The sequence below is a fragment of the Pseudomonas sp. NDM genome, from assembly GCF_003105095.1.
In the GTDB taxonomy this organism is placed as follows: Bacteria; Pseudomonadota; Gammaproteobacteria; order Pseudomonadales; family Pseudomonadaceae; genus Aquipseudomonas; species Aquipseudomonas moraviensis_A.
Genome location: NZ_QETJ01000029.1, coordinates 1 through 45,421 on the forward strand (window position 1 = coordinate 1; position 45,421 = coordinate 45,421).

The 45,421-nt window shown below is 60.3% G+C and carries 31 protein-coding genes and 1 pseudogene; 17 read left to right on the forward strand and 15 right to left on the reverse strand.

All coding sequences use genetic code 11. The annotated features are described in order from the left end of the window. Positions 1-124 precede the first annotated feature (124 nt). From glgX to DCO47_RS09395, 8 genes are all read left to right on the forward strand, one after another. On the forward strand, positions 125-2,284 hold the full coding sequence (gene glgX, locus DCO47_RS09360) for a glycogen debranching protein GlgX (protein ID WP_042609869.1): 2,160 nt from the start codon (positions 125-127) through the stop codon (positions 2,282-2,284). Between the two features lies 1 nt (position 2,285). Further along, positions 2,286-3,284, forward strand: a complete 999-nt coding sequence (locus DCO47_RS09365) for an acyl-CoA dehydrogenase family protein (protein WP_042609868.1) — start codon at positions 2,286-2,288, stop codon at positions 3,282-3,284. Next, positions 3,281-4,039 carry a PIG-L deacetylase family protein gene (locus DCO47_RS09370; protein WP_116657971.1) on the forward strand — a complete coding sequence of 253 codons (759 nt, stop codon included), beginning with the start codon at positions 3,281-3,283 and terminating at the stop codon, positions 4,037-4,039. The genes DCO47_RS09365 and DCO47_RS09370 overlap by 4 nt, the downstream gene beginning before the upstream one ends. Beyond that, positions 4,036-4,635, forward strand: a complete 600-nt coding sequence (locus DCO47_RS09375; RefSeq protein ID WP_116657972.1) for an SAM-dependent methyltransferase — start codon at positions 4,036-4,038, stop codon at positions 4,633-4,635. The genes DCO47_RS09370 and DCO47_RS09375 overlap by 4 nt, the downstream gene beginning before the upstream one ends. Continuing rightward, the gene (locus DCO47_RS09380; RefSeq protein ID WP_042609865.1) at positions 4,632-5,291 is read left to right on the forward strand and encodes a glycosyltransferase family 2 protein; all 660 of its coding nucleotides are present in this window, start codon (positions 4,632-4,634) and stop codon (positions 5,289-5,291) included. Before DCO47_RS09375 ends, DCO47_RS09380 begins: the two co-directional genes overlap by 4 nt. Before the next feature lie 178 nt (positions 5,292-5,469). Continuing rightward, the gene (locus DCO47_RS09385; protein WP_116657973.1) at positions 5,470-6,228 is read left to right on the forward strand and encodes a PIG-L deacetylase family protein; all 759 of its coding nucleotides are present in this window, start codon (positions 5,470-5,472) and stop codon (positions 6,226-6,228) included. Between the two features lie 189 nt (positions 6,229-6,417). Next, a complete protein-coding gene (locus DCO47_RS09390; protein WP_016774637.1) occupies positions 6,418-7,200 on the forward strand; it encodes an endonuclease/exonuclease/phosphatase family protein in 783 nt (260 codons plus the stop codon). A gap of 379 nt (positions 7,201-7,579) precedes the next feature. After that, positions 7,580-8,632, forward strand: a complete 1,053-nt coding sequence (locus DCO47_RS09395) for an autotransporter outer membrane beta-barrel domain-containing protein (RefSeq protein WP_116657974.1) — start codon at positions 7,580-7,582, stop codon at positions 8,630-8,632. Between the two features lie 116 nt (positions 8,633-8,748). Here the strand turns inward: DCO47_RS09395 and glgB are convergent, their stop codons facing one another. The 3 genes from glgB to DCO47_RS09410 all read right to left on the reverse strand — a co-directional run bounded on the left by glgB (position 8,749) and on the right by DCO47_RS09410 (position 16,500). Then, positions 8,749-10,980, reverse strand: a complete 2,232-nt coding sequence (gene glgB / locus DCO47_RS09400) for a 1,4-alpha-glucan branching protein GlgB (protein ID WP_116657975.1) — start codon at positions 10,978-10,980, stop codon at positions 8,749-8,751. A 2-nt stretch (positions 10,981-10,982) separates the two neighbouring features. Continuing rightward, positions 10,983-14,324: a maltose alpha-D-glucosyltransferase gene (gene treS / locus DCO47_RS09405; protein WP_064362182.1), complete on the reverse strand. Its 3,342-nt coding sequence runs from the start codon at positions 14,322-14,324 to the stop codon at positions 10,983-10,985. Between the two features lie 178 nt (positions 14,325-14,502). Beyond that, a complete protein-coding gene (locus DCO47_RS09410; RefSeq protein WP_064362180.1) occupies positions 14,503-16,500 on the reverse strand; it encodes an alpha-1,4-glucan--maltose-1-phosphate maltosyltransferase in 1,998 nt (665 codons plus the stop codon). A 217-nt stretch (positions 16,501-16,717) separates the two neighbouring features. Here DCO47_RS09410 and DCO47_RS27015 point away from each other — a divergent pair, with 217 nt between their 5' ends. After that, positions 16,718-16,876: a hypothetical protein gene (locus tag DCO47_RS27015; RefSeq protein ID WP_165839195.1), complete on the forward strand. Its 159-nt coding sequence runs from the start codon at positions 16,718-16,720 to the stop codon at positions 16,874-16,876. 120 nt (positions 16,877-16,996) lie between these two features. On the opposite strand, the gene DCO47_RS09415 is transcribed toward DCO47_RS27015, so the two are convergent. Continuing rightward, positions 16,997-17,509, reverse strand: a complete 513-nt coding sequence (locus DCO47_RS09415) for an MgtC/SapB family protein (RefSeq protein WP_042609858.1) — start codon at positions 17,507-17,509, stop codon at positions 16,997-16,999. Positions 17,510-17,633: 124 nt separating this feature from the next. On the opposite strand from DCO47_RS09415, the gene DCO47_RS09420 reads away from it, so the two are divergent. The 3 genes from DCO47_RS09420 to mapR all read left to right on the forward strand — a co-directional run bounded on the left by DCO47_RS09420 (position 17,634) and on the right by mapR (position 21,156). After that, positions 17,634-17,882 carry a DUF3203 family protein gene (locus DCO47_RS09420; protein ID WP_116657976.1) on the forward strand — a complete coding sequence of 83 codons (249 nt, stop codon included), beginning with the start codon at positions 17,634-17,636 and terminating at the stop codon, positions 17,880-17,882. Positions 17,883-18,077: 195 nt separating this feature from the next. Next, a complete protein-coding gene (gene ccoG, locus DCO47_RS09425) occupies positions 18,078-19,508 on the forward strand; it encodes a cytochrome c oxidase accessory protein CcoG (RefSeq protein ID WP_116657977.1) in 1,431 nt (476 codons plus the stop codon). Positions 19,509-19,746: 238 nt separating this feature from the next. Continuing rightward, positions 19,747-21,156: a GntR family transcriptional regulator MpaR gene (gene mapR, locus DCO47_RS09430; RefSeq protein WP_065617277.1), complete on the forward strand. Its 1,410-nt coding sequence runs from the start codon at positions 19,747-19,749 to the stop codon at positions 21,154-21,156. Positions 21,157-21,281: 125 nt separating this feature from the next. Here the strand turns inward: mapR and DCO47_RS09435 are convergent, their stop codons facing one another. From DCO47_RS09435 to tpx, 7 genes are all read right to left on the reverse strand, one after another. Then, the gene (locus DCO47_RS09435; protein ID WP_116657978.1) at positions 21,282-22,028 is read right to left on the reverse strand and encodes an SDR family oxidoreductase; all 747 of its coding nucleotides are present in this window, start codon (positions 22,026-22,028) and stop codon (positions 21,282-21,284) included. A 243-nt stretch (positions 22,029-22,271) separates the two neighbouring features. Then, positions 22,272-24,353 carry a bifunctional diguanylate cyclase/phosphodiesterase gene (locus tag DCO47_RS09440; protein WP_116657979.1) on the reverse strand — a complete coding sequence of 694 codons (2,082 nt, stop codon included), beginning with the start codon at positions 24,351-24,353 and terminating at the stop codon, positions 22,272-22,274. Positions 24,354-24,622: 269 nt separating this feature from the next. After that, on the reverse strand, positions 24,623-26,092 hold the full coding sequence (locus DCO47_RS09445; RefSeq protein WP_116657980.1) for an efflux transporter outer membrane subunit: 1,470 nt from the start codon (positions 26,090-26,092) through the stop codon (positions 24,623-24,625). After that, positions 26,089-29,196 carry an efflux RND transporter permease subunit gene (locus DCO47_RS09450; RefSeq protein ID WP_116657981.1) on the reverse strand — a complete coding sequence of 1,036 codons (3,108 nt, stop codon included), beginning with the start codon at positions 29,194-29,196 and terminating at the stop codon, positions 26,089-26,091. Before DCO47_RS09450 ends, DCO47_RS09445 begins: the two co-directional genes overlap by 4 nt. A 142-nt stretch (positions 29,197-29,338) precedes the next feature. Then, a complete protein-coding gene (locus DCO47_RS09455) occupies positions 29,339-32,440 on the reverse strand; it encodes an MdtB/MuxB family multidrug efflux RND transporter permease subunit (protein WP_042609850.1) in 3,102 nt (1,033 codons plus the stop codon). Continuing rightward, complete coding sequence (locus tag DCO47_RS09460; protein WP_065617274.1) at positions 32,437-33,741, reverse strand: MdtA/MuxA family multidrug efflux RND transporter periplasmic adaptor subunit; 1,305 nt, start codon at positions 33,739-33,741, stop codon at positions 32,437-32,439. Before DCO47_RS09460 ends, DCO47_RS09455 begins: the two co-directional genes overlap by 4 nt. 174 nt (positions 33,742-33,915) lie before the next feature. After that, positions 33,916-34,416, reverse strand: coding sequence for a thiol peroxidase (tpx, locus tag DCO47_RS09465; protein ID WP_039760445.1), 501 nt, complete (start codon positions 34,414-34,416; stop codon positions 33,916-33,918). A gap of 243 nt (positions 34,417-34,659) precedes the next feature. On the opposite strand from tpx, the pseudogene DCO47_RS27270 reads away from it, so the two are divergent. Beyond that, positions 34,660-34,746, forward strand: a pseudogene (locus DCO47_RS27270) (YciI family protein); the annotation flags it as partial. A gap of 138 nt (positions 34,747-34,884) precedes the next feature. Here the strand turns inward: DCO47_RS27270 and DCO47_RS09480 are convergent. The 3 genes from DCO47_RS09480 to DCO47_RS09490 form a co-directional block, all read right to left on the reverse strand. Next, positions 34,885-35,562, reverse strand: coding sequence for a DUF3313 domain-containing protein (locus tag DCO47_RS09480; protein ID WP_042609848.1), 678 nt, complete (start codon positions 35,560-35,562; stop codon positions 34,885-34,887). 129 nt (positions 35,563-35,691) lie between these two features. Beyond that, positions 35,692-36,666 carry a hypothetical protein gene (locus tag DCO47_RS09485; RefSeq protein ID WP_065617272.1) on the reverse strand — a complete coding sequence of 325 codons (975 nt, stop codon included), beginning with the start codon at positions 36,664-36,666 and terminating at the stop codon, positions 35,692-35,694. Positions 36,667-37,074: 408 nt separating this feature from the next. Further along, complete coding sequence (locus DCO47_RS09490; RefSeq protein ID WP_042609846.1) at positions 37,075-37,566, reverse strand: hypothetical protein; 492 nt, start codon at positions 37,564-37,566, stop codon at positions 37,075-37,077. 136 nt (positions 37,567-37,702) lie between these two features. Between DCO47_RS09490 and DCO47_RS09495 the strand changes: the two genes are divergently transcribed. Next, complete coding sequence (locus tag DCO47_RS09495) at positions 37,703-38,395, forward strand: aspartate/glutamate racemase family protein (RefSeq protein ID WP_065617271.1); 693 nt, start codon at positions 37,703-37,705, stop codon at positions 38,393-38,395. Between the two features lies 1 nt (position 38,396). On the opposite strand, the gene DCO47_RS09500 is transcribed toward DCO47_RS09495, so the two are convergent. After that, positions 38,397-38,915 (reverse strand): GNAT family N-acetyltransferase, encoded by a 519-nt coding sequence (locus tag DCO47_RS09500; protein WP_116657982.1) that lies wholly within the window; start codon positions 38,913-38,915, stop codon positions 38,397-38,399. Positions 38,916-39,309: 394 nt separating this feature from the next. Between DCO47_RS09500 and DCO47_RS09505 the strand changes: the two genes are divergently transcribed. The 3 genes from DCO47_RS09505 to DCO47_RS09515 all read left to right on the forward strand — a co-directional run bounded on the left by DCO47_RS09505 (position 39,310) and on the right by DCO47_RS09515 (position 44,431). After that, positions 39,310-42,387, forward strand: coding sequence for a hypothetical protein (locus tag DCO47_RS09505; RefSeq protein WP_116657983.1), 3,078 nt, complete (start codon positions 39,310-39,312; stop codon positions 42,385-42,387). A gap of 444 nt (positions 42,388-42,831) precedes the next feature. Continuing rightward, the gene (locus tag DCO47_RS09510; protein ID WP_116657984.1) at positions 42,832-43,971 is read left to right on the forward strand and encodes a hypothetical protein; all 1,140 of its coding nucleotides are present in this window, start codon (positions 42,832-42,834) and stop codon (positions 43,969-43,971) included. Between the two features lie 79 nt (positions 43,972-44,050). Continuing rightward, positions 44,051-44,431 (forward strand): hypothetical protein, encoded by a 381-nt coding sequence (locus tag DCO47_RS09515; RefSeq protein WP_116657985.1) that lies wholly within the window; start codon positions 44,051-44,053, stop codon positions 44,429-44,431. Positions 44,432-45,421 lie beyond the last annotated feature (990 nt).

Sequence of the window (45,421 nt, forward strand, 5' to 3'; positions counted from 1 at the left end):
CCTGCTCGCGATTGCGGTATGTCTGTCGACATCCATGTTGAATCCGAAATAGCAATCGCGAGCAGGCTCACTCCTACAGGGGAACGTAGCCCACCAGAATTCCCGTTTTTTTGCAGGAGCAATCATGACCCGTCCAAAGAAAGCCGAACCCGTTGCGCACGCCGAGCCGTCGAGAATCCGTGAAGGCCTGCCCTTCCCGCTCGGTGCGACCTGGGATGGTCTGGGGGTGAACTTTGCTCTGTTTTCCGCCAACGCCACCAAGGTCGAGCTGTGCATTTTCGACGACGCCGGCGAAGTCGAACTCGAGCGCATCGAGCTGCCGGAATACACCGATGAGATCTACCACGGCTACCTGCCGGACGCGCATCCGGGGCTGATCTATGGCTACCGCGTCTACGGGCCGTATGACCCGGCCAACGGCCATCGCTTCAACCACAACAAGCTGCTGATCGACCCGTATGCCAAGCAGTTGGTGGGTGAGCTGAAATGGTCCGAAGCGCTGTTCGGCTACACCATCGGCCACCCCGACGCCGACCTTAGTTTCGACGAACGCGACAGCGCGCCATTCGTGCCCAAGTGCAAGGTCATCGACCCGGCGCACACCTGGGGCAACGACCACCGGGTCAGCGTGCCGTGGGACAAGACCATCATTTATGAAACCCACGTGCGCGGCATCAGCATGCGTCACCCGTCGGTACCGGAAAACCTGCGCGGCACTTTCGGCGGCCTGATGGTCGACGACGTGCTTGAGCACATCCGCAAACTTGGCGTGTCCTCCGTCGAGCTGCTGCCGATCCATGCCTTCGTCAACGATCAGCACCTGCTGCAAAAAGGCATGACGAACTATTGGGGCTACAACAGCATCGCGTTCTTCGCTCCGGACCCACGCTATCTGGCCAGTGGCAAGATCGCCGAATTCAAGGAGATGGTCGCGCATCTGCACGATGCCAACCTCGAGGTCATTCTCGACGTGGTGTACAACCACACGGCCGAAGGCAACGAGCAAGGCCCGACCCTGTCGATGCGCGGTATCGACAACGCCTCGTACTACCGCTTGATGCCGGATGACAAGCGCTACTACATCAACGACTCCGGCACCGGTAACACCCTGGACTTGAGTCACCCGTGCGTACTGCAAATGGTCACCGACTCCCTGCGCTATTGGGCCAGTGAGATGCACGTCGACGGTTTCCGCTTCGACCTGGCGACCATTCTTGGCCGTTACCACGATGGCTTCGACGAACGCCACAGCTTCCTAGTTGCCTGCCGTCAGGACCCGGTGTTGCGTCAGGTGAAGATGATCGCCGAGCCGTGGGACTGCGGCCCCGGCGGCTATCAGGTGGGTAACTTCCCGCCGGGCTGGGTCGAGTGGAACGACAAGTTCCGTGACACCGTGCGCGCCTTCTGGAAAGGTGATGACGCCCAGCTCGCCGACTTTGCCAGCCGCATGACCGCTTCCGGCGAGATGTTCAACCAGCGCGGGCGCCGGCCGTATTCGTCGGTGAACTTCATCACTGCCCACGACGGTTTCACCCTCAACGATCTGGTCTCGTACAACGACAAGCACAACGAAGCCAACGACGAGAACAATCAGGACGGCAGCAACAACAACCTGTCGTGGAACCACGGCGTCGAAGGCCCGACCGACGACCCGGAAATCAATGCGCTGCGCCACCGGCAGATGCGCAACTTCTTCGCCACCCTGCTGCTCGCTCAGGGCACGCCGATGATCGTTGCCGGTGACGAGTTCGCGCGTACCCAGGACGGCAACAACAACGCCTATTGCCAGGACAGCGAGATCGGCTGGGTCAACTGGGATCTGAGCGAGGACGGCAAGGCCCTGCTCAAGTTCGTCAAGCGCCTGATCAAGCTGCGCCTGACTTATCCGATCCTGCGTCGCGGCCGCTTCCTGGTCGGCGAATACAACGAAGACATCGGCGTCAAGGACGTCACCTGGCTGGCACCGGACGCCACCGAGATGACCACCGAGCACTGGCACGACGCGCACAATCGCTGCCTCGGCATGCTCCTCGATGGCCGCGCGCAGGAAACCGGGATTCGTCGCAAGGGCGCTGATGCGACCCTGTTGCTGGTGGTCAACGCGCATCACGACATCGTCAACTTCACACTGCCGGAAGTGCCGGACGGCGGCTTCTGGACCTGCATGATCGACACCAATCAACCGTCGATTCGCGGCCAGGAACGCTTCGACTTCGGCCATGAATATTCGGTGACCGGGCGTTCGTTGCTGTTGTTCGAACTGCAACGTGACGAAGAAGATTGATATGGACTTTCAACATTATCTGGCCCGCCGTCCGCCAGATTACGCCGACACCAACGCCCTCGGCCGTTGCCTGAGGGCAATGGTCGAGGCCGGCCTCGACCGCTTGCCGTTACCCGGCAGCGGTCACACGCTGGAGCGTTTTCAGCGTCTGTCGGAAGTGGGCGGACACGATCTGGGGCTGTGCAAACTTTACGAGGGTCACACCGACGCGCTGGCGATCATCGAGCAATTGGGCGGTACGCCAACGCCGGGCAGCACGTGGGGAATGTGGGCTGCCGAACCGCCGCAAGCGCGGGTGAGAGTCACGCCGGCCGGGCATATGGTCACGCTGAACGGGCGCAAGGCCTGGTGTTCTGGTGCGGCGGTGCTTAGTCACGCCTTGCTCACTGCGTGGGACGCTGATGATCAACAGCAACTGGTTGCAGTCGCGCTCGATCAACCGGGCGTGACTATCACCGATCAAGGCTGGCAAGCCGTGGGCATGGCAGCCACCGGCAGCGTCGAAGTGCTGTTCGACAACGCCGAAGCGCAGGCCATCGGCAATCCCGGTGATTACCTGCAACGGCCGGGTTTCTGGCAAGGCGGCATCGGCATCGCCGCGTGCTGGTATGGCGCATCGCGACGGATTGCCGAAGCGCTGCGTCAGCATTGCGCCCAACGCGACGAACCCCATGCCCTCGCCCACCTCGGCGCCACTGACACAGCACTGCAAGCGGCTGCCGATGTGTTGCGCTTCAGCGCGCTGCAAATCGATGCGCAACCCGAGGCCGACGCTGAATTGCTTGCTCGTCGCGCCCGCGCGGTGGTCGAACAGTCTGCCGAACAGGTCATGCGCGAAGTCGGTCGGGCGCTGGGTGCCGGGCCGTTTTGTCAGGATCGGCATTTTGCGCGATTGAGTGCGGACTTGCCGGTGTTCCTGCGCCAGAGTCACGCCGAACGCGACCTTGCTGCGCTGGGCCAGCAGATTGCCGGTCAATCCCGCGAGGTCTGGGCGTTATGAAGGACAACCCGATCGTCGGCCAGGGCACTTCGCTGCAGCAATGGCAGGGTTCGCGGCGCCTGGCCGAGTTGCCCGCCATCGACATCCTTGACCTCGTACCGCTGGGATCGCGGGCGGTGATCGTCGCACCGCATCCGGATGACGAAGTGCTCGGTTGCGGCGGCATCATGCAGTTGCTGGCGGCAGCCGGACGTCCGTTGCAGTTGATCTCGGTCACCGATGGCAGCGCCAGTCACCCCGGCTCGCAACGCTGGCCGGTCGAGCGTTTGAGCGTGGTGCGTCCGCAGGAATCGGCCGAAGCCCTGCGTCGCCTCGGTTTGCCGATGCACAGTCTGAAATGGCTGCGCGGCGGTTTTACCGACACCCAAGTGGCGGCTCAGGAAACCGGGTTGAGCGACTTCATCGCCAGTTATCTGCATGCCAGTGACGTGGTCTTCACCACCTGGCGCGAGGATGGCCATAGCGATCACGAGGCCGTCGGTCGCGCCAGTGTCGAAGCGGCGCGCCGCGTCGGGGCTGCCTGTCATGAACTGCCGGTCTGGACGTGGCACTGGGCGACCCCGGAGGACGCCTCGGTGCCTTGGGATCGGGCGTGCAAGATTCTGCTGTCACCGACGCACATCGCCCGTAAACGCCACGCAGCGCATGCATTCGCCAGCCAGTTGGAAGGTGATCGCGACGTCGGGCTAGGGCCAGTGCTCGCGCCTTATGTGCTCGATCGTTTGTTGCAACCTTTTGAAGTGGTGTTCCTGTGAGCGTCGATGACCGCTATTTCGATGGACTGTTCGCCGGCAATGACGACCCTTGGGCATTCCGCCAGCGCTGGTACGAGCAGCGCAAACGCGCGATCACCCTCGCCGCCCTGCCCCGTCCGCGCTACCGGGCGGTGTTCGAACCCGGTTGCGCCAATGGCGAACTGAGTGCGGAACTGGCACCACGTTGCGACCGCCTGCTGTGCTGCGACACTGCAAGCGCGGCAGTGAAGCTCGCGCGTACTCGCTTGAGTGTCTTCGAGCATGCCGAAGTCCGCCCGGGCCGTCTTCCGGGTGACTGGCCGGAGGAAAAATTCGACCTGATTGTATTTAGCGAAATCGGGTACTACCTCGATGAGAACGATCTGACAGAAGTGATCCGCCGCATCAGTGAATCGCTGACGGCCGACGGCCAATTGCTGGCCTGCCACTGGCGCCCGCCGATTGATGGCTGCCCGCTGAATGCGCGTCAGGTACACGATCAGATCCACGATCAATTGGCATTGCCGCGTCTGGTACTGCATCAGGAAGCGGATTTCATTCTCGAACTGTGGAGCCGCGAGCCACGCTCGGTGGCGGCCCTGGAGGGCTTGCGTTGATCGGTATTGTGATTCCCGCGCACAACGAAGAGGCGCTGCTCGATGAATGTCTGCGCGCCGCCCTGCGGGCTGGCGAACATGCGCAACTGGCCGGCGAGCCGGTGGAAATCCTCGTGGTGCTCGACAGTTGCAGCGATGGTTCGGCGCAGATCGTCAGTGCTTATCCGGTGCTGAGTCTGCAGATCGAAGCACGCAACGTTGGCGAAGCCCGCGCCGCCGGTGCGCGCCTGCTGCTTGAACGCGGTGCACGCTGGATCGCCTGCACCGACGCCGACAGCCGCGTCGCCGATGACTGGCTGGCGGCACAACTGGGCCTGGAGGCTGACGCGGTGTGCGGCACGGTCACGGTCGAGCATTGGCATGAGTCGTTCGATGAAGCGGCGCAGATTCGCTACCACCGCCACTATCAGGCTCGCGATGGCCATCGACATATTCATGGGGCCAACCTCGGCGTCAGTGCCGAGGCCTATCGTCTGGTGGGTGGCTTCAAACCGCTGACCTGTGACGAGGACGTGCAACTGGTGCGCGCGCTGGAGCGCAGCGGTGCCAACATCGCCTGGAGTCACCGCCCACAGGTGCACACCAGCGCCCGTCTCGACAGTCGGGCCAAGGGCGGATTCGGTGACTTTCTGCGCAATCTGGCACAGCTGGAATAAAAAAATACGGTTCAGATTGATCTGTGACGCGACGAATCTGCTGTCTTGAGCAATACTCTGCCTCGCAGTAATCCAAGGGTTGGAGCACTGCACCGTTGCTATTCTTTTGCCTTCACGGGCCGCGACCAGCATTGGCTGCTCACGACTGAGGGCGAGACACTACAAGGACGTCGCACTCATGAAACCGTCATTGCTCAACGAACACGGGCTGCCAGCACAGATCTGGAACAGCGCCCCGCAACTCGACAATATTCCCGTCATCAACACCCACAGTCTGGTACACGCCGGTGCCCGCGCCGTGGTCATCGCCCCGCATCCGGGTGATGAAGTCGTCACCTGCGGCGGTTTGCTGCAGTTACTCTCCAGTCTTGGCCACCCGCTGCAATTGCTCTCCATCACCGACGGCAGCGCCAGCCATCCCGGCTCGCGGCAATGGTCGGAACAACGCCTGAGCGTCTTCCGCCCGCAGGAAAGCGTCGAAGCCCTGCGCCGCCTCGGTTTGCCGATGCACAGCCTGAAGTGGGTGCGCGGCGGATTTACCGACAACGCGCTGAGTGATCAGCAAAGCCAGCTGACTGAATTCATCGGCCGTTACCTGCGGCCGGGCGACGTGGTGTTCAGCACCTGGCGCGAGGATGGTCCGGCGGATCATGAGGTGGTTGGCCGAGCCAGTTTCGACGCGGCACTCAAAGCCGGGGCGACCTATCACGACGTGCCGGTGTGGGCCTGGCACTGGCCGGAGCGCGAGCAACGCATGATCCCGTGGGAGCGTGCGCGCAAGCTGCGCCTCGACACCTGGACCGTGGCGCGCAAGAGCCACGCCACCCACGCCTATGCCAGCCAGCTCAAGGGCGAACCGGCCATCGGCATTGCGCCGCTGCTGCCGCCGGTGCTGCTGGAGCGGATGCGCTTGCCGTATGAAATCGTCTTTGTCTAGACACCACATCCCCCCTGTAGGAGTGAGCCTGCTCGCGATAGCAATCTGTCAGTTGAAGCAGGGTTGACTGACACTGCGCCATCGCGAGCAGGCTCACTCCTACATTGCCTGGCGTCGCTCAGAAAACGGAACTGCCACCCCCTCCAACCAGTCGCATGAACAGGCATGGCCCAATTCAGAGGAGTGAACGTGTCCAGCGATCCCAAGCGTCAAGCGGTCGACGCGCCAGTCATTCATCGCCTGCGGGTACTCACGGTCAACACCCACAAAGGCTTCACCGCATTGAATAGGCGGTTCGTCCTCCCGGAGCTGCGCGAAGCGATGCGCAGCACCTCGGCGGACCTGGTGTTTCTGCAGGAAGTGGTGGGTGAACACGAACGTCATTCGAGTCGCTACAACGACTGGCCGCAGACCTCGCAATACGAATTCCTCGCCGACAGCATGTGGAGCGATTTTGCCTACGGGCGCAACGCCGTTTATCCCGATGGTCATCACGGCAATGCACTGCTGTCGAAATACCCGATCCGCGAATACCGCAATCTCGATGTCTCGATCACCGGCCCGGAACGTCGCGGGTTGTTGCACTGCATCCTCGATGTGCCCGGGCATGCCGAGGTGCATGCGATCTGTGTGCATTTGAGCTTGCTGGAAAGCCATCGGCAGTTGCAGTTGCAGCTGCTTTGCCAGTTGCTCGAATCACTGCCGGACGACGCGCCGGTGATCATTGCCGGCGATTTCAATGACTGGCAGTTGCAGGGCAACGCTGCCCTCGCCCGTCGCGACTATTTGCACGAAGCCTTCGAGCGTCATCATGGGCGTCCGGCGAAAACCTATCCCGCACGTTTTCCACTACTGCGCCTGGACCGGATTTATCTGCGCAATGCCAGCAGCCATGATCCAAGGATTCTCGGCAACAAACCATGGACGCATCTCTCGGATCACCTTCCTCTGGCGGTTGAAGTGCATCTTTAGGTGCGTTTTTGACAGCAGGAAACTGACAGTTCCTTCCGGCTATCCCCGGTCGGGATGACCTTTCGTCGGCGGCAGAAAACCGTCAGCCGACCACTTCGCAAGCGTTTTTCCATGCAAACAATCACTTAGTTATGTGCAGAAAAACAAACGCTTGCGAAGGCTGATTTATGCACGCCATTCATCGTGCATTTTCTTGACGCGCAGGCGTCACTCTTCTTATCTCTACCTTACTACCCCCGGAATCACTACTGGGGCTGACCTTCCGGCACTCGCGAAATCGAGCAGCCGCGGTTCGCCCCGCTCTATTCGGTCGCCCCTCGTTCGGGGTAGGAGAGACGCCAGACTCGAGATGACGCATGCGCTTGCAAGGTAGACCCCCATGAAAACTTCACTGACCCCACACGAATTGAAAATCACCTTTTGCACAGTGTCAGGTTCGCTGTTGCTGTGCTCATCCATGGAGGCGCATGCGGGATCTGCGGCGGATGAAACCACGTGGTATCGCGCCGATATGCCTGTTATGACGTTGCCGGTAACCGTAATAACGCCCGGACCACTGCCGTTGCGTCAGCAAAGTTCACGTCTGATCACCGAAGATCTGGCGCCCTCCGCGTGGGATGAGCTGTACGGCAGAAGCGCTCGACGCGCGCAGACCGATGCGCTGGCCTCTGGCTACGCGATCCCCGGCGGCGAGTTCAAAGGCCCGGCGGTGGTCACCTTGAAAAGCGCCAATGGCGCGACCCAGACCTTGGGCCTGATCGGTGGCGACAATCAGATTGAACTGAGTGCCGGTGGTGCATTGAACCGCCGCGCCCTCGCGGACCGCAGCACTGACAACCTGAACCTGCAAGGTCAGAGCCTGGGTGCTTATTACAGTCTTGTGGGCGCGCAGGGTTGGCACGTCGACCTGTCGGCCAGCGGCGGTCGGGTCAGCGGTTTCAGTCGTACCGCGCAAGGAAATCGCCAGGCCGCCGAAGGCAGTGCGATGACGTTTTCGGTCGAGGGTGGCTATCCGATTGGTTTGAGTGAGAACTGGGTGGTAGAACCGCAGGCGCAATTGATCAACCAACGCATCAGCCTCGATGCTCCGTATGCAGGCGCGGGCAATGCCTCTTCGACCGACCTGACCGCGTGGAGTGGCCGCGTCGGTGCGCGATTGAAAGGCAGTTATGACTTGAATGGCTTACCGGTGGAGCCGTATGTGCGCACCAACCTTTGGCACACTGTGTACACCGGTAGCACGGTGACGCTGGACCAGGTCGACAAGATCAGCAGCAGCCGCAAGTCTTCAACAGTGGAATTGGGCTTGGGACTGGTGGCGCGGGTCACACCGGCAGTAAGCCTGTACATGAGCGCCGATTACAGCAGCGATGTGGATGACAATGACCTGAACGGCATCATCGGCAGCCTTGGGGTGCGGATGCGCTGGTGATCTGCTGAACGCTGAAAAACCTTGTGGGAGCGAGCCTGCTCGCGAAAGCGGTGCCACCTTCAACATCATCGTTGACTGACATGGCGCCTTCGCGAGCAGGCTCGCTCCCACAGTTGCTAACCCTGCGGCTTGAGGATCAACACTGCCAACGGTGGCAGATTCAGTTCCAGCGACAGCGACTGACCATGGCTAGGCACTTCTTCGGTCAACGCTCCGCCGCCATTGCCATAGTTGGAACCGGCATAAATATCGGCGTCACTGTTGAACAACTCGGTCCAGCGCCCGGCAAACGGTACCCCGACCCGATACGACTGGCGCGGTACCGGTGTGAAGTTGGCAACCACCAGAACTGGCGAACCGTCCTTGCTCCAGCGCAGCCAGGCGTAGACGCTGTTGATCGCATCATCACCAATCAACCACTGGAAGCCCTGCGGCGCGTCGTCCTGATCGTGCAACGCCGGCTCTTCGCGATACAGCCGATTGAGATCGCCGACCAGTTTCTGCACACCTTTGTGCTCGGAGTACTGCAGCAGGTACCAGTCCAGCTGCTGATCGTGGTTCCACTCGCGCCATTGGCCAAACTCACAGCCCATGAACAACAACTTCTTGCCCGGATGAGTCCACATGAAGCTCAGATAGGCGCGCAGGTTGGCAAATTTCTGCCAGCGATCACCGGGCATCTTGTCGATCAGCGAGTGCTTGCCGTGCACCACTTCGTCGTGGGAGATCGGCAGGATGAAGCGTTCGGACCAGGCGTAGACCAGACCAAAGCTCAACTCGTTGTGGTGATGGGCGCGATACACCGGATCCTGCTGGATGTAGTGCAGCGAATCGTGCATCCAGCCCATGTTCCATTTGTAGGAGAAGCCCAATCCGCCCTGCTGGGTGCTCTGGCTGACGCCCGGCCATGCAGTGGATTCTTCGGCAATCACCAGCGCACCCGGCGCTTCCAGTTCCACTACGTCGTTCAAATGGCGCAGGAAGTCGATCGCCTCCAGGTTCTCCCGACCGCCGTGGCGATTCGGCACCCATTCGCCAGCCTTGCGCGAATAGTCGCGATACAGCATCGACGCCACCGCATCGACACGCAGGCCATCGATATGGAAGTGCTTCAGCCAGTGCAGCGCCGAGGCGAGCATGTAGCCGTGCACTTCAGTGCGACCGAGGTTGTAGATCAGCGTGTCCCAATCCTGGTGGAAGCCTTCCAGCGGGTTGCCGTATTCGTACAGCGCGGTGCCGTCGAACTGTGCCAGACCGTGGGTATCAGTCGGGAAATGCGCCGGCACCCAGTCGAGAATCACACCGATGTCGGCCTGGTGACAGGCATTGACGAAAGCGGCGAACTGATCCGGCGTGCCGTAGCGCGCGCTCGGGGCAAATTGCGAGAGCAACTGATAACCCCAGGAACCGCCGAACGGGTGCTCCATGATCGGCATCAATTCGATGTGAGTGAAGCCCAGCTCTTTGACGTAAGGAATCAGCCGCTCAGCCAGCTCCGGCCAAGTGTACTGACGCGCCACTTCACCCAGATCATCCAGTTCGCACTGCCAAGAACCGGCGTGCAACTCGTAGATCGACAGAGGCCTGGAGCGCTGCTGGCGATCCTGGCGGGCATTCATCCAGTCGTGATCCTGCCAGTCGATCTGCAGCGGCGCGGCGACTTTTGACGCGGTGTCCGGCGGCAGGCTGGTGGCCAGGGCCATCGGGTCGGCCTTGAGCGGCAGAATGCCGTGGGCACCGAGTATTTCGTACTTGTACAACTCCCCCGCTTGGAGGCGCGGGAGGAACAACTCCCAGACGCCGGAAGGATGGCGCAAGCGCATCGGGTGACGGCGCCCGTCCCAGACGTTGAAATCACCGACCACCGACACCCGGCGGGCATTCGGCGCCCACACGGCAAAACGCACACCGTCAACACCATCAATGGTTTTCAGTTGCGCACCGAGGCAGGCGCTGAGGTCGCGGTGATTGCCTTCGGCGAACAGATACAAATCCATCTCGCCGAGCAACTGGCCAAAGCTGTACGGATCTTCGGCAACCTGCTCGCCACCGGCCCAGCGCGTGCGCAACAGGTACCGGCGCGCCTTATCGAAATGGCCGACAAACAGCCCCGGCGTTTCGGTCATCTGCAGCGGACCGATTTCCTCCCCGCTGTCCTTGTCCAGCACCGCGACACTCAGCGCGCCCGGCAGATAAGCCCGGATGAACTGCCCGCCGGCGCCATCGCCATGCGGGCCGAGGATCGAAAACGGGTCCTGATGTTCAGCGCGTACCAAGGCATCGATGTCGCGTGCCGAGGGCAACAATGCTTCCTTTACCACACCCTGTTCCTTGTTCGAGAAACTCATGACTACTCTCCACCAAGATCGGAAAAGGGTTTAAGCCCAGTCAATAATCCATACAAGCCGTGCAACGGCACGGGCAGCCACGTTGGGCGGTTTTCCGCTTCGTAGGCCACTTCATAAGCGGCTTTTTCCAGGCCGAACAACGCCAGCGCGGCGTCGGCGCCTTGAGGATCCTGCCAGGCATGCTCAAGACTAGCTGCCGCCTCGCGATATGCCTGCACAAATGCCTCGCGTGCCTCGCGCAGATAACGCTCAGCGACGCGTTTGCGCGCTGTTTCAGCTTCAGTGCTGTTATCAACGTTGTGCACGTTGATGGTCATCGCCGCTGCGTAATCGAACGAACGCAAAACACCGCTGACGTCTTTGTACGGGCTGTGCTTGCCGCGACGCTCGCTCAACGGCCGCGCCGGTTCGCCCTCGAAGTCGATCAGGTAGGCATCGCCCTTGATCACCAGTACCTGACCCAAATGCAAGTCGCCGTGCACCCGGATGCGCAAACCACCGGTGGCTTTCTTCGCCAGGTCCTGCACATGGGCAAGAATGGTTTTCTTCTCATCGAGCAGACGCTTGACCAGTTTCTGATCCGCGGCGTTCAACTCGCCTTGATGCTGCTTGAGCAATTTCAAGGCATGTTCAACCTGCGCGGTGACGTCCTTGCTTGTCGCGGCCATGTCCTTGCTCGACGACACCTGCGGAGCAAAGTCGGCGTTGTCGGTTGGTGCAGCAAGCACCTGATGCATCTCGCCCAGACGCTGGCCGAGCATGCCGGCGAAGTCCTTGAGCTCGCCCAGGGCGTTGTAATGCTGCTCCTGCTCGGACATGGCGTCGGCCAGTTCGTCGCGCAGCGCCCGCTCGAGGTTGTTTTGCGTCCATTCCCACGCGTCGCCCTGATTGCTCAGATAGCCCTGGGCGATCATCAGCAGGTTATCTTCGCCCTGTGCGTCACGGCGAATCACCGAACCGAGCAGTGGAGAGATATTGGCAAACCCGGCCTCGGTCAGGTAAGCGCTCATCTCCAGTTCCGGGTGTACGCCAGAAGCGACTTTGCGTATCAGCTTAAGCACCAGACTGTTGCCGATCACCACCGAACTGTTCGATTGCTCGGCGGACAGGTAGCGCACATCCGACTCAGCGCCAAGGCCAAGTTTTTCCAGATGCGGGGTCTGTTCAAAGCGGATTTCGCCTTCGATCGACTCCAATACCGTGTTGTTCTGCATGCCTTGCAGCACCGCGCGGACAAAGGTTTCCAGACTGAATGCATCAGTGATCAAGCCAACCTGACGCACACGGCGTACACGCGACAGCGCCAATTGCTGCGGCAACGGCGGGCCGACGTGGTCTTCGGCAATGAAGCCGAACGGCAGTTGATAACGATTGGTCTGGCCGCCACTGGTGACCTCGATTTCGCTGAGCAGCACCGGATGCTGGGCGTCGCCGAAGCGCACACCGTAAGCCAGATTGACCTTTTCGATGGCCGCGTCCTTGCCGGCGAACCAGCGACGGTTCTGCAGCCAGCTCGGCAGGATGCTTTGCTCCAGCGTCGTACGCGACGGCGCTTCGAGCAGTTCTTCCATGCGTTTTTTCAGCACCAGCGTAGTGAAGTCCGGCAGGCTCTGCGCCGGCTCGACGTGCCAGCTCGGCATCTGGTTTTCCGCTGCCAGGGCGAACCAATAGAAGCCGTACGGCGCCAGGGTCAGGAGGAAATTCAACTGGCCGATCGGCGGGAACGCGTTACCGCCAAGCATTTCCACCGGCACCATGCCGACGTAAGCCGACAGATCCAGTTCGACCGCTTGCGCACTGCGCGAGACGTTGGCCACGCACAGAATGATCTCGTGCTTGCCGTCGGCGTCGGTGTATTCGCGGGTATAAGCCAGCACGCGACGGTTGCTCGGCGAGAGCATTTTCAACGTGCCACGGCCGAACGCCTTCGACTGCTTGCGCACCGCCAGCAGGCGCCGCGTCCAGTTCAACAGCGAGTGAGGATCGCCGGACTGGGTTTCGACGTTGACCGACTGATAGCCATACTGCGGATCCATGATCGGCGGCAGCACCAGACTCGCCGGATCAGCGCGGGAGAAACCGCCGTTGCGGTCGATCGACCATTGCATCGGCGTCCGCACACCGTCGCGGTCGCCGAGGTAGATGTTGTCGCCCATCCCGATTTCGTCGCCGTAATACAGGGTCGGCGTGCCGGGCATCGACAGCAGCAGGCTGTTGAGCAGCTCAATACGGCGGCGGTCGCGCTCCATCAACGGCGCGAGACGACGGCGAATGCCGAGGTTGATCCGCGCGCGACGGTCAGCCGCGTAGTAATTCCACAGATAATCGCGCTCGCGATCGGTGACCATTTCCAGGGTCAGCTCATCGTGGTTGCGCAGGAAAATCGCCCATTGGCAGTTCGCTGGGATTTCCGGGGTCTGGCGGAGGATGTCGGTGATCGGGAAACGGTCTTCCTGGGCCAGTGCCATGTACATGCGCGGCATCAGCGGGAAGTGGAACGCCATGTGGCATTCGTCGCCATTCAACCCAGCAGCATCGGTGTCACCGAAATACAGCTGAGTGTCTTCCGGCCATTGGTTGGCCTCGGCCAGCAGCATGCGATCGGGATAGTTGGCGTCGATCTCGGCACGGATCTGCTTGAGGACGTCGTGGGTCTCGGGCAGGTTTTCGTTGTTGGTGCCGTCGCGCTCGATCAGGTACGGAATCGCGTCGAGGCGCAGACCGTCGATGCCCATGTCCAGCCAGTAACGCATCACCGACAGCACGGCTTTCATTACTTGCGGGTTGTCGAAGTTCAGATCCGGCTGGTGGGAATAGAAACGGTGCCAAAAATATTGGCCGGCTACCGGATCCCAAGTCCAGTTGGACTTCTCAGTGTCGAGGAAAATGATCCGCGTGCCGTCGTATTTCTGGTCGTCATCGGACCAGACATAGAAGTCCCGTGCCGCTGAACCGGGCTTGGCTTTGCGTGCACGCTGGAACCACGGGTGCTGGTCGGAAGTGTGGTTGATGACCAGCTCGGTGATCACTCGCAGCCCGCGCTTGTGCGCTTCGGCGATGAAGCGCTTGGCGTCGGCCATCGTCCCGTAGTCGCTGTGCACCCCACGGTATTCGGCGATGTCATAACCGTCGTCGCGGCGTGGCGATGGATAGAACGGCAGCAACCAGATGGTGTTGACGCCGAGGTCGGCAATGTAATCGAGTTTGGCGATAAGCCCGGGAAAGTCGCCGATCCCGTCATTGTTGGAGTCGAAAAACGATTTGACGTGAACCTGATAGATCACCGCGTCCTTGTACCAGAGCGGGTCTTTGATGAAGGCGGCTGCCTTGGGTTTCTTCGCCATGTGGAACTCCTGTTGAATTCTGAAAGCCACAGCAGAAACCCTGTGGCGAGGGAGCTTGCTCCCGCTGGGTTGCGTAGCAACCCCCAATGCATTGATACGAACTTACGGCGCCTGCAGGCTTTGCGACTGCTGTGCAGTCGAGCGGGAGCGAGCTCCCTCGCCACAGGTGCGCCATTTACTACGTAGCGCTGATCCGCCAAATCCCGAACGGCTGATACGCCGGGTCGATGCGCATGAACTGGTACTTGCCGTGCCAGTCCCAGCGATGGCCGTTCATCAGGTCCTCGCCGTGGGTGGTGGCGTCGTCCGGCAGGCCCATTTCCCACAACGGCAGTTCGAAATTCGCTTCCTGCACGTTATGCGGGTCGAGGCTCACTGCGACCAGAATGAAGTTGCTGCCATCAGCGCTGCGCTTGCCGAAGTACAGAATGTTGTCGTTCCAGGCGTTATAGATTTTCAGGCCCAGATGCGTATGCAGCGCCGGGTTCTGCCGACGAATACGGTTGAGCTGGGCGATCTCGGCAATGATGTTGCCCGGGGCGGTGAAATCGCGGACGCGGATTTCATACTTCTCCGAATCCAGATATTCCTCTTTGCCCGGCACCGGCGCCGATTCGCACAGCTCAAAACCCGAATACATACCCCACAGCCCCGAGCCCATCGTTGCCAAGGCCGCACGGATGAGGAAACCGGGACGGCCTGACTCGTGCAGGAACGCCGGGTTGATGTCCGGGGTGTTGACGAAGAAATTCGGCCGGTAGCATTCGCGCCACGGCGACTGATTCAGCTCGGTGAAATACTCCGCCAGTTCGGCCTTAGTATTGCGCCAGGTGAAATAGGTGTAGCTCTGCGAGTAACCGACCTTGCCCAGACGCGCCATCATCGCCGGCGTGGTGAAGGCCTCGGCGAGGAAGATCACTTCCGGATACAGCGTGCGCACATCGGCAATCAGCCATTGCCAGAACGGCAGTGGTTTGGTGTGCGGGTTGTCGACGCGGAAGATTTTTACGCCCTCCTTGACCCAGCCGACGACAATGTCGCGCAACTCGACCCACAGGCTCGGAATCGCATCCGGCGCGTAGAAGTCGACGTTGACGATGTCCTGGTATTTCTTCGGCGGGTTTTCGGCGTATTTGATCGTGCCGTCCGGGCGCCAGTTGAACCACCCCGGATGTTCCTTGAGCCACGGGTGATCCTGGGAACACTGGATGGCGAAGTCGAGAGCGATTTCCAGCCCATGATCGGCAGCAGCAGCCACCAACCGGCGGAAATCTTCACGGGTGCCGAGCTGCGAGTGAATCGCCTCGTGACCGCCCTCCTCGCTGCCGATCGCGTACGGGCTGCCTGGATCGTCCGGCCCGGCGGTGAGGGAGTTGTTGCGGCCCTTGCGGTGGGCGCGGCCGATGGGGTGGATAGGCGTGAAATAAAGCACGTCGAAGCCCATGTCCTGAATCATCGGCAGGCGCGAGTGGACGTCGTTGAACGTGCCGTGTCGCTTGGGATCGTCGGTAATCGAGCGCGGAAACAGCTCGTACCAACTAGCGAACTCGGCGAGTTCGCGCTCGACGTCCATGGGAAACTCTGCGCTGATGCTCAGATAGGCGCGGTGGTCGGCCTGAGCCATCAAATCCGCACTGCGCGAGTGCAGAAACAGCGCGACCTGCTCGGTTTCGAGCAGACCGGACAATTCATGGTGCAGCGCCGCCAGCTGCTCGCTGAGCTGACCTTCGCTGCGCTCGGCGGCCTGTTGCACCATGGTCCGGCCTTCCTGCAGCTCCAGAGACACCGGCACCGCAGCGTTGTGCTTCTTCTCCAGTTCGTACTGGAAGCTGGCGAAATGGTCGATCCACGCTTCGATGCAATATAGATAGCGGCCCTGCTCCTCGGGACGGAACTGGCCTTGCCAGGTGTTGTTGCCCTGATCGGACATGACCTCGGTCTGCCAGGTTTCCTGGCCTTCCTCGCGCCAGCGGATGCGTACGGCGAGCTTGTCATGGCCGTCGGCAAACACCTTGCTGGTCACCACCACTTCGCGCCCGGCAATCGACTTGACGGCAAACTGGCCGCCGTCGAGGGTCGGCATGGTGTTTTCGATGACGATACGTGGGAGCAGTAATGCCTGCGACAGCGGCATGTGCGGGTTGTAACTCAGCTCTGAAGGTCTTTCAGCAGTCATTGAGCATCTCTCCTTAACGCCCCAAGGACGCTCTTGTGCCGGAACAGTATTCGCGACAAAGCGCCGGCCCTGTCATGAACTCACTTAGGTTCCGAGCAACCGGCGCGGGGAAAAGTTCAGATGAAATTAACAAGACAAAGCCGCGGATCGAATTTGCCGTGGCCGGGTCAACTCACTTAAGCACGTCCCACGCCATGTGCCATAAGGAGGTCACCAGATGAGCATCCCGATCCCGGCCCACACGCCCGATCCGAACATCGACAAACCCACCCTGCCCGAGACCGAGCCGCCACCGGTGCCCGAGCAAGAACCGCCCGGCACCACGCCACCGCCAAAGGAAGAACCGCCGAGCACCATGCCACCGGTGATCCTCTGACCCCTGCACGTCTCTCTGCCATCCCTGTAGGAGCTGCCGAAGGCTGCGATCTATTTTTGCCGCGCTGCAAATCAAAAGATCGCCGCCTTCGGCAGCTCCTACACGGGACCGAGCGATTGGCTAGAGGTGGTCGTTCTTGTCGACATCCTTTTCGAACACTCTCACTACGTGCGGCATCACATTGAAGATCGCCAGCGCCAGGATGGTGCTGAGCAATGCCGTCGCTTCCTTGCCCAGCCCCGCCGCCACGCCGATCGCCGCAGTCATCCATAAACCGGCAGCTGTGGTCAGGCCTTTGACATGAGCTTCATCGCCCTGCTGATTTTTCAGAATCGTGCCGGCGCCGAGGAAGCCGATCCCGGCAATCACACCCTGCAACACGCGACTCATCGCATCGGATTCCGCGCCCGAGGTCTGCGGCACCAGAACAAACAGCGCTGCCCCCAAGGCCACCAGCATGTGCGTGCGCACCCCGGCGGCCTTGCCTTTATGTTCACGCTCGAAACCGAGAATCCCACCGAGTAGAGCCGCCATCACCAGACGTACGGTGATCCGCGTCAATTGCGAGGCATCACCGATGTCGGCAAATTCGGCTTGCATCGTTGCCCACACTTCATCCCACCAGTCTTCCATCGTGCTTCCCTTGTTATTGGTTCGATAATCGATGGACAACAGCGACCATTAATCGGTTGCGCAGAACGATTGGCACGCTGCGCGTCCTAATGTGCAGACCTCCCTGCAAAAAAGGACTGCCGACATGCCCGTGCGAATCGATGAATCCAACCCCGAGCAGAAAGTGTGTTTTTTCACCGTCGAACACGGCGAGGAAATCCGCATCTGCGACACCCTCGAAGTCATGACCGATAGCGAAAAAGCCATGTCGTACGTGGACATCGAAGGTAAACGCACCTACATCACTGAAGCCGAGGCTGATGCCTTGACCGTCGCCGGGGCCAGGGACGGGCGCAAACACCTGAAGGCCGATGACTCTGATTCGGTGGTTTGACTGATCTCGCTCAATACTCTGCGCAAACGCCTGCCCCAGGCGTTTGCGCCGCGCCCGGCCTGATGCTTCAAGTTGTCGCAGGCCTTGTACCAAAACTCATCTGATCCGCTTTTTATTGCCAGACCTGAATCTGTTCTGCTAACAGATCGGCGCTCATAGTGCATCAGCCTGATGGAGGCTGATGAGCGAACGACCATGAGCGAGCAAATCCCCGTCCGAACCGTAGAAGCATCGCCGACGATAAAAAACGTCCCCGCGCGCCCGCTGAGGGCAATTGCCCAATCCAGCGACAAGCAGATCCACACCCGCAGTTTCACCGGTCTGTTCCGCAACTTGCGCATCAGCGGCGCCGGTTTTTTGTTTGTGTTGTTCTTCGGCACTGTCTGGCTCAACTGGGGCGGCCGCCAGGCGGTGCTGTGGGATTTGTCGGAAAGCAAATTCCACATTTTCGGCGCGACATTCTGGCCGCAGGATTTCATTCTGCTTTCGGCGCTGCTGATCATCGCCGCGTTCGGTCTGTTCGCGATTACCGTGTTCGCCGGGCGGGTATGGTGCGGTTACACCTGCCCGCAGAGTTCGTGGACCTGGATCTTCATGTGGTGCGAGAAGATCACCGAAGGCGAGCGCAACCAGCGGATCAAACTGCAAGCCGCGCCGTGGGGTCTCAACAAACTGGCGCGCCGCGCGGCCAAGCACACGCTGTGGCTGGCAATTAGCGTGATGACCGGCCTGACCTTCGTGGGTTACTTCACTCCTATCCGGCCATTGGCCGACGAACTGCTGACCCTGCAAATCGGTGGCGTCAGCCTGTTCTGGGTGCTGTTCTTCGCTGCCGCCACCTACATCAACGCCGGTTGGCTGCGCGAAGCGGTGTGCATGCACATGTGTCCGTATGCGCGATTCCAGAGTGTGATGTTCGACAAGGACACGCTGACCATTGCCTACGACGCCGCCCGTGGCGAAAACCGTGGCCCGCGCAAGCGTGACGTGCGCCCGGTCGAAGCAGGCCTGGGCGACTGCATCGACTGCCAGTTGTGCGTGCAGGTCTGCCCGACCGGCATCGACATCCGCGACGGTTTGCAAATGGAATGCATCGGCTGCGCGGCGTGCATCGATGCCTGCGACTCGATCATGGACAAAATGCATTACCCGCGCGGCTTGATCCGCTACAGTTCCGAGCGCGAACTGCAGGGCGGCAAGACCCATCTGCTGCGTCCGCGTCTGATTGGCTACACGGCGGTGCTGGTGGTGATGATTGGAGCGTTGGTGCTGGCCTTGATCGAGCGTCCGATGGTGTCACTGGACGTGACCAAGGATCGCGGGTTGTTTCGTGAGAATGCTCAGGGGCAGATCGAGAATATCTACTCGCTCAAGGTGATCAACAAGACTCAGCAGCGCCAGGAGTACCGGTTGAGTCTGGTGGATGGCGATGGGTTTGAATTGCAGGGCAAAACGCAACTGAGCCTGGCGCCGGGAGAGATTGTCGATGTGCCGGTGTCGGTGGCGATGACTTCAGAGCGCCCGTCCAGTAGTTCGCAGACGTTGAGTTTCAGGATTGAAGACAGTGACCAGCCGCAGGTTTACAGCGTGGCGAAGAGCCGGTTTGTGGCGCCGATGAATCGTTGAGGAGCCGGCATTGCTGCCCTCACCCCAGCCCTCTCCCGGAGGGAGAGGGAGCCGACCTAAGTGTCTGTCGCTATGCATCGACCTGAAAGACCGAGTCGATTATGGATTCGGCAAAGCACTGTCAGGTCGGCGTATTTCATCAGCATCCCCCAATCAGTCCCCTCTCCCTCTGGGAGAGGGCTAGGGTGAGGGCTCCTTCCTTGACACCCCACAAAATCAAGTCCACCAAGGCCCACCGATGAAACGCTACGAAAAATTCGCCGATGACATCGCTGAACTGATTCGCTCTGGCGTGCTCGGTCCCGGCCAGCGCGTGCCGTCGGTGCGCTATGCCAGCCAGACTTACGGGGTCAGCCCGTCGACGGTGTTCCAGGCCTATTACCTGCTCGAGCGCCGCGGCCTGATCCGCGCCCGGCCGCGTTCCGGGTACTTCGTCAACGCCCATACGCCGAACACGTTCTCCGAGCCGGTCATCAGCAGCCAAGTCAACGAATCAACCGAAGTCGACGTCAGCGAACTGGTGTTCTCGGTACTTGACTCGATCAAGGATCCGAACACCGTGCCGTTCGGCTCGGCATTCCCCAGTCCGACCCTGTTCCCGCTGCAGCGTCTGTCGCGCTCCCTGGCGAGCGCCGCGCGGGAGATGGATCCGCGCATGGTCGTCACCGACATGTCGCCGGGCAACCCGCAACTGCGTCGACAGATCGCCCTGCGCTACATGGTCGGCGGGCTGATGCTGCCAATGGAAGAATTGCTCATCACCAACGGCGCGCTCGAAGCGCTGAACCTGTGCCTGCAAGCGGTGACCGAACCCGGTGATCTGGTGGCCATCGAGGCCCCGGCGTTCTACGCCAGCCTGCAAGTGCTCGAGCGTCTGAAGCTCAAAGCGGTGGAAATCCCCGTGCACCCGCGTGACGGCATCGACCTTGGCGTGCTCGCGCAAACCCTGGAACGTCATCCGATCAAAGCCTGCTGGTGCATGACCAGTTTCCAGAATCCGATGGGCGCGAGCATGCCCGAGGCGAAAAAACAGGAACTGGTCGATCTGCTGCGTCAGCATCAGGTGCCGTTGATCGAGGACGATGTCTACGCCGAACTCTACTACGGCCAACAGGCGCCGAAACCGGCCAAGGCCTTCGACACCGAAGGACTGGTCATGCATTGCGGCTCGTTCGCCAAGAGCCTCGCCCCCGGCTATCGCGTTGGCTGGGTCGCCGCCGGGCGTTATGCGCAGAAAGTCGAACGGCTGAAGTTGATGACCTCGCTGTGCGCGTCGATGCCGGCGCAAGCGGCGATCGCCGACTATCTGCAACACGGCGGCTACGATCGGCACCTGCGCAAGCTGCGTTATGCCCTGGAAGAACAGCAGCGCGCGATGCTCGCAGCGATCGCCCGTTACTTCCCCGCGCAGACCCGGGTCAGCCAACCGGCCGGCGGCTATTTTCTGTGGCTGGAATTGCCGGAGCAGATGGATTCGCTGAAATTGTTTCAAATGGCGCTGGCACAAGGCATCAGCATCGCGCCGGGGCCGATTTTCTCGCCGACCCAGCGCTTCAGGAATTGTATTCGCTTGAACTACGGCAGCCCGTGGACCGAGGAATCGGAGAAGGCCATGGAGACGTTGGGGCGGATTGTGCGGTCGTTCTGATGATTATGTGTTGGCCGGGCCATTGCTATCGCGAGCAGGCTCACTCCTACATTTGAAATGCGATTCCCTTGTAGGAGTGAGCCTGCTCGCGATGGCGCCAAACCAGACAACACAAACCCAAAGCCCTAGCGCCCACCCCCAAAATCAACAAACGTCCCGGTCGCATACGAAGCCTTGTCCGACAGCAACCAGACAATCGCCTCGGCCACTTCATCCGGCCGCCCGCCCCGGGCCATGGGAATCGCCGACTCAAGCTTGCTGACCCGATCCGGATCGCCGCTCAAGGCATGGAAGTCGGTATAGATGTAGCCCGGACGCACGGCATTGACGCGAATCCCCTCGCCGGCGACTTCCTTGGACAGACCCACCGTGAACGTGTCCAGCGCACCTTTGGACGCGGCGTAATCGACGTACTCGTTCGGCGAACCGAGGCGTGCGGCGACTGAGGAGACGTTGACGATACTTCCGCCCTGCCCGCCATGTTTGGGCGACATGCGCAGGATCGCGTGTTTGGCGCAGAGGATCGGCGCCAGGACGTTGGTTTTCATGATTTTGAGGATGCGGAATTCGGACATTTCGTCGACCCGCGACTTCTGGCCCACGGTGCCGGCGTTGTTGACCAGTGCGGTGACCCGGCCCAGCTCACTGTCGACGCGCTGAAACATCGCGATCACTTCGTCTTCGATACTGACATCGGCGCGAACCGCAATGGCCTGGGCACCCAAGGCTCGAACCTGCTCGAACACGCTGTGTGCGGCCTGTTCATCCGACTGATAGTTGATGCAGATCCGGTAGCCCTGTGCGGCTGCCAACAAAGCCGTGGCAGCGCCGATTCCGCGCCCGCCACCGGTGATGACAATGACTTTATCCATGCTGGCCTTCTCCCACGTGCACACGTAACAGTCGGGGCCAAGAATAACTGCGAATGACGGGTTTTGCATGGGCTGTGTCAATGGCCCGAATCTTGATCCCGTCTGCAGGTTCACGACATTGTGGCGAGGGAGCTTGCTCCCGCTTGAGTGCGCAGCGCGCACAAAATTCTGAGGGCGCTACGCACCCAGCGGGAGCAAGCTCCCTCGCCACAAACAGTCTTGTCGGCAGATCTGTCTGTGGTCTCAGACCACCGCCAGCCTTTGCCCGCGCACGATGTCCTGCATGAAGCGCTCCGCCGGCATCGGGTGGCCGAGCAGATAGCCCTGCAGCGAATCACAGCCCAATTTGGTCAGGAAATCCTGCTGCGCGCCGGTCTCGACGCCCTCGGCGACAATCCGCAGGTCCAGGGCCTGTCCCAGCGCGACGATCGCCGAAACGATCGCAGCGTCATCGCTGTCGTGCTCCAGATCCCGGACGAAACCACGGTCAATCTTCAACTCATTGGCTGGCAGGCGTTTGAGGTACATCAGGCTGGAATAACCGGTGCCGAAGTCGTCGATCGACAGGTCGACGCCCATGTCCGACAGCTCTTGCAGCACGGTCATGCTCGCGTCAGCGTCGCTCATGGCGGTGGTTTCAGTGATTTCCAGGGTCAGGCTGTTGGCCGGCAAATGGTGGGTCGCCAAGGCCTCGGCCACACTCTGCACCAGCCCGGCATGACAGAACTGCAATGCCGAGAGGTTCACGGCAATGCGCCAGTCGGTGTAACCGAGCACGTACCACTCGCGCATCTGCCGGCAGGCTTCGTTGAGCACCCATTCGCCCATCGGGATGATCAGCCCGGTTTTCTCCGCCAGATCGATGAACTTGTCCGGCATCAACATGCCATGCAGTGGATGCGCCCAGCGCAGCAGCGCTTCGGCACCGACCGGGCGACCGTTGGCGGCGTCGAATTTCGGCTGGTAATGCAGGCAGAACTGGTTGTGCTCGATGGCCGCGCGCAGGTCCTGCAACAGTTGCAATTGTTTGCGCGCGTTGGTGTTCATCGACGCATCGAAGAAGCTGTAGCCGTTCTTGCCGCCGCCCTTGGCGTGGTACATCGCCGCGTCGGCGTTCATCAGCAGCTCTTGAGCGTTGTCACCGTTGCCCGGATACAAAGCAATGCCGACACTGGCGGAAATCTGCAGGTCATGTTCAGCGACGCGGAACGTGCGGCCGATCAGGCCCACCTGGCGTGCGGCCAGACCCAGAGCATCGTTGCGCTCGCTCAGCCGCACGAGCAGGACAAATTCATCGCCACCGATCCGCGCCAGAGTGTCCTGGCTGCGCAAGTCTTCACGCAGACGCACGCCGACTTCGCGCAGCAACTGGTCGCCCATGTGATGGCCGAACGCGTCGTTGACCGGTTTGAAGCCGTCGAGATCGATGAACATCAAGGCGAAGCAGCCGCCCTGTTCCTCGACTTTTCTGATCGCCTGATTGATCCGGTCATCGAGCAGCATGCGGTTCGGCAGGCCGGTGAGCGGATCGTGCAAGGCCAATTGGGTGAGTTCGCGGTTGGCTACGGTCAGCGAGTGCGCCAGATCAGCGGTGCGCGCTTCGAGACGGGCGTCGAGAATCGAGGTCAGCAAGGCGATCGACAGCACCGCCAGCGTAGTGACCACCACCAGACTGTCGAGACCGTTGCCCTTCAAACCATTCAGCGTCGCGCCGCAGAAACTGCCATCGGGAAATTGCGCCGCCGCCATGCCGGTGTAATGCATGCCGACAATCGCCACACCCATGATCACCGCCGCGCCGGCGCGAATCAGTCGCACATAGGGCGACTGCTGGCGCAACCGAAAGGCAATCCACAACGCCGCTGCCGAAGCGCCGACGGCAATCAGCAAAGAGGCGCTGAACAACGTCGGGTCGTAATCGATGCCCGGGGTCATGCGCAGCGCGGCCATGCCGGTGTAATGCATGGCGCTGATGCCCGCCCCCATGATCAAGGCGCCGAAAGCCAGTTGCGCCAGTGGCAGCTTCGGCTGGCTGACCAGCCATAAGGCAAAGCCGCAAGAAAGCACCGCGATCAATAACGACAACGCGGTCAGGGCGAAGTCATAGCCCAGGTCGATCGGTAGTTTGAAGGCGAGCATGCCGATGAAATGCATCGACCAGACGCCAACGCCCATCGCCAACGCCCCGCCCGCCGTCCAGAAATGCACGGCCCGGCCTTTCGCCGTGGCGATGCGTCCGGTCAGGTCAAGCGCCGTGTAAGAAGCCAGAATGGCCACGCACAACGAGATGAGAACCAGGGTGAAGGAGTAACTGCCGATGAGCATGGACGTTCTCGTAACGAGCCGAAACCGTACTGCTTCCATTCTCGGTCGGGCAAATGCGGCGATTGTACTGATTGCGCAGAAGAACGCACTGACAAAGTAACCAAATTGCCATCAAGCCGATGAAACGCTTGTTCGATCGTCCTACAAGGCTCTGCGGTGGGCTTTAAGCTCACCCCTGTGGGAGCGAGCCTGCTCGCGATGACGTCAGCACATCCAACATCTCGCTCGACTGACCCACCGCTTTCGCGAGCAGGCTCGCTCCTACACGTTCAGCGGTTATCGCTGACGTCGAGTTGGCCATCCCAACCGCCGCCGAGTGCGGCAATCAGTTGCACGCTGGCGATCAGTCGGTTCTGCAGGATATTCAGCACACTGCGTTCGTTGCTCAGCGCCGTGGCCTGCACCACCACCACGTCGATATAGGCGATCAGGCCGGCCTTGTACTGGTTTTCGGTGAGGCGCAGGGAATCGCGCGCGGCGTCCAGTGCTTCCTGGCGCACCGCTGCTTCGTCTTCATACACCTTGAGCTGGACCAGGTAGTTTTCCACCTCTCGGAAGCCGTCGAGCACGGTCTGGCGGTAGCGGGCGACCGTTTCGTCATAGGCCGCTTCGCTGCGGTCGACCTCGGCGGAACGAATGCCGCCGTCGAACAACGGCAACGACAGCTGCGGGCCGACCGACCAGAAACGGTTCGGCAGGCTGATCAGGTTTTTCGACGTGCTGCTGCTGTAGCCGCCGCTCAGACTCAGGGTCAGGTCCGGGTAATACGCAGCTTTCGCCACGCCGACGTTGGCGTTGGCGGCGATCACCGAGCGCTCGGCCGCAGCGATGTCGGGACGGCGTTCCAGCAGCTGCGAAGGCAGGCTCAGCGGTACTTGCGGCAGGTTCGGGATGCTCTGGCTTTCGGCGATGCTGAAGTTCGCTGGCGCTTCGCCGGTGAGTACCGCGATGGCGTTTTCAAACTGTGCGCGCTGCCAGATCAGATCGACCAGATCGGCCTGGGTGCTTTTCAACTGGGTTTGCGCCTGCGCCACCGCATCGCGCCCGGAAACCCCGGCGCGGTACTGGTTCTGGGTCATTTTCAGCGAGCGTTCGTACGCGGCAACGGTGGCCTCGAGCAGGCGCTTCTGCTGATCGATGACCCGCAGTTGCAGGTAGTTCTGCACCAGTTCCGATTGCTGGCTCAGACGCATCGCCGCCAGATCGGCAAAACTCGCCTGGGCATTGGCCTCATCGGCCTCCAGCCCACGGCGCAGCTTGCCCCACACGTCGGCTTCCCAACTGACGCCCAGTTGCGCGGTATAAGTGTCACGAATACCGCTTGAGGAACTGCTCAGGCTCGAACTGCTGCTGCCGGTGCCCTGACTCGAACGGTTCTTGCCCAGACTCAGGTCGACGCTCGGGTAAAACGCCCCGCGCGCACTGCGCACCAGAGCCTGCGCCTGACGGAACTGCGCCTCGGACTGGGCGACGGTCTGGTTGGCGCTGTTGAGTTTCTCGATCAAGGCGTTGAGCTGCTGATCGCCGTACAACTCCCACCAGGCACCGCGAGCCAGCGAGTCGGTCGGGTTGGCCTGACGCCAGCCTTCGGCTTCCTTGAACTGAGCGATTTCGGCGGTTTGCGGACGCTGGTAGTCCGGGCCGACGGCGCAAGCGCTGAGCAGCGCCACGCACAACGACAGGCTCAACAGGCGCGAGCCGCGTGCGGTGGCCAATTGGATAAGCGAACGGTCAGTCATAGCGGAGTTTCCAGAGCGGCATCAGTGCGCACGCCACGCCATTTGTTGAAGCGATGGCGCAGCTTGTCGAGATAGAGGTAAACCACCGGGGTGGTGTAAAGGGTCAGGACCTGGCTGAACACCAGGCCGCCAATGATGGTCAAGCCCAGCGGCTGGCGCATTTCCGCCCCCTCGGCGCGGCCGAGCAGCAGCGGCAAGGCACCGAGAATCGCCGCCAGCGTGGTCATCAGGATCGGCCGCAGCCGTTGCAGGCAGGCGCTGCGAATCGACTCCAGCGGCGACAGGCCTTGATGCCGCTCCAGTTGCAGCGCGAGGTCGATCATCAGAATGGCGTTTTTCTTCACCACGCCGATCAGCAGGAATATTCCCAGCAGGGAAATCAGGCTGAACTCACCGCCCAGCGCGTAAATCGACAACAGCGCGCCGACCCCGGCCGAAGGCAAGGTCGAGAGAATGGTCAGTGGATGAATGTAACTTTCATACAGCACACCGAGCACCAGATACACCGCCAGCAATGCGCCGAGGATCATGAACGGCTGGCTCTTCTGTGTGGCCGCAAAGGCATCAGCGGTGCCGGCCATTTTCGCGATGACATCTTCCGGCAGGCCGACTTTGGCGATCGCCCGTTCAATGGCAGCACTGCCCTGCTCCACGGTCACGCCTTCGGCCATATCAAAAGAAATGCTCTCGGAAGCAAACTGGCCTTCGTGGCTGACCCGGTCGTTTTCCAGACTGTTTTCGTAATGGGCGAACGTCGACAGCGGCACCCGCGCGCCGTCAGCGGTAATCACCTCGACCTGCTTGAGTGTCACCGGATCCTGGGCGTATTTCGGGTTGACCTCCATCACCACCTGATACTGGTTGAGGCTGTCGTAAATCGTCGAAATCTGCCGCTGGCTGTAGGCGTTGTTGAGCACGGCGGTGACCATGTTCATATCGACCCCGAGGCGTTTGGCCTGATCCCGGTCAACAATCAACGTCACCTGCTGCGCCCCGGCACCTTCGCGGGCATCGATGGCGGTCAGCTCGGGCAAGGCCCGCAACGCGGTGACCACTTTCGGAAACCACTTGCGCAGCTCGGCGAGGTCGCCGCTTTGCAGGATGTAGGTGTATTGCGAACTGGTCTGCTCGCGGCCGCCGCCAAATTGCAGGTCCTGGTCGGCCATCAGCATCAACTGCGCCCCGGGCACCTTGGGCATTTCCTTGCGCAGACGCTCGATGACTTTCTGCGCCGACAGCTGGCGCTCCTTGATCGGTTTCAGGCGCACGATCATGAAAGCGTTGTTGGTGCCGTTGTTGCCGCCAATGAACCCGGCCACGCTTTCCACCGTTTCATCCTTGAGCACGGCGCGGCGGAAGGTTTCCATTTTCGGCTGCATGACATTGAACGACAGACCGTCGTCGCCGCGCACAAATCCAATCAACTGGCCGGTGTCCTGCTGCGGCAGAAAGGTTTTCGGCACCACCACATAGAGCGCAATGTTGACCCCGACGGTGAGCAGCAGGCTGAGCAAGGTCAGACGCCGATGACGCAACACCCAGTCGAGGCTGGTGGCGTATTTGCCGACCATCCAGTCGTTGGTCTTCTGACTCCAGCGTTGCAGACGGTTTTCCTGACCTGGCGTGTGTGGCTTGAGCCAGCGCGCGCAGAGCATCGGAGTCAGTGTGAGGGAAACCACCAGCGACACCACAATTGCCGCCGCCAGCGTGATGGAGAATTCGCGAAACAGGCTTTCGACCAGCCCGCCCATGAACAGGATCGACAGAAACACCGCCACCAGCGAGACGTTCATCGACAACAGGGTGAAGCCGACTTCCTTGGCGCCGAGATACGCGGCCTGCATCGGTTTCACGCCTTCGTCGATGTGCCGGGAAATGTTCTCCAGCACCACAATGGCGTCGTCCACCACCAGACCGGTGGCCAGGATCAGGGCCATCAGCGACAGATTGTTCAGCGAGAAACCATAGAGGTACATCACTGCAAACGTGCCGACCAGCGACACCGGCACCGCCAGGGTCGGGATCAGCGAGGCGCGGAAGTTACCGAGAAACAGGTACACCACCAACACCACCAGGGCGACGGCGATCAGCAAGGTCATCTCGGCTTCGTGCAGCGTGGCCTTGATCACCGGCGAGCGATCCATGGCCAGATTGAGTTTGACGCTGGCCGGCAGCACCGCTTGCAGGGCGGGCAATTGCGCCTTGATCTCGTTGACCGTCTCGATGATGTTGGCGCCTGCCTGACGGTTGATCACCAGCAAAACCGCCGCGTCATCGTTGAAGAAACCGCTGTTGTAACGGTCTTCGACGCCATCGCTGACTTTCGCCACGTCCTTGAGCCGCAGCGCGGCGCCGTCGGCGTAGTGAATGATCAGCGACTCGTAATCCCTGGCTTTCTCCAACTGGTCGTTGGCCTGGATCTGCCACAAACGCTGACCGTCCTCGACCGAGCCCTTGGGCCGGCGCACGTTGGCGTCAGCGATGGTCTTGCGCACATCGTCGAGGGCCACGCCGTACTGGTTCAGCGCCTGCGGCTCAAGTTCGATGCGCACCGCCGGCAGCGAACTGCCGCCGATCTGCACTTCACCGACACCCTGCACCTGTGAAAGGCTTTGCGAAAGAATGGTCGAGGCCAGGTCGTAGAGCTGGCCCTTTTCCAGCACATCCGAAGTCAGCGACAGCACCATGATTGGCGCCTGCGACGGGTTGACCTTTTTATAGGTCGGCATGCTGCGCATCCCGCTTGGCAGCAGATTGCGCGAGGCATTGATCGCCGCCTGCACTTCCCGCGCCGCGCCATTGATGTCGCGGTCGAGGTCGAATTGCAGAATGACCCGCGTCGAACCCTGACTGGAGCGGCTGCTCATGGTGTTGACGCCGGCAATCGCACCGAACGACCGCTCCAGCGGCGTCGCCACCGTCGAAGCCATCACCTCGGGACTGGCGCCCGGCAGACTGGCCTGGACGACGATCACCGGGAAATCCATCTGCGGCAACGGCGATACCGGCAAGAGACCGAAACTGACACCGCCGAGCAACATGATTGCCAGGGAGAGCAGCATGGTTGCGACTGGGCGCTTGATGAAAGGGCCGGAAAGATTCATCGAACGCGATCCCCAACTTCACGCGAATCCCCTGTAGGAGTGAGCCTGCTCGCGATAGCGGTGTGTCTGTCTACCGTGATGGTGCAGGTGCCGGCCTCATCGCGAGCAGGCTCACTCCTACACAAGTTTTGCGTTCCGCCAGTCATACCGCGACCTCTTCACCATCAGCCTTGGCCTTGCCAAAGCGCCTTCCGAGGCGGTCGAAGTACAGGTAGATCACGGGCGTGGTGAACAGCGTCAACACTTGGCTCACCAGCAAACCGCCAACCATCACCAGACCCAACGGCTGACGCAACTCAGCCCCGGAACCGGTGGCCAGCATCAGTGGCACCGCGCCAAACAACGCCGCCAGCGTGGTCATCAGGATCGGTCGGAAGCGCAGCAGCGCCGCCTGATAGATCGCCTCCGCCGGCGCCATGCCCTGGGTACGTTCGGCGTCGAGGGCGAAGTCGATCATCATGATCGCGTTCTTCTTGACGATACCGATCAGCAGGATGATGCCGATGATCGCGATCATCCCCAGATCGTTGCCGCTGAGCAGCAACGCCAGCAAGGCACCCACCGCGGCGGACGGCAAGGTCGAGAGAATGGTGATCGGATGGATGTAGCTCTCGTAGAGCACGCCAAGCACGATGTACATGGTCACCACCGCCGCCAGAATCAGCAGCAAGGTGCTCGACAGCGACGCCTGGAACGCCTGCGCCGCGCCCTGGAACTGAGTCTGCACGCCGACCGGCATGCCGATGTCCTGCTGGACCTGCTCGATGATGTCCACGGCATGCCCCAACGCCACGCCGGGCGCGAGGTTGAACGACATCATCACTGCCGGGAACTGGCCGATGTGGGTGATTGCCAATTGCGCCTGACGTTCTTCGACGTGCGCCAGACTCGACAGGCGTACCTGCGCGCCATCGGTGGTCTTGACGTGAATCTGATCCAGCGCCTGCGGGCCGATCTTCTCCCCCGCCTGGGCTTGCAGCACCACGCGGTACTGGCTGGCCTGGGTGTAAATGGTCGAAATCTGTCGTTGGCCGAACGCGTCGTACAGCGCATCGGTGATGTTCGCCACCGACACGCCAAGGCGCGAAGCGGCGTCGCGGTCGATCACCAGATAGACCTGCAAGCCTTTGTCCTGCAGATCACTGGCAACGTCGGTCAACTCCGGCCGCTGCGCCAACGCCTCGACCAGACGACCGCTCCACTGGCTGAGCAATTCGGAATCCGGCGACGACATGCTGAACTGGTACTGGGTGCGGCTGACCCGATCCTCGATGGTCAGGTCCTGTACCGGCTGCATGAACAGCCGAATGCCGACCAGTTTGTCCAGTTGCGGTTGCAGGCGCGTGATCACTTCACCGGCGCTCAGATCACGCTCGCTATGGGGCTTGAGGTTGATCAGCAAACGGCCGCTATTGAGCGTAGCGTTGTCGCCGTCGACACCAATGTAGGACGACAGACTCTGCACTGCAGGGTCTTCGAGAATGATCTTCGCCAGTTGCTGCTGGCGCTCGCCCATCGCCGCGAAGGATATCGACTGCGGTGCTTCGGAAATGCCCTGAATCACCCCGGTGTCCTGCACCGGAAAAAAGCCCTTCGGCACGATCACATAAAGAAACACGGTCAACGCCAGTGTGCCGATCGCGACCAGCAAGGTCAGCGGCTGATGCTTGAGCACCCAGCGCAGCATCCGTCCGTATTCGTTGATCATCCAGTCGATGAACGCACCGCTGGCACGATAGAACCGGCCCTGCTCGTGTTCTTGCGGTTCACGCTTGAGCAGGCGCGCGCACATCATCGGCGTCAGGGTCAGCGACACGACCAGGGAGATCAGGATCGCCACGGCCAGGGTGATAGCGAACTCGCGGAACAGTCGCCCCACCACGTCGGCCATGAACAGCAGCGGAATCAGTACGGCGATCAACGACAGGGTCAGGGAAATCAGAGTGAAACCGATCTGTTTCGCGCCCTTGAGCGCGGCCTGCATCGGACTGTCGCCCTCCTCGATGAAGCGCGAAATATTCTCGAGCATGACGATGGCGTCGTCGACCACGAAACCGGTGGCAATGGTCAGCGCCATCAGGGTCAGGTTGTTCACCGAGAACCCGGCGAGGTACATCACGCCGAAGGTGCCGATCAGCGACAGCGGCACGGCCACTGACGGGATGATCGTCGCACTGGCGCGGCGCAGAAACAGGAACGTGACCATGACCACCAGCGCGATGGCGATCAGCAGTTCGTGTTGCACATCGGTGACCGAGGCGCGGATGGTCTGGGTGCGATCCGTCAGCACAGTGACATCGAGGCCGGCCGGCAGGTTGTCGGTGATGCTCGGCAGCAAGGCCTTGATGCGGTCGACCACTTCGATGACGTTGGCGCCGGGCTGACGCTGGATGTTCAGCAGCACCGCCTGATTCTGATTGGCCCACGCGGCGAGACGCTCGTTTTCAGCACCATCGACGATTTCCGCGACGTCCTTGAGCCGCAACGGCGCGCCGTTTTTGTAGGTCAGGATCAGGTTGGCGTAGTCCTCGGGCGAGGTCAGCTGGTCGTTGGCATCGAGCATCGACACCCGGGTCGGGCCATCGAAGTTGCCTTTCGGCTGGTTGACGTTGGAAGCGCCGATCAGCGTGCGCACGTCCGACAGATTGAGGCTGTTGGCCGCCAGCGCTTCGGGGTTGACCTTGATCCGCACGGCCTGACGCTGACCGCCGGCAATGCTGACCATGCCGACGCCGCTGATCTGGGCGATTTTCTGCGCCATGCGCGTATCGACCAGATCGTTGAGCTTGGGCAGCAACATGGTTTTCGAGGTGATGGCCAGGGTCAGCACCGGGGTGTCCGCCGGGTTGACCTTGTTGTACACCGGCGGCGCCGGCAGGTCGGTCGGCAGCAGGTTGGTCGCAGCGTTGATCGCGGCCTGCACCTGCTGTTCGGCGACATCCATGTTGATGTCGAGGCTGAAACGCAGGGTCAGCACCGAAGCGCCGCCGGAGCTGGTCGAAGCCATTTGCGTGAGACCGGGCATTTGCCCGAACTGGCGTTCAAGCGGCGCGGTGACGGCGCTGGTCATGACGTCAGGGCTGGCGCCCGGGTACAGGGTCATGACGCGGATGGTTGGGTAATCGACCTGCGGCAAGGCCGAAACCGGCAGCAGGCGATAAGCGATCAGGCCGGCCAGAACAATGGCCAGCATGCTCAGGGTGGTGGCTACCGGACGGAGGATGAACAGCCGCGAGATGTTCATGCGCCCTTCTTGGCCTTGTCAGCGCTGGTCGCGTCCGGATTGGCGGCGGACTTGCCTTGCAGGTGTTCGGTCGGCGAGGTCGGCACTTCGCTGCTGTCATTGACCACTTCGACTTCGCTGCCCTCCTTCAGGCGGTCGGTGCCTTCGAGCACCACGCGATCGCCAGCGGCGAGACCTTCGGTGACCACGGTATTGTCACCGTCGCTGGCACCGATTTTCAGTTGGCGAATGGTGACTTTCTTGTCGCCGTCCAGCGCATAGACAAAGGTGCCGTTGGTACCGAACTGAATAGCGGCGGACGGTGCCAGCACCACGCCTTTCAGCGTGTCGGCCAGCAGGTGGACGTTGACGAACTGGTTGGGAAACAGCGACTGGTCGCGGTTATCGTAGCGGGCCTTGAACTTGAGCGTGCCGGTAGCCACGTCGATCTGGTTGTCGAGGCTTTGCAGCACGCCGGTGGCCTGCAACTTGGTGTCGCCACGGTCCCAGGCTTCGGCAGGCAGCCTGGCGCCGCTGCGGTAACGGGCCAGCACGGTGTCGAGGCTGTTTTCCGGCAAGGTGAAGGCAACGCTGATCGGTTGCGTCTGGGTGATCACTGCGAGGAAGGTGGTGTCGTTGGCCGCGACGAGGTTGCCGACGTCGACCTGACGCAGACCGACGCGGCCGGCAATCGGCGCGCGGATCTTGGTGAATTCGAGATTGAGCTTGGCGTCGTTGACCGCCGCCTGATTGGTCTTGACCGTGCCCAGGTACTGGCCGACCAGCGCTTCGGCAGTGTCGAGGGTCTGTTTGGCGATGCTGTCTTCTTTATACAGACCGCGATAGCGCTCGACGTCGACCTGAGCGTTTTTCAGCTGGGCCTGGTTCTGCAGCAGCGTGCCTTCAGCCTGGAGCAAGGCGTTCTGGTAAGGACGCGGATCGATCTCGGCCAGCAAGTCGCCCGCCTTGACCATCTGGCCTTCCTCGAAATGGATCTTGACCAGTTCACCGCCCACCCGGCTGCGAACATTGATGGTGTTCAGCGCCGTGACCGTGCCCAGCGCCTTGTAATACAGCGGGAAGTCGCCTTTCACCGCCGGCGCCACGCGCACTGGAATCGGACCGGTACCCCCGCCGAAACCTGGCCGCGCCATGCCCGAGCGCCCGGTATGCCCGGCAGTCGCCTTCTCGCCGCCCGCCTTGTCAGCAGAGCCGGCGGGCCAGAATTTCCAGCACAGGACGGCGATCACCAACAGGACAAGCAGGCTGATCAGCCAGCGACGGGACTTGCGGGGGGACGATTGCATGGAGTTATTGACCATTGGGCGCGTGGGCTTCTATTACGGGAGGCTGAACGATAAGCACTGAGTGGATTTAAGCAAAGCAGCTTTACCGGCAATTTACCTTCCACTTACGTTTCAAGGTGTAAGGCAAAACCCTGATACACAAATGAAAACGGCCTGGACAGGGCCAGGCCGTTAACAATTGTAAAAGCCTTACTTGAGAACGGACAGTGCCGCTTCGTAGTTAGGCTCTTCAGCGATTTCCTTGACCAGTTCGCTGTGCAGGACGTTGTCGTTTTCATCCAGCACCACAACCGCGCGAGCGGTCAGGCCTTTCAGCGGGCCGTCAGCAATGGCGACGCCGTAGTTTTCGATGAACTCGCTGCCACGCAGGGTCGACAGGTTCTGGACGTTTTCCAGACCTTCGGCGCCGCAGAAGCGTGCCTGGGCGAACGGCAGGTCAGCGGAGATGCACAGCACCACGGTGTTGCTGATGTCGTTGGCCTGGGCGTTGAACTTGCGCACGGAGGTGGCGCAGGTCGGGGTGTCGACGCTTGGGAAGATGTTCAGGACTTTGCGCTTGCCGGCGAAGTCTTGCAGGGTGACGTCGGACAGATTGCCGGCTACCAGGGAAAAGGCTGGCGCCTTGGAACCGGCTTGTGGCAACTGGCCATTGACTTGAACCGGATTGCCTTTGAGGGTGACTTGAGCCATGACTTGAGTCCTTCTGATGGGTGATTGGAAAGCGTGCAAGAAGCGGAAGTTAACCACGAAATCGGCTGACGACCTATGCCCTGTTGGAAATTGTTGGGTGCTGGCCCACACGATTGTATACAACCCACTAGAGATCCCCTGTAGGAGTGAGCCTGCTCGCGATAGCGGTCTATCAGTGCCATCTACATTGGCTGACACGACGCTATCGCGAGCAGGCTCACTCCTACAGAAAAGCGGATTTATATTTCGGCTGAGGATTTTGGCGAGTTACTGACGCCGGAGTTGCGCGAGCAGGAAGAGCGCATCCGCGAGCAAGCGAAAAAAAGCTGAAATGGTTGGTGCCTGACAAGCCGCCTTCGCGAGCAGGCTCGCTCCCACACTGTCCGGTGTCGTACCGATAATCCCGACCCCGGCACCGACCCCTGTGGAAGTGAGCTTGCTCACGAAGAGGCATTCAGCCCCGCGGCATCATTTGGCTTCCGCCTTCAGTTTCAAATACGACTGATGCAGGTCGCTCGCCCAGCCATCGATCACCGCTTTCATGTCATCGGCTTTCATCACCTGGGAAGCGTTTTCCAGCGGTTTGCCGGTGCCCTTGCGCACCACCTGCGCGATGACCTGATTGGTCGCACCGTCCATGAACACCGCCTCGGTCGCCAGCGTGGTTTCCTGGTCGCGGATACCGCTGGCCGTGCTCACCGCTGCGGCGACCAGTGCAATCGGGATCACCTCATAGACTTGCAGCCCCTCGGTCTTGCTGCTGACCGCGGTAATCGCCGGCCGTACCACGATCACACCCGGCCCGGGGCCTGCGGCCAACGGCAGCGACTTGCCGAGTTCGCGCTTGAGCGCCTGATCGTAATAACTCGTGATGCCATTGAGCGTCTGCTGGGGGATTTTCTCGGTGGCTTGCGGCTTTGGATACAGCTGGCTCGGCTCCACGTAAACGCTGGTGAATTTGTTGATGTCGAGTTTCGGGTCCATCCAGCGCATCACCTCGGCACCTGAAGGTGACTTGGCCTCCTTCAGTTGGCTGTAATCCTTGAGAAAACCGGAATACTGGTCAGGCTCGACGGTTTTGCTGGAGCAACCCACCACGCCGAGGGTGGCAATGCACAGCGTGCCCATCATGACGGCTAGCTTCATGCTGTAATTCCTTTGAGAAGGCCAAGACATTTTGCATAGGGGAGATACAGGTATAGCCAAAACCCCGGCAAATGCGATGGCCAATTACAAAGTTCACATCCGACAGCGCGAGTGCCTCGCCAACCGGTATTACCAGGACGATGTCTCTCCACTGCGCAGTGCCATCTCCCGCCGGCTGTTGGCGCGCATCGCTTTGACCAGCGACACCGTCCCTGCCAGCAAAATCGCCGCACCGAACAGAAAATCGATGTTGTACAGCTGGAAATCCTCCACCGGCCCGATCAGCAATGTGCGCACCACCGCAATTCCCACCAGCGTCGCGAGAAAGTCGATTCCCGGCTCATCGCGGTAGAACACCAGCATCAGCGGTAGGCACAGCACCAGCAGCAGCAACAACACCACGACCTTGAACGAACCTTTGCGCTCGACGCTGAACGCGCACTCGTGCGCCCCGTAAGGTTTGTAATCCTCGTCGCGGATCATCGAGTTTTTCTCGTTGATGTAATCGGCGCGGTTGTACTTCTGGATCGGCGTGAAGGTGTTGGACATCTCCATCAGGGTGGTGATGTTCTTGAAGCGCAGGTCGACGCGCTCGCTGCCCTTGAGGTAATACAGCACCGGTTTGTAACCGTAGCGATAGGTGTCGAACGGGAAGGCGGCGGTCTGGGCGTGCACGCCGATCGGCCGTGGCTCAAGCTCGGCGAATGCGCTTTTGTTGGTGGACGAGAGGTTGCGGCTCAGCGGCTGCACCTTGACCTGCTCAAGGAAGATTGGCGTGACGCCGAAGGACCATTGCAGCGGCTCCAGACGCAGGCGCAGTTCGTTGCGGCCCAGGTCGTAGCGGTTGAAGGTGCGTTCGGAGACCACCACCGAACCGCCGACCATGAATTCGCCACGCAGGTTGTTGGTGACGCGCAAGGTCAGTTGATCCTTGCCCAGCAACGCCGCTTCGCTGGTCGGAGGTGTGCCGCACCACGCGGTGCTTTCGCCGACACTGCCGAGCTGGCCGTTGCGGTTTTCCTTGAATACATAAAAGTAACTGGCCCACAGCGTCAGCAGCAAAAGCGACGCCGTGAGACCAAGGATTTTTTTGCCCGGACTCACTGATAAGACTCCCTTCTTCGGTTCCATCGCCCAGCCGAAAACCCGCTGGCGACGGCGACTCTACCAAAAGGCCATCAGTGACCCAAGGGGAAATCCCGCATTAGCAGCGAACCTAAGGGTTTCCCCGGTATTCGCGTCAATCCGTGTAGGAGTGAGCCTGCTCGCGAAAGCGGCGCCGGAGGAAGTGAAGCAGGGGTGGGTGAATCCGGATATGTGAGGTGTGTCAGTGGACTGCCCTCACCCTAGCCCTCTCCCAGAGGGAGAGGGGACTTACCCGGGTGTTTGTTCGAGTTACATCGACCTGGGATATCGCGTCGAACTCTGGTTTTGAACAGCACTCGGTCTGCCCCCTTTCCCCCTCGCCCCCTTGGGGGAGAGGGCTGGGGTGAGGGGGTAAAGCTCTTGATCTTAACCGCGATCCCGAGGAATCAACCCCTGCAATTGCTGGGCAAGGAAATTGGCGTCGAAAGCAAAGGTATCCGGATCCTTGAGCCCATTGGTCTTGCGCCACTGCCACGCGCCATCCGCCAACCCGACCAGCGAAATACTCCCGTACCGCGCCGCCGTCAGCCCCATCACCGCCAGCGAAATCTGCCCGCCGCTGCCCATCACATCCGGCACGAACTCCACCGGCTTACCGGCAATCACGATGCTCAGCTTCTCTGTCATGAAGGTCGAGGTCTCCACTGGCACGCTCGGCCCGGACGCGACGTAGGTCTCGCGGCTCACCTCCAGCAGATTCGGCGCCTTGACCGGCTCAAGCCATTGCTCGATCTGGTCGAACAACGCACCAATCCGTGTGGCCCACGCGGCCGATTGCGTAGTGAACAGTTGCTTCTTGTGCGCTTCGCTCTCGGCATAGTGACGAAGCATTTCGCCCAGTTGCTGTACGTCGTTCATGGCGGTGTTCCTTGAAGAGTGCTGCGGACACCGAGCATGGCAGATGCGTGGCAACGGCAGGCGTAAATTTTCGATGGATCAAATTCCCGATCCAAACGACACTCACCGCAAAGCCCCATCAACACAGGAGCACCGCATGCGCACCATCGGCCTTATCGGCGGCATGAGCTGGGAATCCAGCGCCGAATATTATCGACTCATCAATCAGCAAGTCCGTGATCGTCTCGGCCCTTTGCGCTCTGCGCAGCTGTTGATGTACAGCGTCGACTTCGGCCCGGTCGAACAGGCCCAGCACGCCGGACGCTGGGACGATGCGGCAGCAATTCTGGTGGATGCCGCGCGCAGGCTTGAAGCCGGTGGCGCCGAATGCGTGGTGCTGTGTACCAACACCATGCACAAGGTCGCCGAACAGATTCAGGCGGCGATCAGCATTCCGTTCCTGCACATTGCCGAACCGGCCGCACAGGCTGCACTCGAAATCGATGCGCGCACGGTCGGGCTGCTCGGCACCGCGTTCACCATGGAACAGGACTTCCTCAAGCAGCGTTTGATTGCCCAAGGCTTGACCGTTTTGGTGCCGGACGAAACAGAGCGCAAGGATGTGCACCGGATCATCTACGACGAACTCTGTGTCGGCGTGATCAATGAACAGTCGCGGCAAATCTATCAGCGGGTAATCGAATCCCTCACCGCCCGTGGCGCCCAGGCGATCATCCTCGGCTGCACGGAAATTGGCATGTTGATCAAACCCGAACACAGCGCCCTGCCCTTGCTCGACACCACCGAGTTGCATGCACAGTCGGCGGTGGCGTTCGCCTTGGGCGACTGAGTCAGTTTTTCGAACGACTGCGCAGACGGGCCATGCTCAGGGTGTCGACCCATTGCCCATCGCGCACGGCGTAGTCGCGGAACAGGCCTTCGGTCTCGAAACCGAATTTGCGGTAGAGACCGATGGCCGCTTCGTTGTCGGCATACACGGTGAGTTCGACGCGGTGCAGATTCATCCAGTTATCGGCAACATCCAGCGCCGCCGCCAACAACTGCGAACCGACACCCTTGCCCTGCCATGCCACTGCGACGGCCATGCCGATGCTGCCGGCGTGGGCGCGGCGCATCCTTGAATAGGCCTCCAGGCCAAGATTGCCGATCACCACGCCCTGTTGCAGCGCCACCAGCTTCAGTGCGCGCTCGTTGTCGGCCTGCAATCGCTGGCGCCAGACCTCAACCGACTGAAACGGCATCTGCAGCACCTGCCGCGCGACGGCGGGGTCGTTGTAGAGCGCGGTGATGCCTTCGAGGTGGAAATCGCTGGAGCGTTCGAGGTGGACGGTGGGGGTCGGGTCTGCCATGGGATCGGTCCGTGATCAAGGTATGGCTGGTCACTCTAAACCGCTGATCCGGAATCTGGCGAGATGAAATTTTGGTAGCGAGCCTGCTCGCGATAGCGGCCTCACCACCAACGCCTCTTGCCCGGCAGAAACCGTCTGCCGTACGGTCGCCAATTTTTTCCTCTTAAACTCCGATGTTCAAAGACACCTGCCGACTCGCCTTTCAGGCTACACAACCTTGCTCGGGACAGGCGCCGAGTAAGTCGCTGCAACCGCCCATGCCTTCGCAGGCGAGCCTGCTCGATAAGTGCACCACCCGTCGGATTTCCGCCCGCACCTGTCAGATGTGACAGGTGCGCAATCTCCCTTTTAGCCGTTCAATCACTCCATCGCTCAAGCCCACGGAGTGGCCAGCATGTCCGACAACGACCCAATCAACGACGCCCCGCAGCTGCTACAGGAACTCAAAATCCCCGGCCGTACGGGTCCAGTGTCATCAACGCCCCTGAGGTGGGGCATCAATCTCGCCGCGGCGAAGCTCAACTTCCCTCGTCAGGGCCTGCTCTGCCAGGCCGGGCCTTGGGGGACGATGGGTAACCGCGACTCGTTGCGCATCTTGCGGGACTCCGATCTGCAGATAGCGCTGGAAATCGTTGATGAGGATGCGGTCGGCACCGAGCTGCAAATGTTCGTGGAGGCCAGACACCTTACCGAAGGAATGCACACGCTCTCCTACACCGTCACCCGCCTCGGCGGTACGCCCGAACCCTCGGAAGTGATGCAGGTGCTGGTCAAACTCACCCTCCCCGGTGGTCCTGACCATAGCGAGGGGCCGGGGCACCCGGGACTGGTGATGAGCATTCCCGAGGATATTTTGAAGGACGGTGTCCACCAGGGTAACGTCGATGCTGGCGTATCGATCACTCTCGGAAAAGCTGATGGCTCGCCGCCTTATCTATTCGCCGCCGCTGGCGATACACCTCAGTTCAGCTGGGGCGGAATGTTCTTTTCTGGCCCTGCACTGACCCAGGAACAGGCTGACGGCGAGACGCCGGTTATCGTGACCATTCCAAAGGAAACCATCGTAGACGCCGGCGACTCTGGCGAGGCAGGGCTGGCCGTGGCCTTCGAAGTTTACGACCTGGTCGACAATCGCTCCGACGGCTGGAGCGTCGAGCAACGGGTAGTCGTGACGCTTGACAAAACCCGGCTGGGCGCGCCTTTGCTCAAGGAGGCTATCAACAACGTACTGGACGTCGACAACCTGGGCGACGCCGACGGTACGGTTCAAGTTATGGCCGTAAACTCTCCCCCACCTTCGCCCCCTCCAGTCCCTCCACAACCGATAGACTTCGAGGTAGGTGACACCATTTTTGTCCGAATCAAAGGCACCCCGAAAGAAGGTCCGCCGATCGACATTGAATTACCGGGAAAAGTCTTGATCAGCGTGCCCAGCATTCCTGAGATCATCGTGTCCAACGCCGTGCTGCGCCAGCTGGCTCAGGCTCAGATCGCTCTGTCTTATCGCTTGAAAAAGGCCGACGGCAGCGCACAACGGGATGCCAAAACCCAATTCATCAGCGCCATCGGCGAGATTCACCGGCTCCCCGCTCCCGTGGCACTGGAGGCCAGACAAGGCGCCATCGATCCGCTGCATCCGGATCTGAAACAGGTCACCATCGAAATTGCCTTCGGCCCCTACTTCGCCGTCGGCCAAGCGATCAAGCTGTTTTGGCTCGGCACTCGCCCCGACCTGACCCCCTACCTGCCGAACCTGAACCTGCGACCGATTACCCAAGGCGATATGGACGCCCAACTTCCGCTGCAGATCATCGTCGACAAGCAGCACCTGACACCGATCATTGGCAAAGAGCTGGAGCTGTATTACCAGTTGCTGATCGAGGACTCGGTACTCGGCACCATGAGCAAACTCAACCAGACCCACGCGATCCGCGAATCGATCCACGCCGATATCCTGCAGATCGGCGAACCACGCCAGGAATTGCCCGAGCCGGCAGTCGACGGCGTGGTCAGCGGCGCCCTGCCATCCGATACCAACGGCACCACGCTGACCGTGAACTACCTCAAGACCGTGAAGGACGACATCGTCACGCGGGTCTGGGAAGGCTCCATTACCGGCGTAAACAGCGACCGGGTCGAACTGAGCTCCTTCACCGCCGGCCAGCCTGTGGCGTTCCCGATCAAGGCCGAACTGATCAAGGGCAACGAAGGCGGGACGGTGAAGGCGTATTACGACATCAAGCGCGCAGCGGGTGGAACGAGTTATTCGGATACGCTGACGTTCAGTGTCGGCGTGGCGCTGGATCTGAAAGAGCCGAAAATCAAGCAAGCCCCGAACGACACCAGCCTCGACCCGCTGGAGGCCCAGAACGCCCTGACCTCAGTGATCAACTATGACGGCATGCTGGTCGGCGACAAGATTATCGTCCGCTTGACCGGCGCCCCCGGAACGCCGGCTGCCGGTTCGCACACCACCGAGCCATGGCCCGTCACCACCGTCGGCCCGCAGGAAATACCGCTGGCCGTCTCGGTGATCGCCTTCAACCTCGCCAAGTCCATCACGCTGGATTACACGGTAACGCGCGGCACCCAGGATCCGAAAGAGTCGCGGATTCGTGCGCTGGCGGTGTTGCCCATTGCGCAAAGCGATTTGCCCGGGCCGCTGATCACGCAGGCCTCCGAACAAGGCGAAGGGCCGGAGTTGGACGTCAGTCAATTGACCACCAACGCCACCCTTCGCGCGAACAGTTACCCGCATATTGCGTTGAGACAATATGTCTGGCTGAAAGCGAAAGGGACATTGAAAGGCGGGGGCGACTACTCGAAAACCTTCTGGCAACCGCCGGGTTCGCAAACCAATGCGACGTGGATCGACCAGGGTTTTCACACCCACGACGGCTTTCCACTCCCCGACTTGCAAAGCCTGGAAGATGGCAGTGACCTGGAACTGAAGTTCAAGGCAGGCTTTGGCGGCAGTCAAGTCGAGACAGAGGCCGTGACGTTTGCCCTACGGACTTACAGGATCAAGGCCTACAAAGATTTCCAGGAAAGAGTCACGTTTGAAAATGAAATTCCACATGAACTCTGGCCTGGCTGGCGGTCGGGCACTCCAGAACCCATGTGGGGCATATATACATACAATGACCGACTCAACATTGATCCCGGCCTCTCACCAGCGAGCGGGACGGCTTTTATCCGAACATACAGGTATTCCACTCTAGGTAACGCGACATATATTTTTAGCATAAAGATAGGTCGAGAAGCTGCCGGCAATCCAAGCACGGTGGTATTGAACGTCAACAACATAGATATCACTCCTCCAACCTTAATCGAATCTATACACGTCATTGAACTCAGCGGTGAATTTACAGTGGCGCCGAACCAGGAAAGCATTTTGCGGATAAATATTGATACACCACAATCAGGAGCGGCAATGGCCATTCATGAAATCCTGGTAAAACTTAAAAAATAAACCCACGCAAAATCCAAACAGGCACGACCCACTTACATATTTATAAATACGCAGTTCAAGCTGAAAATTCCGCCTCGTTCAACCGAGGCGGTTTTGCGTTGCCGGGCGTCGATATAAAAACTCCACTATTAACCAGTCATCAAACAGCGAGGCTTGACCGAGATTTTTCTGCTGACCGGGATGGCCTTTTCGCGAGCAAGCTCGCTCTCACAGTTTGACCGCATTCCAACTGTAGGAGCGAGCTTGCTCGCGAAGGCGGCGTCACAGGCAATCTTTTCCTAAGAAAAAACCGCCGTTCCGCATCAACCGGAACGGCGATTTTCTAATCCATCAACGACCATCCGTCGGAGATATGTCGACACCTGTCAGATCTGACAGGTGCGCAATCGCCAATTAAGCGCTCTGATAAACCCTGCCCATTCCCAACGCGCAGGAGCTTCATTCATGACCATCTCTACTCCACCGGACAACACCGTCCTCATCCTCAGCCCGCCCATCATCAACGGCCAGACCAAGCCTGTGGAAGGTGGACACACCGGCGTGCCTTTAGTGGCCCATGATCTCATCGACGGCGCCATTGTCCACGCCGATCCACCGTTGTCGGGCACCATGGACCCCGGCGATGTCATGGAGCTCTGGCTTGAGGGTGAACTGGCCGCACTGGACAGCAAAACCATTGAGGATCCAAACGTGCGCACCATGTTGCGCATTCCCAAAGGTCGACTGCATCCGGACCAGGTCAACAAACTGTATTACACCGTCAGGCGTGGCAGTGACAACCGAGGCACTTCCACCCCATCGCTGGAAATCCTCTATAACCGCGTCCGCCCCGGCCTGAAGGATCGCCTGACCGACCCCGGCGGCCACTCCGAACTCAAGCTGCTGCTGCCCGACGTGATCAAGAACGGCGTCGGCGCGGATTTCGTCAGCTCCGAAGTGTGCGTGGCCTACCCGTATTGCCGGGCGTATGACGTCATCACCCTCACGTGCAACGGCGAACTGCTGGAACCCAAGCCCAGGGTCAGTCCGAATCAGGCGCCGCCACCGCCGAACCCCGGCGACGAAACCCCCATCACCATTTGCTTCACCGTCACCCGCGCCTTTCTGGACAAGGCGAAACGCCTGGACAACAAACTGCATTTTTCCTACACCGTCACCGATCAGATCGGCAACGGCCCGGATACCGATGCACCGTGGTCGCCGGTGCAGAGCGTGGATGAGGATCTGGATGGCAAGCGGGTGGACAAGCCCATTCTGCTGAAACGCAGAGAAGACTATCCCGGTGATGACGCGGAAACCATCGACCTGGAGAAACTGACGGGCAATCCATTGCTGCCAGACCTGCTGACCCAAGACAACCCCATGGCGCGGTATGGTTCCGGTGAAGTGTCGGCAGCTCGCACCTTTACCGAAACCCCCACACTGGAAATAGATACCACGCCAATGCTACTGGATGGGGCACATTTGTACCCTCCACCCCCCCCCAACCAGACCAGAGTATTTCCAGCCCATCGAGAAAGCGGCATACATACCTCCGGGCGCACATCAAACCCGACAAGCCCGTGGAGGGAGTCCTCCTTTTGAATACAGCTCTTCCAAACCCACAGTCGCTTCCGTTGATCCGGCAACCGGCCACGTCATCTCGAAAGGAAACGGAACCGCAATGATCAGCGTGCGTGACACGAAAGGAAATACCGTCAGTTATCAGGTTACTTGCGAAAACGTGTACGACCTCGTAGTCAGTGACGAAAGGCGTCTTCCATATGATCAAGCTGTCGCCTTGCTGTCATCCTTGGGTGCCCAACTCTTCACTGTTGACGAGACCCCTCTACAGAAACAGATTTACCAAGCGCTACTATTTGGAATCCAACAACCGAAAGGAAATGTTTTCATTTGGGCCACCACATTCATCCAGCCTAATGATTACTACCTTACCTATGCTTTACAAATCCCGATTCACCCAACCCATCCCGGATGGACGCAACAAAAGTCGATCGCAGACTACAATGCATATCCAATGGGATATAAATCGCGCATCGGCTGATGGCAAAGCCTCCAAGTCAGCGAATGGCATAAAAAAGCACAAAGGAGACGGATTTATTTAACCAGTGATTTAAACAGCGGGGCGCGATCGAGTTTTTTCTTTTGGCCGGGACGGCCCTTTCGCGAGCAAGCTGGCTCTCACAGGGAAAAGCATTCAAATGTGGTAGCGAGCTTGCTCACGAAGGGCCAGTGAGGTCGGCACAAATCGCCTTTTAAACCCAGGCGTTCAGAAGACACCTTCAGACACGCCTTTCAGGCTAAACACCCTTGATCCATTGCCTACAGCCACGCCAGAATTCACCAGTTTGTGCGCCTTGGGTCCGGGGGCATTTCGGTACGCCGGGATCCTTGAGCCTGGTCTGTTAACTCGCGTACGGCCGCCACCCTACCCACCCGACTTCACCCCACCGCCCCGTAAAACCGGTCGTGTGTACGTCGTGCCCGCAGGCTTCAAAACGAGGAACTGCTGGCCGATGTCCGCTAATCATCGCCAATGATCTCGGCCTTCTCATCCCGCGTCGCAGCGCCTGACGCTGTTGGGCGTAGCGCTGCTGATCATGCTCGGGGAGCTGGTGGTGGATCGGATGTTGAATCACTGGAGTCGCGGGGCCGGTGCAGGCAGGCTGAAGCCCTAAAGTGATTGGGAACGACCAACATGTGCTGAGGTCGAGCATTTGATACCCGGATGCCGAATACCGGTGTTCCAACGGACGAGGCTGTATTAGAGCCGCCGGTCGGATAACCCCGCACACCTGTCAGACCTGACAGGTGTGCGCTCTGCCTTGGCATGTTTTCATGAACTGCGTCTTCCTAAAACATGGAGATTCATCATGAATGCAACAAGCGAACAGGATTTCCAGGAAAGAGTCACGTTTGAAAATGAAATTCCACATGAACTCTGGCCTGGCTGGCGGTCGGGCACTCCAGAACCCATGTGGGGCATATATACATACAATGACCGACTCAACATTGATCCCGGCCTCTCACCAGC

Coding starts and splice junctions, on each gene's coding strand:
- DCO47_RS09420 (WP_116657976.1), top strand. CDS start 17,634: ATGCCCGTGCGAATCGATGAATCCAACCCCGAGCAGAAAGTGTGTTTT.
- DCO47_RS09455 (WP_042609850.1), bottom strand. CDS start 32,440: ATGAACATCTCGCGGCTGTTCATCCTCCGTCCGGTAGCCACCACCCTG.
- glgX (WP_042609869.1), top strand. CDS start 125: ATGACCCGTCCAAAGAAAGCCGAACCCGTTGCGCACGCCGAGCCGTCG.
- DCO47_RS09490 (WP_042609846.1), bottom strand. CDS start 37,566: ATGAACGACGTACAGCAACTGGGCGAAATGCTTCGTCACTATGCCGAG.
- DCO47_RS09500 (WP_116657982.1), bottom strand. CDS start 38,915: ATGGCAGACCCGACCCCCACCGTCCACCTCGAACGCTCCAGCGATTTC.
- DCO47_RS09385 (WP_116657973.1), top strand. CDS start 5,470: ATGAAACCGTCATTGCTCAACGAACACGGGCTGCCAGCACAGATCTGG.
- DCO47_RS09365 (WP_042609868.1), top strand. CDS start 2,286: ATGGACTTTCAACATTATCTGGCCCGCCGTCCGCCAGATTACGCCGAC.
- DCO47_RS09510 (WP_116657984.1), top strand. CDS start 42,832: ATGACCATCTCTACTCCACCGGACAACACCGTCCTCATCCTCAGCCCG.
- mapR (WP_065617277.1), top strand. CDS start 19,747: ATGAAACGCTACGAAAAATTCGCCGATGACATCGCTGAACTGATTCGC.
- DCO47_RS09505 (WP_116657983.1), top strand. CDS start 39,310: ATGTCCGACAACGACCCAATCAACGACGCCCCGCAGCTGCTACAGGAA.
- ccoG (WP_116657977.1), top strand. CDS start 18,078: ATGAGCGAGCAAATCCCCGTCCGAACCGTAGAAGCATCGCCGACGATA.
- DCO47_RS27015 (WP_165839195.1), top strand. CDS start 16,718: ATGAGCATCCCGATCCCGGCCCACACGCCCGATCCGAACATCGACAAA.
- treS (WP_064362182.1), bottom strand. CDS start 14,324: ATGGCGAAGAAACCCAAGGCAGCCGCCTTCATCAAAGACCCGCTCTGG.
- DCO47_RS09460 (WP_065617274.1), bottom strand. CDS start 33,741: ATGGTCAATAACTCCATGCAATCGTCCCCCCGCAAGTCCCGTCGCTGG.
- DCO47_RS09515 (WP_116657985.1), top strand. CDS start 44,051: ATGATCAGCGTGCGTGACACGAAAGGAAATACCGTCAGTTATCAGGTT.
- DCO47_RS09415 (WP_042609858.1), bottom strand. CDS start 17,509: ATGGAAGACTGGTGGGATGAAGTGTGGGCAACGATGCAAGCCGAATTT.
- DCO47_RS09450 (WP_116657981.1), bottom strand. CDS start 29,196: ATGAATCTTTCCGGCCCTTTCATCAAGCGCCCAGTCGCAACCATGCTG.
- DCO47_RS09410 (WP_064362180.1), bottom strand. CDS start 16,500: ATGACTGCTGAAAGACCTTCAGAGCTGAGTTACAACCCGCACATGCCG.
- DCO47_RS09480 (WP_042609848.1), bottom strand. CDS start 35,562: ATGAAGCTAGCCGTCATGATGGGCACGCTGTGCATTGCCACCCTCGGC.
- DCO47_RS09440 (WP_116657979.1), bottom strand. CDS start 24,353: ATGCTCATCGGCAGTTACTCCTTCACCCTGGTTCTCATCTCGTTGTGC.
- DCO47_RS09495 (WP_065617271.1), top strand. CDS start 37,703: ATGCGCACCATCGGCCTTATCGGCGGCATGAGCTGGGAATCCAGCGCC.
- DCO47_RS09435 (WP_116657978.1), bottom strand. CDS start 22,028: ATGGATAAAGTCATTGTCATCACCGGTGGCGGGCGCGGAATCGGCGCT.
- DCO47_RS09395 (WP_116657974.1), top strand. CDS start 7,580: ATGAAAACTTCACTGACCCCACACGAATTGAAAATCACCTTTTGCACA.
- glgB (WP_116657975.1), bottom strand. CDS start 10,980: ATGAGTTTCTCGAACAAGGAACAGGGTGTGGTAAAGGAAGCATTGTTG.
- DCO47_RS09370 (WP_116657971.1), top strand. CDS start 3,281: ATGAAGGACAACCCGATCGTCGGCCAGGGCACTTCGCTGCAGCAATGG.
- DCO47_RS09445 (WP_116657980.1), bottom strand. CDS start 26,092: ATGACTGACCGTTCGCTTATCCAATTGGCCACCGCACGCGGCTCGCGC.
- tpx (WP_039760445.1), bottom strand. CDS start 34,416: ATGGCTCAAGTCACCCTCAAAGGCAATCCGGTTCAAGTCAATGGCCAG.